This window comes from Variovorax trehalosi (genome assembly GCF_051216415.1).
GTDB lineage: Bacteria > Pseudomonadota > Gammaproteobacteria > Burkholderiales > Burkholderiaceae_C > Variovorax.
Window position 1 is genome coordinate 219,417 of sequence record NZ_JBPJZG010000005.1, and the last position, 56,300, is coordinate 275,716.

Sequence of the window (56,300 nt, forward strand, 5' to 3'; positions counted from 1 at the left end):
CGATCGCGCAGCGCACGAAGAAGCAGTCTTCGCCGGTCACGCGGTCGGCGCTCAGCACCTCGGGCATGGCGTCGAACAGCTTCAGGTACTTGGCGATGCCCGCATGCGTGGTGTCGATGCGGATGATGGCCTGCAGGCCCACGCCCAGCGCCCGCAGGTTGACGCGGGCGCCGTAGCCCTCGATCACCCCTGCATCCTCCAGCTTGCGCACGCGCTCGCTCATCGCGGGCTGCGAGAGGCCGATGCGCTTGCCCAGCGCGGCCAAGCTCTGCCGCGCATCGGCCTGCAGGGCTTCGAGGATCAGGCGGTCCTTCTTGTCGATGTTCATGGTGTGTTTCATGACCGATGGTTGATCGGTTTGCGGCCCCGATTTTCGATGGGTTGCCATTCGCCGCGGGCGCAGCGACCGATATCGTGGCGCACGCCTTCAGGAGAAACAATGCAACTCGTCGGCATGCTCGACTCGCCCTATGTGCGCCGCGTCGCCATCTCGCTGCGGCTGCTCGGCCTTGCGTTCGAGCACCGGCCGGTCTCGGTCTTCAGCACCTTCGAAGAGTTCCGCGCGATCAACCCGGTGGTCAAGGCGCCCACGCTGCTGTGCGACGACGGCACGGTGTTGATGGATTCCACGCTGATCATCGACTACGCAGAAGTCACGGCCGGGCGCAGCCTGATGCCCGCCCACCTGGCGCAGCGGCAGCGCGCCCTGCGCATCACCGGGCTGGCACTGGCCGCTTGCGAGAAGACTGTGCAGATCGTCTACGAACACAACCTGCGCCCGGCCGAAAAGCTGCACCAGCCGTGGCTCGACCGGGTGCAGGGGCAGCTTGTTGCGGCGTACTCGGCGCTGGAGCTGGAGACGGCCGCCATGCCGCTGCCCGATGACGAAGCGACGCTGACGCAGGCCGGCGTGTCGATGGCCGTGGCCTGGTCCTTCTTGCAGTTGATGTTGCCTGGGGTCATCGCGCCGGGCAGTTTCCCGCTGCTGGCAGCGTACGCCGCGCGCGCAGAAAGCCTGCCGGCGTTCCTGGCTTCACCCCAGGTGTGATTCAGCCCGCGATATCCGCGCCGCGCTCGGCCAGCAGGCCGCGCAGCAGCGAGCGGTGGCAGCGCGATTCGTCCTCGCAGTAGCAGCCGACCGCAAGCGCGGTGCTGTGCGAGAGCGCGGCAAGCAGGTCGAGGCTGCGGCTCGCGTCGGCCTCGGCCATCTCGGCCTTGTACTTGCGCGCGAAGGCGTTCCACTGCGCGGGCTCCTGTGTCGCCTGCGCCTCCTGGCCCAGCTTCATCGTCTCGGCGGACGGCGCGAGGTTGGGGTACCACACGTCGTACCAGTCCTGCGAGGCGAACTCGGTCTTCGGAACGCCACGCGGCGGACGGCGAACAGTGCCGACGCGCAGGCCCTCACCGGGTGCGCGCGGCGTGCCCAAGCGAACGATGCGGATGCTCATGGATGGGTGTCCTTCTTCTTGTCAGGTGCCGACGATACCGCCGTCGCGACGACGGATCGCAAGGGTCGCCGAGCGCGGCCGCGCGGAGCCCGGCGTGGTGCCATCGGGCCATGCGCTGTTGTGCGTGGCGCTGCCGTCGTCGCGCGCCTCGCCCGGATGCTGGATGTTCACGAACAGTGTGCGGCGGTCCGGCGTGACCACGCAGCCGGTGATCTCGCTGCCGTTCGGTCCGGTCAGGAAGCGCTTGATCCGGCCGGTGGCCGGGTCGGCGCACAGCATCTGGTTGTTGCCCAGCGACGCATAGGCGGGCTTGCCGATCACCTGGCCGCTCATGTCGGTCTGGATCCAGAGCAGGCCGCCGCTGTCGAAATGCAGGCCGTCGGGGCTGCCGAACATGTCGGCGTCGGCCGAGGGGTAGCGCGCGCCGCTGCCTTCCTGCGCGGGGTCGCCGGCGAGCGCGAAGTGGTCCCAGGCGAAGCCGGTACTCGCCGCATCGTTGCCATCCTCACGCCAGCGCAGGATGCCGCCGAAAAGGTTGTTGGAGCGCGGGTTGGCCGCATCGGGCGCGGGCTTGCCCGCGTCGCCGCGCTGGCTGTTGTTGGTGAGAGTGACGTAGACCTCGCCGCTGTGCGGATGCACGGCGATCCATTCGGGGCGGTCCATCTTCGTGCCGCCGACGATGTCGCCCGCGAGGCGCGCGTGGATCAGCACCTCGGCCTGGTCGGCAAAGCCGCTGGCTGCGCTCAGGCCGTTGCGGCCGTGCGAGAGTTCGAGCCATTGGCCGCGTCCGCCGGCGTCGTAGCGCGCCACGTAGAGCGTGCCGTCGTCGAGCAGGTGGCGATTGGCGGCGCGCGCGGGGGCGTCGGTGCCGGGGCGCACCTTCTCGCGGCTCGCGAACTTGTAGATGTATTCGAAGCGCGCGTCGTCGCCCATGTAGACGACCAGGCCGCCGTCTTTCGCGAGCGTGCAGGTGGCGCTCTCCTGGCGCTTGCGGCCCAGCGCCGTGCGTTTGACGGGCGTGGCGGCAGGGTCCAAGGGGTCGATCTCGACCACCCAGCCGAAGCGGTGCGGCTCGTTCGGGTGGCGGCTCAGGTCGAAACGCTCGTCGAAACGCCAGTACTCGACCCACTGCGAACCCGGGACCGTGCCGTAGCGGCGCTGCGCATCCGTCATGTCTTTCGCCGCATCCTTCGGTCCGCCGAAGTAGCCATGGAAGTTCTCTTCGCAGGTGAGGTACGTGCCCCAGGGCGTGACGCCCATCGCGCAGTTGGCGAAGGTGCCTAAGACCTGGTCGCCGGCCGGATTGGCGGCAGTGCGCATCAAGGGTGTGCCCGCCGCAGGGCCGGCGATGCACATGGGGGTGTTGCCATGGATGCGGCGCGCGAAGGGCGAGGGCTGCACTTGCTGCCAACCGGTGGGTGTGCGGCGGATCTCGATCACCGAGACGCCCATCGCGTGGAGCGACTTGCGCACCTTGTCCGCGGTCCACACCTTGACGCCGTCGGTGTGCAGCAGTTGCTCGTCGGTGTATTCGTGGTTCATCACGAGCAGGCCGCGCTCGCCGCGCGCATCGAGCGCGAAGAAGTGCATGCCGTCGTGGTGCATGCCGGCTTGCACCGCCTGGTCGGCCGCGCTGTTGGAGCCGTCCGGTGCGAAGGCCGGCATCTGGCCCGCCACACCGGTGGGCGTGCCCCAGGGATAGAGCAACTGCCATTCGTACTCGGGCGGCACGACGACGGCATCGCGCAGGGACACCGGCACGCTGGTGAACCCGGGCACGTTGCCGCTGCGTGCCGTGGAAGGCAGCGCGCAGCCCTGGCCGAGCAGCGCCACCACAGCGGCGGCAGAACCCGATTGAAGGAGAAAGTGACGGCGATCCAGCGGCATGGCGGGGTGTTGGGTAGGCGACAGCCGCCATCATCGCCCAGGCGCCGTGCCGGGCGATACTGGCCAAAACCCACAACGAAACCCGCAAGGAGACACGCATGAGCGATCGCATCGAATGGACCCGCCACCCCGACGGCGTGGTGGAACTGCAGCTGGCACGCGCCGACAAGATGAACGCGCTCGACCCCGCGATGTTCGATGCGCTGATCGAAGCCGGCGAGGCCCTGCGCGGCGACGCGTCGGTGCGCGCCGTGGTGATTTCCGGGCGCGGCAAGGCGTTTTGCGCGGGCCTCGACATGGCCTCGTTCGAGCGCATGCAGCAGGGCGCCGGCGAGGGTGTGCTGGGGGAGGGCGCGGCAGGGGCCGATCTGGTGAAACGCACCCACGGCATATCCAACGCCGCGCAACACGTCGCGATGGTCTGGCGCGACGTGCCGGTGCCGGTCATCGCCGCGGTGCACGGCGTGGCCTTCGGCGGTGGTCTCCAGGTCGCGCTGGGCGCGGACATCCGCATCGTCGCGCCCGACACGAAGCTGTCGGTGATGGAAATCAAATGGGGCCTGGTGCCCGACATGGCCGGCATGGTGCTCATGCGCGAGCTGGCGCGCAACGACGTGGTGCGCGAGCTCACCTTCACCGGGCGCATCTTCTCGGGCGAAGAGGCATTGCAGATCGGCTTTGCCACACGCCTATCGGCCGACCCGCTGGCCGAGGCGCTGCAGGTGGCGCACGAGATCGCGGGCAAGAGTCCCGATGCGATTCGTGCCGGCAAGCGCCTGCTCAATGCGGCCATGTCGCAGAGCGCCGCGGAGCTGCTGATGGCCGAATCGGTCGAGCAGAAGGCGCTGATCGGCAGCGCGAACCAGGCCGAAGCCGTGAAGGCCAACATCGAGCGCCGCGCACCGCGTTTCGATCCACCCGCCTGACCGGCAAGCCACCGCTGCGTTGCGTCGTCCGCGCTCCGAAAGAGAAGCGCGGCGCCTGCCTTTCCGAACGATTCACGCATTCCGGTTGCCGAATAAATTGGCACTTAACACACATCGGGTATCTATGTGTAAGAATTAAGTAGTTGTTTTATCGGGGGAATGGAAGGAAATGGAATCACTTTGTGTGCAGAAGGTCACGTCTTGTCGGGGAGTAGGCCCTTGGAAGGATGGCTCCTGAACGCGCACTCCTTAACAATCGACGGCTTTGCCTAGCGACGGCGGCCCCGCATGTCGACGACCACGTTTTTCTGTAACCTCAGCGTGCCCATCCTGGTGGGCGAGGATCGCTACAAGTACATCCCCATCGTCGGGGTTTTCCGCAGCATTCCGTTCGATCAAGTCGATGAGTGGGTGATGCATCCCGACGGCGGACCGCGCAGCGATCGCGAACTCGCGGCCGAAGTGCTTGTCGAGATCCGCAAGCCGCTCGGCGCGAGCGGACGCACCGCGCCGCATGCCTTCGATGTGGCCGACATCCTGCAACTGGATCGCGCTGCCGCGATCGTTGTCTCCACTTTCCTGGCCGCGCTGCCTCGCGTCTGAGGCCTGCGCCTTCCATCTCCTTCGTTGCGCCGTCAGGCCGCAATCGCCCCCACCGCCCAGTAGAACGTCGGCCTCGCTCCGTTGAGCAGGTGGTCGCCGACCACGCGCCCCTTGTAGATCGTCGGGTTGTGCGATGCCAGCGTGCGTGCGTTGCGCCAGTGGCGGTCGAGCCGGCGGTCTTCCTGCAGCGCCGAGGCACCGCCGATGTCGAAGAGCCGCGTGCCCGCCTGCAGCACCGCATCGACGATGCCGGCCTGCGCTTTTGCAGTGTTGAGCTCCGCCTCGAAGAGCAGGCTCTCTGGAACGATTTCGCCGCGCTGGCGAAAGCGGTCGACCTCGCCAAGCCCGCGTGCCACGGCCTGCACGGTGGACGCCGCGATGAACGCGGTGCTCGCGAGCTGCCCGATGACCTGCTGCACCAGCGGATCTTCGCGCGGGGTGTCGCCGCTGCCGTGGCTGTAGACGCGCTTGCGCGGCTGCACGAAGGCCACCGCGTCGCGCACGATGGCGCGTGCGATGCCCGCCAGCGTGGCGAGATGCGTGAGCTGGAAATGCGCGGTGAGCGGGGTCGGTTGGTCGCGCACGTAGAGCAGCACGTTCTCGGGCTTCACCCGCACGTTGCGAAAGCGCGTGGTGCCCGATGCGCTCAGCCGCTGGCCGAAGCCGCGCCAGTCGTCCACGCGCTCCACGCCATCGGCTTCCGAGGGCACGAGCGCGATCACGCGGTCGCTGCTGCCGTCGGCGTTCAGGCGCTGGGCGGAGACCGAAATCCAGTCGGCGTAGAGCGTGCCGGTGCTGTAGTACTTGTCGCCGTCGAGCCGCCACGCATCGCCGTCGCGCGACAGCGTGGTTTGTAGCGCGCCGAGCGCGCCTTCGCCCAGTTCGGTGGTGGCATTGCCGAAGATCACGCCTTCGGCCGCAAGCCGCATCCACGGGCCATGCAGCGACGGGTCGATTTCCGCGAACAGCCGCTCGATGAAGCCGAAGTGCGCGCGCAGGATCTGCGGCAGGTTGGAGTCGGCCTCGCCGAGCTCGATGAGCAGGTCGTACAGCTGCTCGACCGAAGCGCCGATGCCGCCGTATTCGACGGGCACGCGCAGGGCGCCGAAGCGCTCGGCGTTGAGCCAGGCGACCGGTTCGTAGGCCAGTTCACGGTCGTTCTCGCGCTGCGCCGCATGCACGGCGATGCGATCGAAGATCGGGCGAAAGCGCGCGAGGAGTTGCTGCGACGAAGGTGAGGAAGGCGCTGCCGGCGCAGCGTCGGCGCGCGTCGGGCGCGGCGTGTCTTGGAGGATGGCCATCGGACCGGACTGTGCCCCGGCCGCACCCGTCTTGGGAAATACGCTTTCCGAGTTTCCTTATGCCGTGTGCGTCGCCCGCAACGGACTATCGCTTCCCGCGCGCGTCCACCGGCCAGATCGCCACCAGCGCGCCGCCTTCGACCACGTGATAGACGTCGTGCAGGTTCACCGTCGGATCGCAGTGTGGCGTCACGAACTCGATGCGCGTGCCGAGCGCGGGGCGCGGCCCCGCCGGCATCAGCTTGCCGTGCTCGTCGCCGAAGAAGGCATAGCGGCTCGCGGCCTCGGTGCCGCGTGCGACCAGCGGCACGCCGCCGTCGGTGGCGAAGCACTTGGTGCCGCCGTCCACCGTGACCCACTCCGCCGCATTGGTGCTGACCACGGCCGTTTGCACGAACAGCGCCACCTCGAAGGGCGAGGGCTCGGTGCCTGCGGCCAGCACCTGCGTGTATTCCGCGTCCATGAAGACATAGGAGCCGGCCTGCAGTTCGGTGAAGGCGTTCTGCTCCGAATCGAGGTCGTGGGTGCCGGTGCCGGCTCCGGTGACGATCTCGAAATTGAACCCCTTGCGCCGTGCCGCCGCGACGATGCCCGCCACGGTTTCGCGCAGGCCCGCGGCCGCGGCGCTGCGTTCTTCGCGCGCCACGATGTGCTGCAGGTTGCCCGCATAGGCCTGCAGGCCGCGCAGCCGCAGGCCCGGCTCGCCGGCGATGGCGGCGGCCAGTGCGAGCACCTGTGCCTCGTTCGCGGCACCGGTGCGGTTGTAGCCGGCGCCGTAGTCCACCAGCACGGGCAGCGGATGCAGCAGCCCGCTCGCGGCCCGGGCCAGGTCGGCCACGTTGGCCAGGTTGTCGGCCACCACCATCACGCCGCCGGGCGCTGCGCGCTCCGCCAGCTTGACGAGGCGTGCGATCTTGCTCGGCGTGACGGCGGGCGAGGTGATCAGCACGCTGCGGATGCCGCCGTCGACCATGATTTCCGCCTCGCCCAGGGTGACGCAGCTCACGCCGATGGCGCCTGCGGCCACCTGGCGCCGGGCGATCTCGACCGACTTGTGGGTCTTGACATGCGGCCTGAGGCCGATGCCGCGTGCCTTGGCAAAGGCGGCCATGCGTTCGATGTTGCGGGTCATGGCCGGCAGGTCGATCAGCAGGGCGGGCGTGTCGAGCAGGTGGCGGCCGCCGGGAACGCCGATCAGTGGCGAATTGGCGTGCAGGGGTCTGGGCATTCTCTTGTCTTCCTTTGTTCTTGGATTTGGATGTGCGATGCGTGGGTGCATGCATGCGAAATGATCGCATCCAAATATCGCACGATCCGTTGGTATGTGAATGGCCGCCGCTGCGCAATGAGACAGCGCGCGGCGCCGAAGCCTCGAAGGGGCTACCGCGTCCGCTTCGCTGCGCTGGTCGGCACGCCGGTGTCGCCTTCGAACCTTGAGTCGCGCGGCCGCAGCGCCAACCACCACAGCAGCGCCGCATTGACCGCCCAACTGCCTGCGAGCAACAGCAGCGCGGTGTTCGCCACACCAGGCGAAAGGTCGAGCGTCAGCAAGCCCAGCGACCACGGCAGCCCGCCCGCGATGGCGACCAGCATGCCCACATCGCTTTCTGGCACGACCGCGCTCCCCAGCACGCAGACCACGCCGGCGACCGTATAGATCGACGCCGCAATGCGCCAGCCGGAGCGAAAAGACAGTGGTGAACGCGCCGTGGACATGACCCGAGCATCGCCGATTGCCATGTCAGCCGTGAAGGCTGGATACGCGCAGGAACGTAGTGTTTTGGCGACGGTTCATCGACCGGTCTGCCAACCAAGTCACGATCGCGGCCCCGCGCTGCGGCAGCAGAACCTTCACGGCCGTTTCGCGCGACTGTCACCTGACCGCGCCACCATGCGCCCATGGCTGGCCAACTCATCTCCATTGCCCTCACCGTCGACCAACACGACGCCGGGGATTATTTCTGGGTGCTCCTCGAATCCTTCGACAACTCGATGGAGTTCGAGCCGCTGATGGAGGCCGCGACAGGTTTCGCAACGTACGGCGATGCATTGCAGGCGGGCTATGTCGTGCTGAAGGGGCTGTCGGAGGACCTGGGCGTCGGGCCTCGGGAGGAGGGCGACGATTCGAGCCTGATGGCAATGGACGACATCGGGGACGCCGACTGACGCGTCGCATCGCGGCAAGGGTTGTTCGCAAGATTCGCAATACCGGGTCATCGCCTTCGCAATAGTTCGCCCTTTCAGTCCTTATGCGAATCGCGGTTTCTGCGTAGATTGCGAAGCATGACGACACTCATTGGAACCACCGAAATCCGCGAACTGGTGCTGCCGGTGCATGCCAATCACCGCGGCACGCTCTTCGCCGGCCAGGGCCTGCAACTGATGAGCAAGGCCGCATTCCTGGCTGCACGCGGCCTCGCGCAGCGCGAGGTGGTGATGGCCGGCGTGACCAGCGTCGCCTTTCTCTCCCCGGTGCCGGTGGGCTACCAGCTCCTCCTGCGCGGCTGGGTCAGCCGCATCGGCCGCTGCTCGATGACCGTGTGCGTGACCGGCATCGCCGACGTGCCGGGCGTTCCGGCGGAAGAAGTCCTCAAGGGTGTGTTCGAGATGGTGGCGGTCAACGCCGCCGGCCGCCCCACCGGCATCGATCGCTCTTATCTGAACAAGGAAACCGCATGACCACCACCACGACCCAAATCGCTGCACCAGCCGCATCCACGGGCTTCAAGCCCAAGAAGTCCGTCGCCCTCTCGGGCGTGACTGCGGGCAATACGGCGCTGTGTACCGTCGGCCGCACCGGCAACGACCTGCATTACCGCGGCTACGACATTCTGGACATCGCCGAGGTCTGCGAATTCGAGGAAATCGCCCACCTGCTGGTGCACGGCAAGCTGCCCACGCGCGCCGAACTCAAGGCCTACAAGACGCGGCTGAAGGCCATGCGCGGCCTGCCGGCCAACGTGAAGGCCGCGCTGGAGAGCCTGCCCGCCGGCGCCCATCCGATGGACGTGATGCGCACCGGCGTCTCGGCGCTGGGCTGCGTGCTGCCCGAGAAGGACGACCACAACCTGCCCGGCGCGCGCGACATCGCCGACCGCCTGATGGCCTCGCTCGGCTCGATGCTGCTGTACTGGTATCACTGGAGCAGCCAGGGCAAGCGCATCGAGGTGGAGACCGACGACGATTCGATCGGCGGCCACTTCCTGCACCTGCTGCACGGCCAGAAGCCCTCCGAGGCCTGGGTGCGCGCCATGCACACCTCGCTGAACCTGTACGCCGAGCACGAATTCAACGCCTCGACCTTCACCGCGCGCGTGATCGCCGGCACCGGCAGCGACATGCACTCGGCCATTGCCGGCGCCATCGGCGCGCTGCGCGGCCCCAAGCATGGCGGCGCGAACGAAGTGGCCTTCGAGATCCAGAAGCGCTATGACGCGCCCGATGAAGCCGAGGCCGACATCCGCCGCCGCGTGGAGGCCAAGGAGGTCGTCATCGGCTTCGGCCACCCGGTCTACACGGTGAGCGATCCGCGCAACGTGGTGATCAAGGGCGTGGCGAAGTCGCTGTCCGAGGAGGCCGGCTCCACCAAGATGTTCGACATCGCGGAGCGCCTGGAGACCGTGATGTGGGAGGTCAAGAAAATGTTCCCCAACCTCGACTGGTTCAGCGCGGTGAGCTACCACATGATGGGCGTGCCCACGGCGATGTTCACCCCGCTGTTCGTGATCGCGCGCACCAGCGGCTGGGCCGCGCACGTGATCGAGCAACGCGTGGACAACAAGATCATTCGCCCGAGCGCCAACTACACCGGTCCGGAAGACCTGGCGTTCGTGCCGATCGCAGCGCGCGTCTGAGAGGCTTCCCGATTCCCCCCGATGAACCCACGACACAGAAAACAACTCTCCGGCACCACGCTGGACTACATCGACGCCCGCGCTGCGGTCGACGCGCTGCGACCCGGTGCCTGGAACACGCTGCCCTACACCGCGCGCGTGCACGCCGAGAACCTTGTGCGGCGCTGCGACCTGGCCATCCTCGACGAATGCCTGCTGCAGCTCATCGAGCGCCGGCGCGATCGCGACTTTCCATGGTTTCCCGTGCGTGTGGTATGCCACGACATCCTGGGCCAGACCGCGCTGGTGGACCTGGCAGGTTTGCGCGATGCGATCGCGGCCGAGGGGGGCGATCCGTCGCAGGTGAACCCCGTGGTGCCGGTGCAGTTGATCGTGGATCACTCGCTGGCCGTGGAGTGCGGAGGGTTCGATCCGCAAGCCTTCGAGAAGAACCGACAGATCGAAGACCGCCGCAACGAAGACCGCTTCCATTTCATCGACTGGACCCAGCGCGCCTTCGCCAACATGGAGGTGATCCCGGCGGGGAACGGGATCATGCATCAGATCAATCTGGAGAAGATGTCGCCGGTGGTTTACGTGCAGGACGGCCTGGCTTTCCCCGACACCTGCGTGGGCACCGACAGCCACACGCCGCACGTCGATGCCCTGGGCGTGATCGCGGTGGGCGTCGGCGGCCTGGAGGCCGAGAACGTGATGCTGGGCCGCGCCTCGTGGATGCGCCTGCCCGACATCGTCGGCGTGGAGCTGACCGGCCGGCGGCAGCCGGGCATCACCGCCACCGATATCGTGCTGGCGCTCACCGAGTTCCTGCGCAAGGAAAAGGTGGTCGGTGCGTACCTGGAGTTCTTCGGCGAGGGCACGCGGGGCCTCACGATCGGTGACCGCGCCACCATCTCGAACATGTGCCCCGAATACGGCGCCACTGCCGCGCTGTTCTACATCGACGACCAGACGCTCACGTACCTGCGGCTTACCGGCCGCGAGGACGCGCAGGTCGCGCTGGTCGAGACCTATGCGAAGACCGCCGGCTTCTGGGGCGATGCGCTCGCGACCGCGAGCTACGAACGCGTGCTGAAGTTCGACCTCCCGAGCGTGGTGCGCAACATGGCGGGGCCCTCCAATCCGCACCGCCGCCTGCCGACCTCGCAACTGGCCGAGCGCGACATCGCCGTCGGCCTGGCCGAGGCCCGGCGGCAGGAGGCGGCGGGGCTGATGCCCGATGGCGCCGTGATCATCGCGGCCATCACCTCGTGCACCAACACCTCGAACCCGCGCAACGTGATTGCCGCGGGCCTGCTGGCGCGCAACGCCAACAGGCTGGGCCTGAAGCGCAAGCCATGGGTCAAGTCGTCGCTGGCGCCGGGCTCGAAAACGGTGGAGCTCTACCTGCGCGACGCCGGCCTGCTTACCGACCTGGAGCAGCTCGGCTTCGGCATCGTCGCCTTCGCCTGCACCACCTGCAACGGCATGTCGGGTGCGCTGGACCCGAAGATCCAGCAGGAGATCATCGAGCGCGACCTCTACGCCACTGCGGTGCTTTCGGGCAACCGCAACTTCGACGGGCGCATCCACCCGTATGCGAAGCAGGCCTTCCTGGCCTCGCCGCCGCTGGTGGTGGCCTACGCGATCGCGGGCACGATGCGCTTCGACATCGAGCGCGACGTGCTGGACGTGGTCGACGGCAAGGAGATCCGCCTGGCCGACCTGTGGCCGAGCGACGAGGAGATCGACGCGATCGTCGCGGCCTCGGTGCGGCCCGAGATGTTCCGCCAGGTGTACGAGCCGATGTTCGCGATCCATGCGGACAGCGGCGAGAAGGTGAGCCCGCAGTACGACTGGCGACCGCAATCCACCTACATCCGCCGCCCGCCGTACTGGGACAGCGAAGGCGTGGGTGCGTTGGCGGCCGTGCCGCGCACGCTGCGCGGCATGCGGCCGCTGGCCATCCTGCCGGACAACATCACGACCGATCACCTGTCGCCTTCCAACGCGATCCTGCTGGACAGCGCCGCCGGCGAGTACCTGGCGAAGATGGGCCTGCCGGAAGAAGACTTCAACTCGTATGCCACGCACCGCGGCGATCACCTCACGGCGATGCGCGCCACCTTCGCGAACCCGCAGCTCGTCAACGAGATGGCGGTAGTCGACGGTGTGCAGAAGAAGGGATCGCTTGCGCGCATCGAGCCCGAAGGCAAGGTCGTGCGCATGTGGGAGGCCATCGAGACCTACCTGAACCGCCGGCAGCCGCTGATCATCGTGGCCGGCGCCGACTACGGGCAGGGGTCGTCCCGTGACTGGGCCGCCAAGGGCGTGCGCCTGGCCGGCGTGGAGGCCGTAGTGGCCGAGGGCTTCGAGCGCATCCACCGCACCAACCTGCTGGGCATGGGCGTGATGCCGCTGGAGTTCAAGCCCGGCACCACGCGGCTCACGCTGGGCCTGGACGGCACCGAAACCTATGACGTGGTCGGCGAGCCCAGGCCCCGCGCCGACCTCACGCTGGTCGTGCACCGGAAGAACGGCGAGGTCCTGCAGGTGCCGGTCACCTGCCGGCTCGACACGGCCGAGGAAGTGTCCATTTACGAGGCGGGCGGCGTGCTGCAGCGTTTTGCGCAAGACTTCCTGGCCGAGAACAGACTCGCAAGCTGAGACAACACTCATCCAAAAAGCCATGGCATCCGTTCCCCAGATCAAGATTCCCGCCGTCTACATGCGCGGCGGCACCAGCAAGGGCGTGTTCTTTCGCCTGCAGGACCTGCCCAGGCAGGCGCAGCAACCCGGCGCGGCGCGCGACGCGCTCCTCTTGCGCGTGATCGGCAGTCCGGACCCCTACGCCAAGCAGATCGACGGCATGGGCGCGGCCACCTCGTCGACCTCGAAGACCGTGATCCTGTCGCGCTCCACGCGGCCGGACCACGACGTCGACTACCTCTTCGGCCAGGTCTCCATCGACAGCGCCTTCATCGACTGGTCGGGCAACTGCGGCAACCTGTCGGCGGCGGTCGGGCCGTTCGCGATTGCGCAGGGGCTGATCGACCGGGCGCGCGTGCCGCAGAACGGCATCTGCACCGTGCGCATCTGGCAGGCCAACATCGGCAAGGCCATCGTGGCCCATGTGCCGATCGCCGAGGGCGAGGTGCAGGAGACCGGCGATTTCGAACTCGATGGCGTGACCTTCCCTGCGGCCGAGGTGCCGCTGGAATTCATCGACCCGGCCGACGAGGGCGATGGCGAAGGCGGCGGCGCGATGTTCCCAACCGGCAAGGTCGTCGAAGACCTCGAGGTGCCCGGCGTGGGCACGCTCAAGGCCACGCTGATCAATGCGGGCATTCCCACCATCTTCATCAACGCCGCCGAGATCGGCTACGCCGGCACCGAGTTGCAGGACGCGATCAACAGCGATGCGAAGGCGCTGGCGATGTTCGAGACCATCCGTGCATACGGCGCCGTGAAAATGGGCCTGATCAAGGACATCGCCGAAGCGGCGAAGCGTCAGCACACGCCCAAGGTCGCCTTCGTCGCGCCGCCCAGAGACTACACGGCCTCCAGCGGCAAGTCAGTGAGGGCAGGGGATGTCGACCTGCTGGTGCGTGCGCTGTCGATGGGCAAGCTGCACCACGCCATGATGGGTACGGCCGCGGTCGCCATCGGCACCGCGGCGGCGATTCCGGAAACATTGGTGAACCTGGCGGCCGGCGGCAGCGAGCGGCAGGCCGTGCGCTTCGGCCATCCGTCGGGCACGCTGCGTGTCGGCGCCGAGGCGCGCAAGGTCGATGGTGCATGGGTGGTGACGAAGGCCCTGATGAGCCGCAGTGCCCGTGTGTTGATGGAAGGCTGGGTCCGCGTTCCCGGCGACAGTTTCTGATTGATTGGAATTTTTCGAATGTCCACCCGCAAGCAACTCAAATCCCTCGCCGAGGCCCGCCGCGGCCTGATCGTTCCCGGCGCGTTCAATGCGCTCTCGGCCAAGGTTGTCGAAGACCTGGGTTTCAAGGCGATCTACATCACCGGCGCCGGTGTCACCAACATGTGGTTCGGCATGCCCGACCAGGGCTTCATGGGGCTCTCCGAAATTGCCGACCACACGGCGCGCATCCGCGACGCGGTGTCGGTGCCGCTGATCGTCGATGCCGATACGGGTTTCGGCAATGCACTGAACGTACGTCACACGGTGCGCACGCTCGAGCGTGCAGGCGCCGACTGCATCCAGTTCGAGGACCAGGTGGCGCCCAAGCGCTGCGGTCATTTCTCGGGCAAGGAAGTGATTTCCACGGAGGAGGCGGTCAGCAAGATCAAGGCGGCCGTCGATGCGCGGCAGGACCAGGACCTCCTGATCATGGCCCGCACCGATGCGGCCGCCGTGCATGGCTTCGAGGCGGCGGTCGAGCGGGCGCAGAAGTTCGCGGAGGCTGGCGCCGACATCCTGTTCGTCGAAGCGGTCACCACCGCGGAGGAGATTCGTGCGCTGCCCCAGCGCCTTGCCAAACCGCAACTCATGAACATGGTGATCGGCGGCAAGACACCGATCTTCAATGCGACGGATCTGGGTGACTTGGGCTACGGCATCGTGCTGTACGCCAATGCGGCGCTGCAAGGGGCCGTTGCCGGCATGCAGAAAGCGCTGACGGTGTTGCGCGATGAAAAGCAGGTGCTGGAATCCAGCGGGCTGGTCACGACTTTTGCCGAACGCCAGCGGTTGGTCGGCAAACCGGAGTGGGATGCGCTGGAGAAGCGCTATACGTGATGGGGTAGGGGCCCAGTAGCCGGGACTGGCTGCAGTAGAAATGTTCCTCGGGCTGTTTCCCCACTTTGATTGGGCTTGTCCCGGGTGCGGGGGTGTCGAGGAGGCTCATACGCCGACCGCCCGATCCCCCAAAGCTCGCGGTGGCGACCAGGCGGCCGCGGCGTGGTCTAGAAGTCCGAGACCTTGCCCCAGGCCGAAGAGAGGAATCGGTCCGGGTGATACGGGCGAGGGTCGACAAGGGGTTCTGCACCGCTGACGATGTCGGCGATCAAGTGCCCGGCCCCCGGCCCGATACCGAAGCCATGGCCGCTGAACCCAGCCGCCAGCACGAGCCCACGCAGGTTCGTGATCTCGCCGATGCCCGGGACGCCGTCGGGCGTGCTGTCCACATAGCCGGCCCAGGATGCGGTGACCGAGCTTCCCGCCAGCGTCGGCATCAATTCGACCGCGCGCTTGTACGTGAGGCGGACAGCCGATGCGTCTGCCTTCGGGTCGAGGACGCGCATCCGCTCCATCGGCGTCGGCTTGTCGAGCCGCCAGCGGGACCAGGCTTCATGGCCCGAACGGACGCCTTCGAGTCCGCCGGGCGCGAGATTGCGCCATCGCCGCTGGAACATGGGCAGGAACTGCGGTGCAAAGCGCAAGAGCTGCAGCGTCGGGTCCACGCGTCCACGGCCGCTGATGGCCAGCGCGTATCCGCCGTTCAAGCGCCGCGTCATCGAGACGCCTGTCGTGTGGAGCGCAGGCGGAATCTCCTTGCTGCCCGTGGCAACCGACAGCATCGTCTGCCGGATCGATGCCTGCGGAAACCGGATGCCGTATTGGTGGCAGAACGAGGATGCCCAGGCGCCACCGGCGAGCACCGCGACCTTGGTTCGAATGGTTCCGCGCTCGGTGACCACGGCCGAGAGTCGCCCGCCTTCGGTCTCGAGGCCTCGCGCCGCGCAGCTCTGGTGAATCGTTCCGCCGAGCTTCATCAGGGCCCGCGCCACGGCAGGGGCCGCTCGCGATGGGTCTGCGGTGCCGTCGGTCGGCGAGAAGACGCCTCCCTTCCAGGGCTTGCCGCTGGCCCGACCGTGTCGAGCCGCCTCGTCGGCCGTCAGCATGTGGGTTTTCACGTCGACGGTGCGCGCAAACTCTCCCCAGCGCGCCCAGCCGTCCAGCTCCTTCTCGCTGTTGCTGAGGTACAGCAACCCGCATCTCTGGAACCCCGTGACTTCACCGGTTTCTGCGGTGAACTGCTCCCACAGGTCCAGGCTCTTCGTGGCCATCGGCAACTCGCGGGCGTCCCGGTTCTGCTGACGGCACCAACCCCAGTTGCGGCTCGATTGCTCGGCGCCGACATGCCCTTTTTCGACGAGCGCGACCTTCATCCCACGCTTGGCCATGTAATACGCGGCAAAGACGCCGATGATGCCGCCGCCGATCACGACAACGTCGGCATGCGTCGGCAGTTCTGGACTGGACTCGACGGAAACTAGAGGTGCGGGCATTCTTGTGATACCGGTGAAGGTTCGGTGAAAACTTGAGGGCAGGTTTGATTTCGCGTGACGCCGCTTCCTGGAAGCAAGGTCAATAGCCGAGGATTGCCTTGGTTTCGAGATATTCCTCGAGCCCATGGACGCCATATTCGCGGCCATTGCCGGACCGCTTGTATCCACCGAACGGCGCATGGCTGTTCCACGCCGGATAGTTGATGTGCACCTGGCCGGCGCGAAGTTGCTTCGCTACGCGCTGCGCTCGCTCCCGGTCGCCAGACTGCACGCTGGCGCCGAGGCCATAGACCGTGTCGTTCGCAATCGCGATGGCCTCTTTCTCGTCCCGATAAGGAATGATGACCAGCACGGGGCCGAAGATTTCTTCTTGCGCCACCCTCATGTCGGGCGTCACATCGGAAAACACGGTCGGCTGTGCAAAGTAGCCATGCGTCAAACCGGCGGGCCTGCCCAGACCGCCGCAGACCAGCCTGGCGCCGTCTTCGATTCCGCTGGCCATCAGCGCCTGCACCCTTGCATATTGCGCAGCGTTTGCAATGGGACCCATCGACGTCTTTTCATCGCGCGGATCGCCCACCGCGATGCCCGCCACCGCCGCTCGTGCCAATGCTTCCACCTCGCTCAGGCGTGATGCGGGCACCAGCATCCGTGTCGGCGCGCTGCACGACTGGCCCGCGTTGCGCATTCCCGCCAGCACGCCCTTGGCCACGCCTTGTTCGAAATCGGCGTCGTCCAGGAACAGGTTCGGCGACTTGCCGCCCAGCTCCTGCACGACGCGTTTCACCGTCACCGCGGCCGCCTGGGCCACGAGCACACCGGCGCGCGTCGATCCGGTGATGGAGATCATGTCGATATCGGGGTGCGCCGCCAACGCCGCACCGACCACATCTCCCGTGCCCCCGACCAGGTTGAAGACGCCGGCCGGCGTGCCGGCGTCGTGCATCACTTGCGCGAAAAGCTGCGCACTGTAGGGCGACAACTCACTGGGCTTCAGGACGACCGTGCAGCCCGCGGCGATCGCTGGCGCAACCTTGGCGGTGATCTGATACAGCGGCCAGTTCCATGGCGTGATCAGTGCACACACGCCGATCGGCTCTTTCGAAATGGCGAGGTCGCCATCCAAGGAGAGAAACCTGTAGCGTTGAAGCACTTCCATTTGGGCGCGAACATGCGCGATCCCGAAGGGCACGTGGGCCGCCCTGGCGAATCCGATGGGGGCTCCCATCTCCGCCACGATCGCTTGCGCGAACAACTCCGCGCGTTCCTCCAGCAGCGCCAGGATTCGCCCCAGGAGCGCAAGCCGCTCCTCGACGGAGCTTCGCGAAAACGTCTCGAAAGCGCGCCGGGCCGCGGCGACAGCCAGGTCCACATCCGTCGACGAGCCGGCTGCGACGTGTCCGATGATCTGTTCAGTGAACGGATCGACGACCGCAATGCTTGCGGTATCGGTGCGGTCTTGCCAACCCCCGTCGATGTAGAAGCGGGCGTCGTCCATGAGAGTTTCAGTTGTCATCACGGCGCTTTCCGGTCAAGCCATGACCCACACCTTGCGGACGGTTTCGATGGTGCGCCACGTCCCGACATAGCCCGGCTTCATGATGAAGCAATCGCCGGCCTTGTAGGTCAACGGGACCTGGCCTTGTTCCGTGATCTCCACCACGCCCGAAAGGATCAGGCAGAACTCCCACGTCTCTCCCTTGATGGAGTGATTGACGCCGACTGTCGACTCAAACACCCCCGCACGAACCTTGCCGTCTTTCGCACTGTCCACGTCCCAGTTGCGGCATACGACATCGCCCTCGATGACGCGTTCCGTCGGCGGGCGGTATTCACGCGGTTCGCCGAGTTGGTCGAGGTTGAAAGGGACAAGAAGCTTGGACATGTGAAACCCTGTTCGCGTTGGTCGGATGGTGGACCAATGCTAGAAAAATTCCTGCCGCGTTGATGCTGAACCATCGGCCGATAACAGCGGGAAATATGTCTTTGCGAGCGCGCACTGATGGATCGTGCGGTGGCCGTTGGTTCGTCGAGAAGGAGGTGCAGTCCACCGACTGATTCGGTAGCCTGCGGTTCGGTTTTTCTCGATGCAGCCGGGGCGAACGATGCGCCGCTACAGCTGCCCCTGGCACACGTACTTGATGTGCATGTAGTCGTCCAGGCCATGCACGGAACCCTCGCGGCCGTAGCCCGATTCCTTCACGCCGCCGAAGGGCGCCGCCTCAGCGGCCAGCGCGCCTTCGTTGATGCCCACGATGCCCGATTCGAGCGCCTCGGTCACGCGCCAGATGCGGCGCACGTCGGTCGAGTAGAAGTAGGCGGCGAGGCCGAAGGGCGTGTCGTTGGCGGCGGCGATCACCTCGGCCTCGGTCTCGAAGCGCGTGACCGGCACCACCGGCCCGAAGGTCTCCTCGCAGCTGCATTCCATGCTGGCGTCGGCGTTCACCAGCACGGTCGGTGCGTAGTAGTTGGGGCCGTCGCAGCGCGCGGAGCGCAGCCTCTCGCCGCCGACCGCGATGCGCGCGCCCCGGGACACGGCATCGCGCACGTGGCGCTCGATCTTGTCGACCGCGCGCGCGTTGATCATCGGGCCGATCTGCGAATCAGGCTCGGTGGCCGGGCCGACCTGGAGCGCGCCCACGCGCCCCGCCAGCTTGTCGACGAAGGCGTCGTGCACCTTGGCCTGCACGAACACGCGGTTCGGGCACACGCAGGTCTGGCCGCCGTTGCGGAACTTGGCGGCCATCAGTCCTTCGACCGCGGCATCGATGTCGGCGTCCTCGAACACGATGAAGGGCGCGTTGCCGCCGAGCTCGAGCGACAGCTTCTTCAGCGTATCGGCCGAGGCGCGCGCGAGGTGCTTGCCGACGGGCGTGGAGCCGGTGAAGCTGATCTTGCGCACGCGCGCATCGGCCAGCCACACATCGACCACCTCGGGCGTGCGCTCGCGTGACGCGGTGACGATGTTGAGCACGCCCGCCGGCACGCCCGCTTCCTGGGCCAGCTTCACGAGCGCAAGCGAAGTCAGCGGCGTGTCTTCGGCCGGCTTGCACACCACGGTGCAGCCCGCGGCCAGCGCGGGCGCGATCTTGCGCGCGATCATCGCGGCCGGAAAATTCCACGGCGTGATCGCCGCGACCACGCCCACCGGCTCCTTCAGCGCGAGCATGCGGCGGCCGGTCACGGGTGCGGGAATCACCTCGCCGTTGGCGCGCGTGGCCTCTTCGGCAAACCATTCGACATAGCTGGCCGCATAGGCCACTTCGCCGCGGCCCTCGGCCAGCGGCTTGCCCTGTTCGCGCGAGATCAGGCGGCCCAGGTCTTCCTGGTGCGCGAGCATCAGGTCGTTCCAGCGCTTGAGGATCTGCGCGCGCTGCTTGGCCGGCACGGCGCGCCAGGCGGGGAAGGCAGCATGGGCCGCATCGACCGCGGCGCGCGCATCGGCGGCCGTGCCGTCGGGCACGCTCGCGAAGACGCTGTCGGTGGCCGGGTCGGTCACGTCGAGGCGGCGGGCATCGCTGGCGTCGCGCCATTCGGCGCCGATGAGATGACGGCCCGGCAGCAGATCCTGGCGTTGGAGAGTGAGTGGCATGGTCGAAAGATTGATGAGGGATGGTTGCAGGTTGCGCGTCAGGCCGCGGCCACGCGTTCGGCAATGGCGATGCCCAGTTCCGTCGTGGAAGCCGTGCCGCCCAGGTCGCGCGTGCGCGGCCCTTCGCGCAGCACCGCCTCGATCGCGCTCAGGATTGCGTCGTGCGCCGCACGGCCCGCGCCCTGGCCCTGCGTGAGGAAGTCCAGCATCAGCGCGCCCGACCAGATCATGGCAATCGGGTTGGCGATGTTCTGGCCGTAGATGTCGGGCGCCGAGCCGTGCACCGGCTCGAACAGCGACGGAAACCGGCGATCGGGGTTGAGGTTGGCCGAGGGCGCAAGGCCGATGGTGCCGGTGGTGGCCGGGCCGAGGTCCGAGAGGATGTCGCCGAACAGGTTGCTCGCCACCACCACGTCGAAGCGCGTGGGCTGCAGCACGAAGCGCGCCGACAGGATGTCGATGTGCTGCTTGTCCACCGTCACCTCGGGGTAGTCGCGGCCGATGGTGTCGGCGCGGCCGTCCCACCACGGCATGCTGATCGCGATGCCGTTGCTCTTGGTGGCCACCGTGAGGTGCTTGCGCTTGCGGCTGTTGGCCAGCTCGTACGCGTAGCGCAGCACGCGGTCGGTGCCATGGCGCGAGAACACCGACTCCTGGATCACGATCTCGCGGTCTGTGCCTTCGTACATCACACCGCCCAGCGAGGTGTATTCGCCCTCGGTGTTCTCGCGCACCACGAGGTAGTCGATGTCGCCGGGCTTGCGGCCGGCCAGCGGACAGGGCACGCCCTCGAACAGGCGCACCGGACGCAGGTTGATGTACTGATCGAACTCGCGGCGGAACTTCAGCAGCGATCCCCAGAGCGACACATGGTCGGGCACGGTCGCGGGCCAGCCGACGGCGCCGAAGTACAGCGCATCGACACCCTTGAGCTGCTCCTTCCAGTCGTCCGGCATCATCTGGCCGTGCTGCGCGTGGTAGTCGCAACTGGCCCAGTCGATGGTGCGGCAATCGAGCTCGAAGCCGAAGCGCTCCGCGGCGGCCAGCACCACGCGCAGGCCTTCGGGCATCACTTCCTTGCCGATGCCGTCGCCGGCGATCAGCGCAATGCGAAAGGTCGGTGTCATCTCGGTCCTTGTCATGGTGTGGCGGCGCGGTCCATCTCGTCGAGCCAGCCGCAGCGCAGTTCGGGAACGGAGCGCGCGAGCAGCTCGTAGTAGGGGTGGTGCGGGCCGCGGTCGTAGTCGGCGCGCGCCACCTGCGCGAGCTTCTTGCCGTGCTGCATCACGACGATCTCGTCGCACACCGCGCGCACCGTGTGCAGGTCGTGGCTGATGAAGAGGTAGGACACGCCCAGCTCGCGCCGCAGTTCCGCCATGAGGTCCAGCACCGCTGCGCCGACCACCGTGTCCAGCGCCGAGGTCACCTCGTCGCAGAGGATGAGGTCCGGATCGGCCGCCAGCGCGCGCGCCAGGTTCACGCGCTGCTTCTGCCCGCCCGACAGGCCGCCCGGCAGGCGCGCGGCGACGGTCTGCGGCAGCTTGACCAGGTCCAGCAACTCTCGGATGCGCTTGCGCAGCGGCTCGCCGCGCAGGCCTTTGTAGAACTGCAGCGGCCGCGCCAGGATCCGCTCGATGGTCTGCGACGGATTGAGCGCTGTATCGGCCATCTGGAACACGATCTGGATGCGGCGCAGCTCGTCGCGCTCGCGCTGCTGCAGCGTCGGTTTCAGTTCGCGGCCATGGAACAGCACGCTGCCGTGGCTGGGCTTGAGAAGACCCGCCACGGCGCGCGCGAGCGTGGTCTTGCCCGAGCCCGATTCGCCGATCACACCGATGGCCTGGCCGCGGTAGAGCTTGAGGTCGATGCTTTCCAGGATCGGCTTGGCCGGCCGCCCCTGTGCATCCACCGGCCCGTAGCCGGCCGAGAGCTGGCGCACCTCGAGCAGCAACTCGGGATCGTCGTTCGCGGTCTTCGCCGACGCGCGCACCACCGGCCGGGCTGCTGCCAGCAGGCTCTTGGTGTAGTCATCGGCCGGCGCGGCAAGGATCTGCGCGGTCGCGTTCAGCTCGCGCATGCCGCCGTTGCGCAGCACCAGGATGTGGTCGGCCATCTGCGCCACCACCGCCAGGTCGTGGCTCACGTACACCGCGGTGGCGCGGCGCTCGCGCACCACCCGGCGGAAGGCGCGCAGCACCTCGATCTGCGTGGTCACGTCCAGCGCGGTGGTCGGCTCGTCGAGGATCACGAGGTCGGGGTCGCCGATGAGCGCCATCGCCGCCATCAGCCGCTGCAGCTGGCCGCCCGACACCTGGTGCGGATAGCGCGCGCCGATGCCTTCCGGATCGGGCAGCGCGAGTTCGCGGAAGAGCTGCACAGCCTTGGCCTCGGCCTCCGCGCGCTTGCACAGGCCGTGGATCACGGTGGGCTCGACCACCTGGTCCATGATCGTGCGCGACGGGTTGAACGAGGCGGCCGCGCTCTGCGCGATGTAGGCGACGGTGCGGCCGCGCAACGCGCGCTGCGCACGGGCATCGAGCGCCAGCACGTCGGTGTCGCCGATCCGCACGCTGCCGCCCGCGATGCGGCAACCGTCGCGCGCATGGCCCATCAGCGCGAGCGCGGTGGTGGTCTTTCCCGAGCCCGATTCGCCGATGAGCGCGAGCACTTCGCCCGGCTGCACCGAGAAGCTCAGGTTGTCGACCAGCGTGCTGTCGCCGGCGCAGATGCACAGGCCCTGGACAGTGAGTGATGCACCCATCAGCGTTTCCCCCGTTCGCGCGCGGCACGGCCGGGCAGGTTGTCGATGACCAGATTGACCGCGATGGTCAGGCTCGCGATGGCCAGCGCTGGCACGATCACCGAGGCGCCGCCCATGGCCAGCGCGCCGATGTTCTCGCGCACCAGCGAGCCCCAGTCGGCCGCCGGCGGCTGTATGCCCAGGCCCAGGAAGCTCAGGCTCGCCAGCAGCAGCACGACATAGACGAAGCGCAGGCCCAGGTCGGCCAGCATCGGTCCGAGGATGTTGGGCAATATCTCGCGCAGCATGATGTAGAGCGTGCCTTCGCCGCGCGTGCGCGCCACGGTCACGTAGTCGAGCGCGTTGATGTTCACGGCCAGCGAGCGCGCCATGCGGTAGGCGCCGGGCACGTAGATGATGGCCGCGGTGACCACCAGCATCGCCACCGACGAACCGAAGCCCGCCACCATGATGAGCGCGAACATCTTGCTCGGGATCGCGGTCAGCGTGTCCAGGCCGCGGCTGAGCACCGCATCGGTCCAGCGGCCACTGGCGGCGGCCAGCAGCGCGAGCGTGGTGCCGGTTCCGCTGGCCAGCAGCGTGGCCAGCAGCGCGACGCCGATCGTGTAGCGCGCGCCCTCGATGATGAGTGCCAGCATGTCGCGGCCAAGGTAGTCGGTGCCGAGCCAGTGCGCCGCGCTGATCGGCTCGAAGACGTTGGAGGTGCCCATCGCCGCCGTGCTGTGCGAGAGCATCCACGGGCCGAGCAGCGCCGCGAGCAGCCAGAACACGAGCACCGCGAGGCCCAGCAGGCCCGAGACGCCGAAGCCGCCAAGCCACGGCAGCATGCGGCCCCTGCGCTCCTGCGGCGCCGGCACCACGGGCGCCGCGGTGTTTGCCGCACTTGCGGCGGCTGAAGAGGTGGAGGTTTCCATGAGGTTCCCTTCAGCGGTGCCACAGCCGCGGGTTGGCGAGGATGCCGAAGATGTCGGCCGTCGTCACCAGGATCAGGTAGGCGCAGCAGAAGATCATGGCGCAGGTCTGCACCAGCGGCATGTCGCGCTGCGAGACACCGTCGACCATCAGCTTGGCGATGCCCGGGTAGTTGAAGATGGTCTCCACGATGATCACGCCGCCCAGCAGGTACGACAGGCTCAGTGCCACCGCGTTGGCGATCGGCCCCACCGCATTGGGCAGCGCATGCGCGAGCACCATGCGCATCGGCGAGGCGCCCTTCAGGCGCACCATCTCGATGTAGGGCGCCTCGAGCTGGTCGATGACGGCGGCGCGCGTCATGCGCATCATCTGCGCCACGATCACGCAGCACAGCACCAGCACCGGCATGGCGAAGGCGCGCAGCATCTGGCCCAGCGACTCGATGTCGTTGACGAACGAAAGCGCAGGCAGCCAGCGCAGCTTGACCGCGAACACCAGCACCGCGAGCGTCGCGACCAGGAACTCCGGCACCGACACCACCGCCACCGCGCTCGTCGAGGCGACGCGGTCGAACCAGGAGCCTCGCCACACCGCCGAGGCGATGCCCAGCGTCAGCGCGATCGGTACCGAGAACAGCGCGGTGACGGCCGCCAGCAGCAGCGAGTTGGGCAGGCGGCTGGCCACCAGGTCGGCCACCGGCATCTGCGTGGTGGCCGAGAGGCCGGGGTCGCCCTTGAGCATGCCGAAGAGCCACTTCGCATAGCGCTCGGGCGCCGGCACGTCCAGGCCCATCTGGGCGCGGAGCGCCGCCACCGCTTCGGGCGTGGCGTCCTGGCCGAGCTGCTCCTGCGCCGCATCGCCGGGCAGCACCGCGGTGATCGCGAACACGACCACCGACACCGCCAGGAGCGACAGCAGCGCAAGTGCGACGCGCTGGCCGAGGAGCTTGAGGATCACGCGGTTCATGGCGAACGTCCGGTGGAGCGATGGCCCGCGCGCGTCATGCCTCGAGCCACACGTTCTCGGCGAAGTTGTAGCCCATGAGCCCGCCCAGCGGAATCGGCGACAGGCCCTTGAGCTTGGCGCTGTGGCCGTCGATGCTCGCGAGGAACAGCGGGATGCCGATGCCCGCGTCCTGGTGGATCATGGTCTGCATGTCGGCGTGCATCTGCTTGCGCTTGGCCAGGTCGGTCTCGGCGCGCGAGGCGAGCAGCAGCTGGTCGAACTTCTCGCTCTTCCAGCGCGACTCGTTCCATGCCGCACCCGACTGGAAGAACTGCGTGAGCAGCACGTCGGCGCTCGGGCGCGGATTCACGTTGCCGAAGCCGACGTGGCTGTTGAGCCAGTGGTTCGACCAGTAGCCGTCGGCTGGCATGCGCTTGATGTCCAGCTCCAAGCCGGCGCGCTGCGCGGTCTGCTGCAGCAACAGGGACATCTCGACCGAGTACAGCGCCGCGGGCGATGCCACCATCGGCACCTTGCCGGTGATGCCCGACTTCTGCAGATGGAACTTCGCCTTGTCCAGGTCGAAGGGGCGCTGCGGCAGGCCGGCGAAGTGGAAGCGGTTGGTCGGATCGATGGGCTGGTCGTTGCCGATCACCGCGTAGTCGAGTGCGATGGTCTTCTTCATCTGCTCGCGGTCGAACAGGTGCTTCATGGCGAGCACGAAGTCGGGGTTGGCGCCCGGGCCCACGTCCTTGCGCATCACCAGGTCGGAGTACTGGCCCGACTGGGTGACGAAGATGCCGAAGCCCGGCGTTCCCTTCACACGGCCCACCGAGCGCGGGTTGACCGAGCCCACCAGGTCCATGCCGCCCGACAGCAATGCGTTGACGCGCGCGCTCTCGTCGCCGATGCCCACGAACTCGATCTCGTCGAGGTACGGCTTGCCCGGCTTCCAGTAGGCGTCGTTGCGCACCACCAGCGAGCGGATGCCGGGCTTGAACTCCTTCAGCTTGTAGGGGCCGGTGCCGATGCCGGCGTTGAAATCGGTGGTGCCGTCCTTGACGATGTGGAAGTGGAAGGTGCCCAGGATCACCGGCAGATCGGCATTGGGCGTGGTGAGCACCACCGTCACTTCGTTCGGCCCCGTGGCCTTGACGCTCTCGATCTGGTCGGCGAGCGCCTTGGCCTTGGAGGCCGTGGCCGGGTCCTTGTGGCGCATGACCGAGAACACCACGTCCGCGGGCGAGAGCGACTTGCCGTCGTGGAAGGTCACGCCCTTGCGCAGCGTGAAGACCCAGGTCTTCGCGTCCTTGGTGCTGAACGATTCGGCCAGCGCGGGTTGCGGCGTGAGGCTGCCGTCGAGCGAGGTCAGGCCGTTGTAGACCATGTTGCAGCGTGAGTAGTCGGTCTGGTTCGACTGCTTGGCCGGATCGAGCGTGTCCGTTGCCGCGGCGGTGGCGCCCGCCACCCGGATGCGCCCGCCGCGCCGCGGCGTCTGCGCATGGGCCGACACCGCCATGCCCGCGAGGCTGCCCGCCAGCGTGGCCTGCATGCCGCCGGCCATCAGCATCGCGAGGATGTCGCGCCGCGATGCGCCGCGTTTCAGCGAATCCATCACGCGAAGACTTTCGCCGGGGCCGACGAGATGTTCGAGGCTCTTTTTGTTGCTGTCGCTCATGGTGGGTACTCCTGGGAGGCCGTGGGGTGGAAGAAATCGAGGGGAGGGAAACGCAGATCGGCAGCGGGCGCTCAGGCCAGTCTGTCCTTGAGCCGGTAGTACATGCCCACCGCCGGCAGGAACCAGGGCGCACCGAAGTGGCCGGGGATGGCGGGCCATGCACGGTCCCGCCAGGGGTTGGCGTTGGCGTCGCCATTCATCACGGCGGCCATGCGCTCGCCCATGTGGACCGACATCTGCGTGCCGTGGCCGCTGTAGCCCATGGCGTAGTAGAGGCCGTCGCGCTCGCCGGCATGGGGCAAGCGGTCCTGCGTGATGTCGACGAGGCCGCCCCAGCAGTAGTCCAGGCGCACGGCGCCCAGCTGCGGAAAGGTCTCGGCCAGCCCCGCACGCAGGATCTCGCCGCTCGCGGCATCCGACTGCGGGCTGGAGATCGCGAAGCGCGCGCGCCCGCCGAACACCAGCCGGTGATCGGCCGTGAGGCGGAAGTAGTGATGGATGTTCGCGACCGTCGTGTAGGTGCGCCGCGCCGCCAGCAACGCCTGCGCACGCTCGGCGCCCAGCGGCTCGGTCACGACGATGAAGCTGCCGATCGGAACGATGCGCCGGCGCAGCCAGCCGAAGCTGCCGTAGCCGCCATGGCGCGTGGCGCCGGTGGCCAGCAGCACCTGCTGCGCGGTGACGGTGCCACGCGCCGTGTGCAGCCGGTGCGTGTGGCCCTGGCCCAGGCGCTCGATGCGCTCCACGGCCGTGCCGGTGTGAATCTGCGCGCCGTGGCGCTGCGCGGCCGTGGCCAGGCCGTGGGCGAAGCGGCCCATGTGCATCTGGCCGCTGCGCTTGTAGAGCAGCCCGCCGTGGAAGCGATCGCTCTGCACCTCGCCGCGCACCCGCGCCGCATCGAGGATCTCGACCTCGGTGTCCACGCCGTCGTCGACCAGGCGCTGCGCACTGCGTTCGAGCGCGCCCATCTGGTTCGCACGCGTGGCGAGCTTGAGCTTGCCGTGCCGCATGAAGTCGCAGTCGATCTCCTCGTCGCGCACGAGCCGCGCCACGCTGTCCACCGCGGCGTCGTAGGCGTGGTACCAGGCGCGGGCTTTTTCAACGCCGACCTTGGCCGCCACATCGGCATAGTCCACGGCCAGTCCGTTGTTGACGTGCCCGCCGTTACGGCCCGACGCTTCCGCCGCCACGCGCGTGCCGGCCTCCAGCACCGCGACGCGGGCACCGCGCCGTGCGAATGCCAGCGCCGCCGACAGGCCGGTGAAGCCGCCGCCGACGATCGCGATGTCGACCTGCCCTGGCAGCGCACACGCTGCGGGAGAGAAGGCCGGCGCCGAATCGGTCCAGTAGGAGTCGAGCTTCATGGCGTGATGAGAAATGCGGGCCGCAGAGCGATCAGAGACCGACGACGCCGGGAAGGCCGCCGATGTCCTGGATTTCCGTGTAGCGATAGGCCGGGTTGCCCGGGCCGTGGCCGCGGTTCACGAACACCTTGTTGACGATGCCCAGGTCGTCCGCCGACATCAGGTCGTAGCGCAGGCTGGACGACACGTGCAGCACGTCTTCCGGGTTGCAGCCCAGCGAATCGAGCATGTACTCGAAGGCCTGCAGCCGCGGCTTGTAGGCTTGCGCCTGCTGCGCGGTGTAGACGCGGTGGAAGGGCGCGCCGAGCATCGCGACGTTCTTCTGGATCTGGTCGTCGGAAGCGTTCGACAGGATCACCAGGGGAATCTCCTTGGCGACCTTTGCGAGGCCGGCCGCCACGTCGTCGTGCGGGCTCCAGGTGGGCACCGCGTCGTAGATCTTCTGCGCGTCCAGGTCGAAGTACTGGATCTTCCATTTCCTGCACAGGCGCCGCACCGCGTTCTTCAGCACCACCTCGTAGGGCTTCCAGTCGCCCAGCACCTCGTCGAAGCGATAGGCGGTGAAGTCGGCATGGAACTCTTCCATGCGCTCGGCCGGAATGCGGTCGGCGAAAAGGTCGGCGGCCATCTCCTTCATGCGGAACCGGGTGAGGGTGCCGTAGCAGTCGAAGGTCACGTATTTGGGACGGAAGGTCATGGTCTCGAATCCTTGATCAAAAAAGTTGGCACATGGATGGGAATTGCGACAAGCTCATTACGAAGTGATTGCAGCACGCAGTCGCGTGACGGATGTGTGGAAAAACGATGTCCGTCGCAACGAAGCTGCGGTTTGCGGGGCCGGCGACGGCATGCCGTGCGGTCTGCCCTCGATGCGTGCCGCCATGCACCTTGATGTGCCGCGGCACAGCCGGTCGGCACGCTTTTGAAGCGTCCGGGATGTGCGTGGATCGAGGCATGCATGGGCATTGGCGTGGCATTGGTCTCAGGGGCGGCGACACGTAAGGGAATGGCGACCGATGCTAGGCAGGTTGGCGCAGCATTTGTGTGCGTATGCCGGGTGCGCCACCGCAGGCAATTGCAAAACCGGGGCACGTGGCAGGCGAAGCTTGCGAGTTGCAATGGAGGCCCGGTTCGCACTGGTGCAGCGCCTCGATGTCGTCCAAGATGGGCGCGCAATTCAACCGCTACAGAGAGAGTTTTCCGATGCCCGAACCCACTCCGAATGCACCCGCCTTGGACGGCGTGGTGTTCAGACCGATGACGCCCGCCGACCTGCCGCATGTGCATGCGCTGTCCGCCGAATTGCGCTGGCCGCATCGCCCGGCGGACTGGGCGCAGACGTTCGCGCATGCCGAGGGAATTGCAGCCGAGCGCGACGGCCAGATCGTCGCGACCGGCCAGCGTTGGCTCTGGGGCCAGGCCCACGCCACCATCGGATTGGTGATCGTCTCCCCCGCCTGCCAGGGCCGCCGCATCGGGCACCGGCTGATGACTGCGCTGCTCGACGGCCTGGAAGACCGCACCGTGCTGCTGCATGCGACGGCCGAAGGGCGCGGTCTCTATGAGCGGCTGGGCTTCGTGCGCACCGGCGAGATGCGCCAGCACCAGGGCCTTGCGTTGTCGCCGCCGCTGGTCGCGCTGCAGCCGGGCTGGCGCCTGCGGCCCGCGGGCCTGAATGAACTGCCGGCGTTGCAGGCACTCGACGCGGCATCGCGCGGCATGCCGCGCGATGCGCTGATCGCCGACCTGCTGCAGAGCGCCGATGCCTGCGTGGTGCTCGATCGCGACAACGAGCCCGTCGGCTTCGCGATGCTGCGGCGCTTCGGGCGCGGGCACGTCATCGGTCCGGTGGTGGCCCCCGATGCGGAGGGCGCGAAGGCCTTGATCGCGCACCTTGCGGGCGTGAATGCCGGCCAGTTCACGCGCATCGACATCGACTTCGAAAGCGGGCTGGCCGAATGGCTCGAGAGCATCGGCCTGTTGCGCGTCGACGCGCCCACGACGATGGTGCGCGGCGCGCCGCTCGCTGTGCCGCCCGCGGGGCCGACGCTGTTCGCGCTCGTCACGCAGGCCGTGGGCTGAAGGGGAAACCGATGGGCTCCACGACCTTCCTCTACAAGTCCGACCCCGTGCGCGGTCGCCAGTGGGCCGAGGTGTTCGGCCGCCGCCGGCCCGATATCGACTTTCGCATCTGGCCCGACATCGGCGATCCGGCGCAGGTGCGCTTTCTTGCGGCCTGGGAGCCGCCGCCCGACATGGCGGTGCGCTTCCCGAACCTGCAGGTGCTGTTTTCCTCGGGCGCGGGCGTCGACCAGTTCGACTTCGCGGCGCTGCCGGCCGCGTTGCCGGTGGTGCGCATGGTCGAGCCCGGCATCGTGCGCGGCATGGTCGAGTACGTGACGCATGCGGTGCTCGGCCTGCATCGCAACATGCCTCAGTACCAGCGCCAGCAGGACGAGGGCGTGTGGAAGCCGCTGCCCGTGCTGCCCGCCGGCGAGCGGCGCATCGGCGTGCTCGGGCTGGGCTCGCTCGGGCAGGCCGCGCTGGCGCAGCTCGTCGCACTGGGCTTCGACTGCGCGGGATGGAGCCGCTCGCGGCACGCGGTCGACGGCGTGCAATGCCATGCCGGTGCCGACGAGCTGCCGGCCTTTCTGGCCCGCACCGACATCCTCGTGTGCCTGCTGCCGCTGACCGACTCGACACGCGGCTTCCTCGATGCGCGGCTGTTCTCGCAGCTGCCTGCGGGCGCGAGCCTGGTGCACGTGGGGCGCGGGCCGCAACTGGTGGACGCGCACCTGCTCGCAGCCCTTGCCAGCGGGCAGATCGGCGATGCGGTGCTCGATGTGACCGATCCCGAGCCGTTGCCGTCGGCGCATGCCTTCTGGCGCCATCCGCGCATCCGGCTCACGCCGCACATTGCCAGCATGACGCAGCCGCTGAGCGCCGCAGAGGCGCTGCTCGACAACCTCGAGCGCTTCGAGGCCGGTGAGCCGATGGTCGGCCTGGTCGATCGCGCACGCGGGTATTGATGCGCCCGATCCAGGCGCCGAAAAGACCGACCGCACGATCTGCTGCCTGCGCCATACACAACCGCAGCCTGCTTCGCAGAGCACCCCCAAAGCAGCACCACCTCGCCCGATGCGCCGCCTAAGCTGAGGGCATCGGAAGCCTCCTTCGCTCTCGCCTTCACACACACCGCCATGACGCACCCCACCGCATTGCCTCACCACGCCGCGCTCGACGCGATCGACCGCGCCCACCTCATCCACCCCGTCTCGCCCTGGCGCGTGCACGAGCAGCGCGGCCCCACCGTGCTGGCCTCGGGCCGCGGCGCCTGGTTGACCGACGGCAACGGCCACGAACTGCTCGACGCCTTCGCGGGCCTCTGGTGCGTGAACGTGGGCTACGGGCAAGAGAGCGTGGTGCAAGCCGCCGCCGAGCAGATGCGCCGGCTGCCGTATGCCACCGGCTACTTTCACTTCAGCAGCGAGCCGGCCATCCGTCTCGCCGAGAAGCTGGTGCAGATCACGCCCGCGTCGCTGACCCGCGTGTACCTGACGCTGGGCGGCTCCGAAGCGGTGGATGCGGCCGTGCGCTTCATCGTGCAGTACTACAACGCGACCGGCCGGCCCGCCAAGAAGCAGTTCATCTCGCTCGAACGCGGCTACCACGGCTCGTCGTCCACCGGCGCGGGCCTCACCGCGCTGCCGGCCTTCCATCGCGGCTTCGACCTGCCGCTGCCCACGCAGCACTACATTGCGTCACCCTACGCCTACCGCCGTGCCGATGGCGCCGACCCCGAGGCGCTGATCGCCGCGTCGGTCGCGGCCTTGCGCGCCAAGGTGGCCGAGCTGGGCGCCGACAACGTGGCGGCGTTCTTCTGCGAACCCATTCAAGGCTCGGGCGGCGTCATCGTGCCGCCCGTGGGCTGGCTGAAGGCCATGCGCGAGGCCGCGCGCGACCTGGACATCCTCTTCGTCGTGGACGAAGTCATCACCGGCTTCGGCCGCACCGGTCCCATGTTCGCCTGCGAGGCCGAGGGCGTGGAGCCCGACCTCATGACCATGGCCAAGGGACTGACCGCCGGCTACGTGCCGATGGGTGCGACCATGATGTCCGAGAAGGTCTACGCCGGCATCGCCGACGGCGCGCCCGCTGGCGCGTCCATCGGCCACGGCGCCACCTATTCGGCACACCCCGTGGGCGCCGCGGTTGCGCTGGAGGTGCTGCGGCTCTACGAGGAAGGCGGCGTGCTCGCCAACGGCCAGCGCGGCGCCGCGCATTTCGCGGCCGGGCTCGATGCGCTGCGCACGCACCCGCTGGTGGGCGACGCGCGTCACCGCGGCCTGCTGGGCGCACTGGAGCTGGTGAGCGACAAGGCCAGCAAGCGCGGCTTCGATGCGGCACTGGGGCTGTCCGACCGCATCTTTGCGGCCGGCTACCGCAACGGCCTGGTGTTCCGCTCCTTCGGCGACCACATCCTCGGCTTTGCGCCCGCGCTCACCTTCACCGAGGACGAGTTCGCGCAACTCTTCGCCCGGCTGAAGAAGACGCTCGACGAAGTGCTCGAGGCACCCGACGTTCGCGCCGCGCTGGCGGCCTGAACAGGAAGACGCGCAAAGCCCCCCGATCACCGGCCGACGACGCAGAATCGGGCTTTTCTTGTTATCAGGCGCCGCCATGTCAGAAGCTTTCAAGATCGACCGACTCGACCTGCGCATCCTGGCCCAGTTGCAGAAGAACGGGCGCATGACCAACGTCGACCTGGCGGACGCGGTCGGACTGTCGCCCAGCCCCTGCCTCATCCGCGTCAAGCGGCTGGAGCAGGCCGGCTATATCGCCGGCTACGGCGCGCACCTGCGGCTCGAGAAGCTCGGCGACACGCTGACGGTTTTCACCGAGGTCACGCTGCAGGACCATCACCGCGAAGACTTCGTGCGCTTCGAGGCCGCGATCCGCGAGGTCGACGAGGTGCTCGAATGCCACCTGGTCAGCGGCGGCTACGACTACCTGCTGCGCTTTCTCACCCGCGGCGTGAACCACTACCAGGAAGTGATCGAGGGACTGCTCGAACGCAACATCGGCATCTCGAAGTACTTCAGCTACATCGTCATCAAGTCGCCGTTCATCAAGACGCACTGCCCGATCGAGCGGCTTTTCCCTCACGAGCACTGATCGGGGCCTTTCGCAGTTCCTGCACGGGCAGGACCGGCGGTTGAGGACGGCGCGGCCTCCACACCGGAGAGAGGCAGAGAGCACCCGCCGCGCCGAATGTCGCGTCAACCAGCCTTGCGTGCCGTCAGCCATTGCGCCGGTGCGAGCGCCGCGGCCACCACGCGCACTTCGCCGATGTTGCCGAAGAAACCGTCGGCGCGCGCACCGTCCCACGAGCCGCCGCCCACCACCCAGGGTGATGCGGCCGACAACGTGGCGAGCCCCGGGATGGCCGCCGCGTTGCGCAGCACCGGCGCGCCTTCGACGTACATCGTGGTGTCGTGCGACATCGGGTCGTTCACGATCGCGACATGCACCCACCGGTCGGCGATGACTTCGCCCGACCAGTTGGCCTTGGGCTCGCGCGTGCCAGCCGGGCTCGGTACGACTTCCCATTGCACCTCGCGCAGGCTCGAAATGGCGAACAGCATCGGCGGGGATTCCGGGTCGCCGCCGGAATAGCCTGCGAGATCGCCGCGACGACCGTCCCTGGTCATGATGTTCATCCACGCCTGGTTGCCGCTGGTCCAGCTCTTGTCGATCTTGATGAAGGCCTCGACGGTGTAGCCGTTCTCCAACGTCTGCGCGTTGATCGGCGCGGCCGCGTCGGTGAGGAAGTAGCTCAGGCGCGGCGTGTTCTTGTTGGTGTTCAGGAAGCGAACCGAGCCCGGCGCGGCGGAGAGGTAGTGGCGGTCATCGGTCCACACGATGTCGCCGTCGGTCGCGCCGACGATGCCCCCCTGGTTCAATGCATCGCGGTGCAGCGGGTTGGTGCCCGTGACGTCGGCAATGACGGTGCCCGGCAGCACGGGCTGGTTGATCGTGCCACCGAAGAAGCGCCAGTGGGCCAGCGTGTTCGCCACCTTGGGGTAGTCGTCCGGGTTCGCCGCGGGGCGCTGCTCGATCGTGGCCGGATCCTTGTAGTTGGCGAGGATCATCGCGCGGGCCTGATCCACCAGCGAACTGTCGATGGTGGCGCTGCCGGTGCCGAAGCTCTTGTTGAAGCCCGCGAAGCGCTGCGCGAAATCCATGTCGATGACGAAGGCCTCGTTGGGCGTGGTGAGCACGGCCTGGTCGAAGCTGTTGAGCGTGGCGGTCGGCTTTTGCGGCACCCACGGCGAGAACGACAGCACCTTGATCTTCTTGTTGGTCAGGTCGAATTCGTAAAGACGCATCAGGCCGTTGCCACCCTGGTAGGCCATCTGGTAGTCGACAACCATTTCCTCGACCTTGCGGCCGAAATCGTTGGTCTTCGTGAGGTGCGCGGCACCGTGGTGGTGGCCGTTGAGCGTCATGAAGATCTGGTCGTTGTCGCGAATCAGCTTCTCCCAGAGCATCTTGCCGTAGTCGGTCTCGAGCGGGCCGGTTCCGTCGGGCGCGATGTTGAGCAGTTGGTGATTGACCAGGATCACGGGCAACGTGGGGTTCTTCGCGATCGCCTGGCGGGCCCAGGCGATGCCGGCATCGGAGATGCGCCACGACAGCGAGAGCACCATGAACTTCTGGCCCTGCGCCTCGAACACGTGGTACTCGTGGAAGCCACTGGGGTCGCGTGCACCGAAGGTGGCCTGCTTCTTCGCGCGCTCGGTGCCGAACCACTGGATGTAAGGCTCGTTGGCGGGCGTACGGTTGGCATCCGTGCCGCCGACGGGGTCGATGCCGTAGTCGATGTCTCTGAGCACGTCATGGTTGCCGGCGAGCACGCTGTAAGGCAGCTTCGCGTCTTCGAGCACCTTCATGGCGGCATCGGCCACTTTCCACTGGTCGGGCTTGCCGACCTGGTCGACCACGTCGCCCAGGTGGATGGTGAAGGGGATGTTCAGGGCTTTCGCGTTGGTGGCGATCCATTTCGTCTGCGCCGCGAAGGGCGCGCTGCCGAAGCGCTTGTCGTACTGGTCGCTCTCGGCGGCCGTGGCGTAGCGCGCATAGAACTGCGTGTCTGGCATCACGGCCAGCGCGAAGCTGGAGATCTTTGCTGCGGCCGGTGGGGCAGGGGTGGGCGCTGGAGGTGTGGGCGCAGGTACCGGCAAGGCCCCGAGCACCGGCAGGCCTGCGTTGCCACCGCCACCGCCGCAAGCAGCCAGCAAGGCGCTGCTGCTGCCGACGGTCAGGAGCGACGCGCCGAGCTTGAGCACATGACGGCGCGGGGACGCATGCAACGTCGTGTCGGGTTCGGTGTTCGATACAGCGGGTGCGGCATTGCGCGGTGCGCGAGGGCCGCGCGAATTGTTGGAAGCGGACATGGAAAGTAAGGTCAGACGTTGCGAAGCGCGCAAGCGTAGGAAGCGTCGATGACGTTTCCGTGTAGGACCGATGACACTTGGGTCGCCGCCCACCGCGTCGAAGGTTTTTCCGATCGATCCGGAGCAACGGTGCCGCTTTGAAGATGTCGGCTTCCCGACGTCGGCCTTGGTGTTCTGTTGGACTCTCGGCACCCTCTGGTGCAAGCTCGCCACGGCCCCGACAAGGAATCCTCACCGGTGCGCAACGATGTGACCGAAGGGCGGGCATATTTCCATCGATTGCATGGATAAGTGAGAGGCTTAATCTCATTCTTCGGTGCAATGAGGAAAACGCATGCGAATGGTCCGATCTCCAGCTGGCGCGGGGTGGCGAGAGAAGATGATGGATTAGGTCAACGATCTGTCGAAAACATATAAAAGCACGACAGCTCCTCCTGGCGCTGGAACAGGAGAGATCGTGCGAATTAATGTTTCCCAGCTTCCTTTCGAGACCGTATTGAGCGGCTCGTTTCTCGGCATCAGCCATGCGAATGCCGCCCAGATCGATGACGAGATCGATCCCCTGCGCATCCTGCTCATCGACCACCAGTCGACCCAGTGCAAATCGTTCAGCGAGGGGTTGGAGAGCAACGGATTTGCCATCGACATCGCGACCGGCGACAACGCCACGGCGAACGCGGCGCTCGCGCAAGACTACGCGCTCATCCTCCTGAATTCGATGCGGACCGGACATGCAGGATTCAGTGCCGTCCAGGCGATCCGGCGCAAGACCGATGCGCCTCTTCTGGTCTTGACCGAACGCGACAGCGTGGCCGCTCGCATCGCGGGCCTGGAGTTGGGCGCGAGCGACTATCTGGTCAAGCCCTTCTCGCTCTCCGACCTGCTTGCGCGGGTCACGGCGTTGGCCCGTCGCCCGCGCGTGGTCCGCCAGCCGGTGCTGCGCCTGGGCGATCTGGAGCTCGACGAGCGCACCACGCGGTGCACCCGCGAGGGCGTGGAACTCGACCTGACCCGGATGGAGTTTGCGTTGCTGCTGGTGCTGCTTCGCAGCCAGGGCGAAGTGCTCTCCCGGGAACAGCTCTCGCAGCGCGTATGGAACAGGGAATTCGACGGCAAGAACAACGCCGTCGACGTGGCCGTGCTGCGCCTGCGCAGCAAGCTCGACGCACCGTTCGAGACGAAGCTGTTGCATTCCGTGCGGGGCGAGGGGTACGTCCTTGAAGAGCGTCCTGGCGCTTGATCGCGCATGTCACGCGTCGCTCGAAGTCTTCGTGGGTACCAGCTTCCCGCCAGCCTTGAATACAGCGAATGAGTGAGCGGCAGAACCTGTTCATCGCGTTGTATGACGGCGATGGTGTGCGCAGTGCCGCGCTCGAGAGCCGGCTGAGTTCGATGGGCCACCATGCCGTCGTATTCACCCATGAGGACAACCTTCTGCAAATTCTGGAAGAGCACCAACGCTTCGATCTGCTTCTGGCGCCTTTGCAGAACGGCCTTCCCAGAAGGGTTCTTTCCGGCGGCAGGGATGCGCTGGGCATGCCGGCGCTCCTTCTCGTCGAGGGAATGCAGTGGGGGGAGCTGCTGCTTCGCAATGAAGACGCCGAAGCGGTCGATGCCATCGAGTTCGACGCCTTGCGAACGACCAACGACGAATTGGAGTGGCGCATTCGCTCGCTGCTCGCGCGAACGAAAGAAAATTCGGCGCGATCGGCCCGGGTTCCGGAACTGGCCTGGGGCGACTACCGGTTCATCGTGCACCACCGCATCGTGCTGCATCGGGGGCGCGAGATCTTTCTCCAGCCGCGCCAGTTCGACTTTGCGCTGGAACTGTTCCGCAACATGGATCGCGTGGTGACGCGCGACTGGCTCTGGAATGCGCTGTGGAGGTCCACGTCCCGCCGCAGCTCGCGGGGGTTCGATGTCTGCGCCACCAACGTGCGGAGAAAGCTCGCGCTGCACGAGAAAAACGGCTTCGTGCTGAAGGCTGTGTATGGGGAGGGCTATCTGCTGTCGAAGTGCGTTGCCATGCAGGACGAGGTTCGCCAGCCCGGCTCTTGTTGAGCGGTCGGCGCGCAAAAGTGCGCCGGGGCTGCGTCTTTGTTCGCGCCCAAGTCATTTCCCTTTTTCATGCACGAGGCCGGTTGTTGACCTAATTCATCGGTTCGTGCCAGGGGGAATGCTGCTTCTCTGCCTCAGTGCAGGCGGCGTTTGTTCATGCCGTATTCATCTCCCGCTCAGCACCGGTTAATGCTCGCTTCATTCCGGGTGCATCTCGCACTGGTGCAATCGAGTTCTCGGTTCAGGTATCTCCTGTGTCGATGGGCGGTATCGAGGAGAACGGCTTTGCGTATACAGGCCGTGCTCCCATGCTTCGCCACTTTGTTGCATTAGTCCGATTACTCCAACCACTCTCAACGGAATTGAAAATGAAGAAGTTCACGCAGATCGCCATCGCCAGCCTCCTGATCGGGGGCGCGATCCTGCCGGCTGCAGCCAGGCAGAAGCACATTGACCACAGCATCACCGAGACCGAGGTCCTGATGGCCCAGAAGGCCTGGTGCAAGGCATTGGTCGACATCAGCGCCGCCAACGCGAGCGGCGGCCAGGAAGCGGCCAAGGCGCTGGCCGAGAAGGTCATCGACAGCGCGTATGCCTACCAGTCGGGCGCGGTGCTGTTCAAGCCCACGCTGGCAGCGTCGCCGCAGACCTTCCGCACCGCCCGCGATGGCGCACTGGCGTACTTCGTCGGCGGCAACCCGGCCTTTCCGAACGACACGGGCTTTGCGCTGAAGGGCTGGACCAAGTGCGAGATCGAGAACAGCGCGGTGCTCATCCACCGCGACACGGCCAGCACGATGGGCAACGTGCTGTTCACCGGCCCGGACGGCAAGGTCACCACGGTCGACAAGACCTGGAGCTTCGTGAAGGACGATGCGGGCAAGCTGCGTATCGTCGTGCACCATTCGTCGCTGCCGTATGCCAGCCGATGAGCGGCGCGTTCAACCCGCCAGGTTCTGGTCCGCTTCGGCATCCATGCGCACAGCGGCTTCATGCATCAACCCGCGCAGCCACAGCAGCCCGGGGTCCCGGCTGCGGTGCCGGTGCCACTGCTGCACCTGCTCCAGGCGCAGCGGCGGCGTGGGCAGCGGGAACAGCGTGACCGGCAGCGCTTTGCAGGCAATGCGGGCGAGCCTGCCGTGCATGATCGCAATCCGTTCGGTGCCCACGACAAGATAGGGCGCACTCACGAAGCTGAAGGTCGTGACCTCGATGCGCTCGGCCTTGACGTAGCGTTGCTTGAACCAGCTCTCCAGCATCGGCTTGTCCATGGCCGGAGGCTGCACCGCGACATGGCCGGCCGTTGTGTACTGCGCGAGCGTGAGTTCACCGGACTGCGCAAAGCTGCTGCTGTTGCACACCAGGCAGCAAAGCCCTTCCTCGTACAGCATCTCGGCAGGATGGTCCGGCAGGGCGTGGGTGCGAGAGATGACCATGAGGTCTGCATCGCCGCTCTCCAAGGCGTGTTGGGGCCGGCCCGGCACCGGTATCAGGTCGAAGCGCACGGTGCGAGATTGCTTCTCGGCCAGCGCGAGTACATGGGGTATGAGGGTTGCCGCCGTGTAGTCGGAGACGGCTAGCTGGAATCTGCGGTCCGACGCCGACGGATCGAACTGCGGGGCCGTGGCGATGGTGGTGTCCACGCGCATGAGGATGTCGCGCACGGCTTCCTTCAGCACCTCGGCCCGGCTGGTGAGTTCGAGCTTGCGGCCCACGGATACCAGCAGGTCGTCTTCGAAATAAGTCCGCAGCCGCGCGAGCGAACTGCTCATGGCCGACTGGCTCAGGTGCAGGTGCTCCGCTGCCCGGCTGATGCTGCGTTCCCTCAGCAACGCATCCAGGGCGACCAGCAGGTTCAGGTCCAGCTTCTGGAATCGCATGCTTCCTTTTCTCCTGGATTCTTGTGCAGGGCCACCCCTTGTCCCGGTATGGATGCCGTGCTGGACCTTGGTGGGTTCCCAGGTATCTCCAGCATCGATACGAGGTATCGAGCGAAACGTTTTTGTGTATGCATCCCGCGCTCCTATGCTTCGCCCCTTCGTTGCATTACCGTTTGTTTCAACATCTCTGCCTACCGTTTTTTCCCTAACCCGCCCTGTCCGTTCGTCCATCGACTACAAGTCTTCCTTGTCTTTGCCAGGCAGTCAGGTGCCAGGCGGCATCGAATCTCCAGATCCAGAGTGATCGCTTCTCCTATGCATCTCGAAGGCAACGCATGCCCAGGCTGAGGCTCGGCTTGTTCAGATTGCCGGCCGTCGAAGTCGTCGTCGTTCAAACGATCGTCCGGCTGTCCGCACAGAACGGCTCGTTCCCGTGGAAGTTGGTCAATGTCCCGCCGTTCGACGCGCTGCTCGTCGACGGAAACCTGATCGAAGACCGTTTGGCCGAGGTCGAGCAAATGGCGCCTGCGGTGCTGACCGTGGCCCGCATGCATTCCGAGGGCATGGCGAACACGCTGGAGCGCCCGATCCGTGCCGAGAAGCTCCAGCAATGGCTGTTGAACACAGGCCAGGAACTTCTTGAAGCACGGCGATCGCCGGGCCCGGCAGCCCTGGTGTCGGCGATGTCGCAGGAGCTTCTCGATTCGGCGCGTTTCTCGTTGCGCCGCTGGCCTCCGGCCGCCTTGATGGGGCGCAGCGAAGACGACGACCGAATGGCGAATCTGCTCTGGCGGCGCCAACTGAGCGCGAGCGAGCTGGCCGATCGCTGCGGGCAATCGGTTTCCCGCTGCATGCGTTTCCTGCAGGCCTTGCGCAACGCAGGCGTGCTGGAAGTGCATGCATCGCTGTCCGCAGGAAATTCCCGGCACCCACCTTTTTGATCCTTCTGATTCATATGCGCACTTTCCCCGACGCGGTTGCCTTGCGCACCCCCCAATCACTGGACGACCTGCTCCTCTACCGGATATGGCGCGCAGCATGCGTGAGCAATGGCATGGTGACCCGCATGGTCGAGGGCGGCTTCGGCATCACGCGCCGCGAGCTGGGAATGATCGGCGTGCTCGAGGAGCTGGGGGAGATCCCCGCCTCGAAGTTTGCCGAGCGCCTGCACATGGACCGTGCGAGCGCCTCATTGGCCCTGCGCAGCCTGACCGAGAAGAAGCTGGTGGAGCGGCGGCAGGACGCCGAGGACGGCCGCATCGTGCATGTGCGCCTGAGCCCTGCGGGCCAGCAGCTCTTCGACGATCTGTTTCCGCGTCTCTCGCGCCTGAACGTCGATCTTCTCGATGGCATCGATGCCAGGCAACTCGAGGTTTTTCTCGACTGCCTGGAGGACCTCGAACTGCGTGGAAGCGAACTGAGCGCACGGGGCGTTGCCCGGAACACGGGCCGGCCACCGCTCGAGCAGCACGCGTCATTCGCGGCCCGGGCGTAGCGCCCGGAGGCACCGGTGCTCCCGCTGCGCTGAAGCGCCGTCGTGCAGGAGACAGCCAGGCGGCCCCGGGCCGGGCACCATGGCGCACGTTCATTCCTCGACGACCCGCAACCCCGAACCCGGAAGACACCCGCATGGAATTCGCCTACACGCCCAAGGTCCAGGAACTGCGCACGCGCCTCCTCGCCTTCATGGACGCGCACATCTACCCGAACGAGAAGCGCCAGGCCGACGAAGCGCATCAGTCCTACCTGAATGCACAGAAGAACGGCGGCTTCTACACCGGCCTGCCGCTCCTGGAGGAGCTCAAGGAGAAGGCACGCGCGGCGGGCCTGTGGAACCTGTTCCTGCCCGAGACCGCACATGGCGCGGGTCTCACGAACCTCGAATACGCACCGCTGTGCGAGATCATGGGCCGGCGCTACTGGAGCGCCGAGGCCTTCAACTGCAGCGCGCCGGACACGGGCAACACCGAGGTGATCGAGCGCTACGGCTCGGCCGCGCAGAAGGCGCGCTGGCTGCAGCCGCTGCTCGATGGGCAGATCCGCTCCGCCTTCGCGATGACCGAACCCGCCGTCGCGTCTTCGGACGCCACCAACATCGCCTGCAGCATCCGGCGCGAGGGCGACGACTACGTCATCAACGGCCGCAAGTGGTACATCACCGGTGCCATGAACGAGCGCTGCAAGCTCTTCATCCTGATGGGCAAGACGGACCCCGACAACGCCGATCGCCACCGCCAGCAATCGATGATCATCGTGCCCGCCGACACCCCCGGCATCACGGTGCTGCGCGACATGGCGCTGGTCAATCACTACGACGCACCCTTCGGCCATCCGGAGGTGCTGTTCGAGAACGTGCGCGTGCCGGTGGACAACATCCTCCTGGGCGAGGGCCGCGGCTTCGAGATCGCGCAGGGGCGCCTGGGCCCGGGGCGCATCCATCACTGCATGCGCATGATCGGCATGGCCGAGTCGGCGCTGGAGATGATGTGCGGGCGCGTGGTGTCGCGCGTGGCCTTCGGCAAGCCGCTGGCCGAGCAGGGCGTGTGGCGCGAGCGCATTGCCAAGAGCCGGATGCTGATCGACCAGACCCGCTGGATGGTGCTGCACGCGGCCTGGCGCATGGACACGGTGGGCAACAAGGTGGCCGCCAAGGAGATCGCGATGATCAAGGTGATCGCGCCCAACAACTGCATCCAGGTGATCGACGACGCGATGCAGGCCTTCGGCGCGATGGGCCTGAGCCAGGACACGCTGCTGGTGAATTTCTGGGCCTATGCCCGCCACCTTCGCATGGCCGACGGCCCGGACGAAGTGCACCGCAACGCGATCGCCAAGCACGAGCTTGCGGGCTATCGCCCGAAGCAGAAGGCCTGAGGAGGCCATCCGGCCTCTTGCTGGCCAGGCCACATCAGGCCTGGGCCAGTGCAGCAATCTCCGCCGGACCCAATGCGCCGCTGTAGAGGCGCAGATCGTCCACGCGTCCCTGCAGATCGGGGTCGGCCGGAAACTGCGAACGGCCGAGCCAGTTCTGCGTCGTCTCGCCGAGGTCGGCGGGCGTGAGCGTCATCTGTGCGTTGGTGCCGGCTATGACGCCGTCCACGTACAGCGTTCCAAGCGTGCCCGACAGGGTGACCGCGACATGCACCCAGCGCCCGGTAGCAAGCGCCGCCGTGCCATCGATCATCTGTTCGTTGTAGCCGTGGACCGTGGAGATCCCGTAGCGGACCACGCCGGTGTTGCTGCGTGCCGTGAGCATCATGTAGCGGCGCGAGCCGGAGCCGAAGTCGAACACGCGAGCCCACGTCGCGGCGCTGTCCAGGAAGACCCGGACCGAGACCGTGAAGTCGGAGGCGTTCTTTGCCAGGCCCGTTGGAAGGCTGACAGGCGTGCGCGCGCCGCCGTCGGGCTTCCACTGCAGCAGCAATTCGGGCGGCACGGACACGCGCGCTTCGCTGGACGGTGCGCTCTCGCCCGAGGCGGTGGCCGCGACGATCACGTAGTGGTACACGCCGGTCGCGCTGAGCGCGGTGTCGTTGAATGTGAGCACATCGGTGATGCCCGATGCGATCACGCTGTAGGGGCCGCCCGCCTGCGCGGCGCGGCGCACCGAGTAGCTCTGCGCACCGGTGCAGCCCCACCATGACAGCACCACCTGCGTGCCGCGCAAGCGCGCGGTCAACCCGCTGGGCCGCCCGGCTGTCGGGAGCGGATCGCGCGTGAAGGTCAGCGTGCCGAATCCCAGTTCGTCGCCTTTGCCGCCGTCGCCCTCGGGGCGCATCTGGATGGCTTGCAGGGCGGTGTAGGGGGTGGCGATGCCCAGGCGATTGGCGTAGTGGTTGTGCACGCTTTCCCAGATTCCCCGCCGATGCCCCAGGGCGCCTGTCGACAGCACGGACTGCGTGCCCTGCCTGTTGATGTTGGTGACGTACGGCACCGTGTGGAAGCCGCCGTTGCCATCGGGAAGGTTGGACTTCGCCACGTACTCGGAGCCGGCCAGGAAGCGGTTGTTCTCGTAGCCGTAGATGTCGTCGCCCTGGTTCCAGGCCATCTCGCAGAAGGCGCCCGCAAGCCCTATGCCGAGCGTGCAGTGGCCCTGGTCGCGTCCGCTTTCCTGCCATTGGCCAAGGTAGCCGGGATGCACGTGATAGACCGCCTGCAGGCCCGCGCCGTTGCCCTGGCCCGTCTTGTAGTAGCTGATCGCCTCGTCGTAGATGTCCTGCCGGTCGCAGAGCACGCCGATCGCCAGCATCGAGGCCATGGTGCACTGGTCCCAGTTGGCCCAGTAGTTGGTGATGCCGGTGGCGTTGGTGCCGTTGTGGTCGGTGAGGAAGCTGTGGTTGAGCGGGTAGAAGATGTCCAGCATCATGGTCTGGAAGCGCGCGAAATCGGCCGGCGCCCAGCCTGGATACGTGCGCATGATCTCGGCCGCGTTCGCGAACTCGTAGCCGTAGATGCCCGCCGCGAGAAAGCGGTCCGCATTGCCCGTGAGCTCCTTGAGCGTGGAGGACCACTCGTTCAGGAAGGTCACGGCAAGGTCGGCATAGCGCGTGTCCTGCGAGACCTTCCAGCGCAGCGCGAGTTGATATGCGCGTGCGACATCGATGTAGAACTGCGCGAAGTTCTGGCCGTCGCCGCCCCGCACCACCCTGGCCAGCGGACGCGGCTTCGCACCGAGTTGCGCGCGGCCGTTGCCTGTCAATGCATTCCAGCCGGCGAGCCATGGTTGCGCCTGGTCATTGACCTTTTGGCGCATGCGCTCGAAGTCGCTCTCCGTGTGAAGAAGGCCGGGGTGGACGAACTTGCGTGCCTGGGGAGGAGACGGCGGGGGCGGGGCCACCGCGGGATCGCCAGGCTCGCTGGAAGGGTCGGCTGCCGTGGGAGTGTCCGGTGGCGCGGCCCCCACAACAGCCCCTCCGCCGACGAAGCTGCCGCCTCCCCCTCCGCAAGCCGTGGTGCCCAGCGTGGCAAGGCCGATTGCGCCCACGAAGAAAGTCCGGCGATCCAGGGATGTGTTGTTTTCGTTGTCGAGTGAATTCATTGAGAAGACGAATGTGTGATGTGTGGGGACCGCAACATGCGCGCCGTGCTTTTGTTGTCCATCGATTGCAGAGGCCTATAAGGAGAAACGGTGCATGAAGAACGCTCGGGCTGACAAGGCATGTCTTGCAGTTGACGTTTCGTGGCACATGGCACTTTCGGCGCGCCATGAAATGTCAGCCGGTGCCCGACCGGGGGAGTCATCGGGCTATCGCCCGCTCCCGCAGCAGTGCGGCATGCATCGAGAACCTGCACGCGTGCGTTGTTCTGCTCAGATCGAATGGCCGAGCACCATGGCGACGCCGGGCTGCTTGTTCGGCCGAACAAAGCTGTCGCGTGTCAGGCGTCCCATCTTGATGGTGAGCGTGCTGGTGTTGAACCACTTGTCATAGAGTTTGTGGATCTCGCCACTCGCATACAGCTGCGCGAGGCTGCGGTCGACAGCGGCCAGCAAGGCGGTGTCGCCCTTGCGCGCCATCACGGCGTACGGCTCGACCGACAGCGCAAGCCTGCTCAGGCTGAACGCATCGATCGTCTTGTCGTTCGACACGAGACCTTGCAGCAGCGAATCGTCCTGCGCGAACGCGCGCACCTTGCCTTCCTTCAGGGCCTTGAAGGCCTCGCTGTTGTTGTCGTAGGTGGTGAACTTCGAGTCGCGCAGTTCACCCTCGGCGAGTTGCCTGAAAAGCTTCTCCGAGGTCGTGCCCTTGGTCAGCGCCACCGGCTGCTTCTGCAGATCCTTCACCGTATCCACATGAAGGCTCTGGCTCGTCAGAACGCGCATCCCCGCGACGAAGAAGGTGTAGCTGAAGTCCACCTTTTCCTGGCGCGCCATCGTATTGGTCGTCGAACCGCACTCGAGGTCGATCTCGCCGGCGAGCAGCTTGGGAATGCGGTCCGGGCCGGACACGGGCTTGTACTGAACCTTGATGTCGGGAAGCTTGAGCTCGCGCTTGATCTCCTCGACAGCGTTCATGCACAGGTCCACCGAATAGCCCACGGGCTGTTTCTGCGCATTGACGAAGGAAAAGGGCGCTGCGGCCTCGCGAACACCGAGCACGATCGTGCGTGTTTCGCGGATCTTGCTCATCGTGTCGACGGCGGCCTGTGCCGGCAATGCCGCCAGCGCGAGGGAAAAGGGAATCAACGTGGCGCGCAGCAGATGCACGGAAAGAGGGGACATGAGGTACGGCTCGCAGGTGTCGCACAGGAACGTGAGCACCGATTGTTTGGAGAAGCGTGTACTTTTCACTAGCGATGAAAATGGAAATCAGACACTCAGTTTTCAGCGCAATGGGCGCGAATGCCGAGTGCCAGACGCCGAAGCCGCCATCCAGCTTCCGCGTCATTCGTCCCGGGGAAGCAGCGCCATTTCCCTGAAAAATGAGTGGCTGTATCTCATGCGGCCGCCTAGTCGAAAGCGCTCTCAACTCAAACAATCCTCACCCTCGGTGGCGGAGGTGGGTTGCTTGTGGCTGCGGCGGTCAGCCGGTCGCAGGCGAGAGGTCCTGCGCCACATCTTTCAATCCAGAAAAACTATTTCCATGAACATGTGTATCCGACGAGGCGTTGCCGTGCTGATGTTTTCAGCGTTCCTGTCCAGCTGCGGGGGCGGTGGCGGTGGCAATCAAGGCAGCGGCTTCGCGGGCCTGCCAGGTCTGGGCGGCAGCAATGCCGGCGCCCAGGGCGGCGATGGCCAAAGCGGTGGCGAAACGGGCGGTGGCGGCACGGGCAATGCAGCCGGCGACGCTTCGGCCGTTGCGGCGACCTCCGCCTTGGTGACCAGGCTGGGCAAGCCCGCCCGGGTGCTGGTCGGACTCGGCTCGAGCAGCATCGACGAGATGAAGCGCCAGGACATTCATCCGGACATCGTGGACACCTACCTCGTGGGCGTCGGTGCAGGTGCCTGGCCCACATGGAACAGCCCCGAGGGCGCATACCTCACGTTCACCGCGCAGGCCATCCAGGCCTACGATGCGGTTCCCATGTACACGCTCTACCAGATGACGGCGAACGGCGAGGGCAACCTGGGTGGCATCAACGACGCGACGTTCATGAACAAGTACTGGGCGCAGGTCCGGCTCATGTACCAGCTCATTGCAAACCTCGGCGGACCGGTTCTGATCAACCTGGAGCCGGACTTCTGGGGCTTCGTCGCATCGCAGGCGCCCGGTCGCGATGCGACGCGGCTGCCGGCCTCCGTGAGCAACCAGCCCGAATGCGCCGGGCTGCCGAACACCGCCGCGGGCCTCGGCCAATGCCTCGTGCAGATGGGCAGACAGATCGCGCCCAAGGCGCTGGTGGGGTTCCCGCCCTCCTTCTGGAGCGGCACCGCAGCCGAGATCGGCGCGCAGATGCGCGCGGTCGGGGCGGGCAAGGCGGATTTCATCGTGGCCCAGACCAGCGACCGCGATGCGGGCTGTAGAGAAGTCGCATCTCCGCCCGCAGAGTGCCAGAACGGAAGCGCTCCGTTTTATTGGGACGCAGGCAACAAGACCAGCCCGAACTTCCACGACTCCCAGAAGCAGATCTCGGACTACCGCGCAGTGCTGGGCAACGACCTTCCGATCCTGTGGTGGCAGACGCCGATGGGCGTGCCGTCCGACACGCCCGGCACGGATCGGCACTACCGCGACAACCACGTCGACTACATGCTGCGCAATGCCCAGGAATACGGCGACATCCACACCTTCGCCTTCGTCTTCAGCCCGGGCGGCAGCCATCAGACCTCGATCGCCACCGATGGTGGCCAGTTCGCCCGCCTCTCGGGCCAGTACCTCGCGCGAGGCGGTGCCGCCTTGAAGTAGCGATCAGCTAGTTGCGGGACAGCACACTAGGTCAGGCAGATGTCGATCTGCCTGGACCAGTGATGGCGCGTGCCACCCGCGCGACGATCGGCTTTCTCCGGGACGGCACGCTGTGCATTCAATGCGTTGCCGCGCGACTCGAGCAGATACAGGCACCGGAGAAAGATGCCGTGGTGCTCGGCATCGAGGCCTCCGAGAAGGTCGATGTTGAGATCGGCGATGCGTGGGAACAGCTCGTCGAAGAGTTGTCGGCCGGTATCGCTCAATTGCACGTGGACTTCGCGGCCGTCATCGGCGTTCTGGCGCCGTTCGATCAGGCGCTTCTCGAAAAGGCTGCGCAGGCCCCGCGATGTGCGCACGCGGTCCAGCTGCAGCTGCTCGGCAAGCGCCGAGGGCCGGATTTCTCCGACCTGCGCGAGCATGCCGATCATTCCCCACTCGCGATGCGTGATGCCGAAGCCTCCCTCCACGATGCGCGTCGCCATCGCCCTGCTGGTGCGCGTGGCGCGCCACAGGCGGTAGAGCAGGAGGTCGTCCAGTGTGCGCGGCGCGCGCAGTGCTGTCGTATCGGGAAGGGCTTGCATGTGGGTAAGGGCTCGTAATGAAGCTGCCGGTAATTGATTAGGTCAATTGATCGTTATGTTTCTATAACGACCAACAGACGACATGCTGCGGCAATTTGCTGCGAACGGCGAGCTTTTTCTCAAAGTACATCGCCCTCTCGGGGATGTCAGCTGCCGTTCAGCGTGTTGCGTGAGGGGCGTACCTCAAATGAGCCGCCTGGCTTCTCTTTGGTGCGCCGTGAATGCCCCTGATTGGTGCTTTCCAAAGCCCTCAGGAAAGTTGGAGACGTATCGAAAAAAAGCCGGCTCGAACCTGGCAACAACAACAGGAAGAATCCCATGCTCGATCTGAATGAAGTGGCGATGTTTGTACAGGTGGCGCGCAGCGGCAGCTTCGCCGAGGCGGCACGACGGTTGAGCGTGCCTTCCGCCACGGTAAGCCGGCGCATCCAACAACTCGAGGCGCGGCTTGGCACGCGGTTGATGCAGCGCTCGACCCGCAAGCTCACGCTGACCAGCGCCGGCGAATCCTTTCACGAGCGATGCGGCCCGGCGGTCGAGGAGCTCATCGAAGCCGGTCAACTGCATGTGGCGGACAACGCGGAGCCGACCGGCACGGTCCGCGTGACCGCGCCGACCAGCTTCTTCGATTTCTTCCAGATGGAATGGGTGGAGACGTTTCTGGCCGAGCATCCCCTGGTGCGCCTCGACTTCGTGCTCAGCGATCTCCTGGTCGACCTGATTGCCGATCGCATCGACATCGCATTTCGCGGCGGCCCGCTGCAGGACTCCTGCTATGTGGCGCGACGGATCTTTGCGAGCTATGGCGAACTGACCGCCAGCCCGGCCTATCTGGCGGCGCATGGCGTGCCCATGTCCCTGGAGGACCTGAGCGAACACGAGTGCGTGGTGCAGCCCGATGTCAGCGGCAACGCCGTCTGGCGCCTGCAGGACGCAGAGGGCGTGGAGAAGGACGTGCGCGTCAGAGGGCGCTTCAACAGCAACACGCAGACGGTGTTGCGCCAAGCCGCGTGCGCGGGTCTGGGCATTGCCGCGCTGCCCTCCATCCTGACGGCCTCCGACATCGCTTGCGGCAGGCTGGTGCGGGTGCTGCCCGCGTACACGCGCGCCGGCCGCGGCCTGAGCGTTGTCTACCCCAGTCGCCAGCAGCGTCCGCTGGCCGTTTCGATGTTCGCCGACATGGCGGTGGAAAGACTGAGCCAGCAGGGTTGGGCGCCCGCATCTGGTGCATAGCTGGCGTGAGGCCACGGCATTGCCTTGAAAACTGAGTGGCTGCATTTCATTCGTCGATCTAGTCGAAAGCACTCGTTACCGCAAACAATTGTCACATCAGTTTCTTTGTGACACCGACGCGAAGTCGGTTTTTTGTGGTTGGAAAACAGCAATGCAAATACAAATCTTGAGGGCAGCGAGACGGCAGCGTGCGGCCGTCGTCGCGGGTCGGAGCATTGCCGGCTTCACGTTGATCGAGGTGATGATCACCGCGGCCATCGTGGCCATCCTTGCGGCGATCGCGCTGCCCAGCTATCGCGATTACGTGCTGCGCGGCCAGCTCGTCGATGGCACCAACGGCCTGGCGGCCATGCGTGCGGACATGGAGCGCTACTACCAGGACAACCGGACCTATCTCAAGACGGGTTCATTCGTGCCGCCTTGCACCGCCACCGCCAGCAGGGCCAACGTCTCGGGCACCTTCCAGTTGTCGTGCGCGTCGGCGCCTGCTGCCACATCGACCACCTACACATTGCAGGCTGTGGGCAGCGGGCCCACCAAGGGGTTCACTTTCACGGTCGACCAACTCGGTCTTCAAAGCACCACGATCGAGGGCGTCTCCGGGTGGACGGGTTGCGACAAGGCCTGGGTGTCCAAGCGAGGCCAGGCGTGCCCGACATGAACAACCACCGACGCCATGCGTCCGGTTTCACGCTGATCGAGATGATGGTGACCGTCACGCTGCTGGGCATCCTGACGATGCTGGCCATGCCGTCGTTCACGACCTGGATCGCCAACAACAAGGTTCGCACCGTGAGCGATTCGCTGCAGAACGGCTTGCGCCTTGCACAGACCGAGGCCCTGCGCCGCAGCCGGCCCATGGTCTTCTCGCTCACCAACAGCGCCGCGCCGCAGAACGAACTGACCGCCGTGGCCGACGGAAGCAATTGGTCGCTCAACGTTGCCAAGTCGAGCCTGGACGCAAGCAACGTGTTCGTGCAGGCCGGCGTGCTGTCGGATGTGGCGGCCGGCGTGAAGGTCAAAGGTGCAGCGGCCGTCTGCTTCAACGCCATGGGCCGCCTCGTGGCGAACAGCGATACCGGCGTGGACGGCGCGAGCTGCAACACCGGCTCGTCGATCTTTGCCTACGACATCGCTGCGAATGGCTCGGACCGGCCGCTGCGCGTGCTGCTCGGCCTGGGAGGGCAGGTGCGCATGTGCGATCCGGCCCGAAAACTTGCAGATTCTCCCGACGGTTGCCCATGAAGAAACGTCTTTCGAAGAAGCCCTCCGGCGCGAGGCAGTCCGGCATCGCCCTGCTGGAAGTGCTGGTCTCCGTCCTGCTGTTCTCGCTGGGCATCCTCGGGCTGATCGGCTTGCAGGCGCGCGCCATCAGCCTTTCGACGGATGCGCAGGACCGCAACCGCGCCGCCCTGTTGGCCAACGACATCGCCAGCGCGATGTGGCTGGGCAAGTCGGTTGCGGTGAACACGGGCGCCGGTTCGACCTGGCAGAAACGCGTGAGCGACACCGCCAGCGCAGGCCTGCCGAACGGCGCGGTGAGCGTCATTGCGGTGTCGGGCACCACCAACAGCGCCGACATCGCGATCACCTGGAAGGCGCCCGACCGCTCAGGTGCGAAAGCCGAACCACAGAGCAGCACGCTCACCACGCGAGTGACGCTCCCATGAAGCAGCGCGGTCTCACACTGATCGAACTGCTCGTCGCGATGCTCATCGGCCTGATCGTGACGCTGGCCGTGGCCAGCATCGTCGTGGTGGGCGAGACGCACAGGCGCGTCACCACCTCCACCAACGACATGGAGCAGGCCGGCGCCTACGCGGCCTATGTGCTCGATCGCGCGCTGCGCAGCGCCGGCTCGAGCCTGGTCCAGTCGGTGCAGCCGACCGACCGGGGTGTGTTCGGCTGCAAGCTCAATGCGGCGGCCCTGCTGCCCGCTGGCGCCTTTCCCGCGCCGTTCAAGAAGTCCTTTTTGCCCGGCACGACGTCCGACCTGCGCGTGGCGCCCGTGCTCATCGGCAAGAGCCAGTCCGATACCGGCTCCGACGTGCTGGTCGTCATGGGCGGCGACGCCGTGGCCGGCGGCGTGCCGCGCGGCCTGACGGACCCGGGCAGCGCGACGACGCTCGCGATGGACAACACGGTCGGCGTGTCCGCAGGCGACCTCGTGCTGGTCAGCCAGCAGGGCACGACGGACTGCCTGCTCGAACAGGTCTCGGGCACCACGGCGAAAGTGCTGACGTTGGGCGGCGCCTACTACACGGCCGGCAAGTCCACCTCGCTGGAGACATTGGCGGCCAGCACCTCCACCTATGTCACGCCGCTGGGCAATCCCGCGAACGGCAACGTGCAGTTCCAGCTCTTCGGCGTGGGCGACAACCGCACGCTGGTCGGCTACGACCTGCTGCTGGGTGCGGGCGGCGCGACGCAAGCCCTGGCCGATGGCGTGGCCGAGTTGCATGCCATCTACGGCGTGGACACCAACGGCGACGGCATTCTCGACGGCTGGACGGACCCGGGAGCTGCGGGCTTCGACATCGCCACCGTCATGCAGACGCCCGAGACGATGCGCAAGATCGTCGCCGTTCGCGTGGCGCTGGTCATGCGCAGCGCGAACAGGGAAAAGGAGGCGGTGTCGCCCGCCAGGCTGAAGCTCTTCGGCGACGACTTCCAGGACGCTGCGAAGAATCCGATTTCACAGACCGTGACGCTGGGCGACGACGACCAGCACTACCGCCACCGGGTCATCGAATTCACCATCCCGCTGCGCAACATGCTGCTGCTGCCATGAAGATTCCAAGCTCCTTTCCGCGGGCCGGGCGCCAGCGCGGCGTCGTCCTGCTGCTGTGCCTCATCGTGCTCGTGATTCTCCTGGCTGGCGGGGTCGCGGTGGTGCGGTCCATGAACACCTCGCTGACCTCCGCCGGCAACCTGGCCTTCCGGCGCGACCTCGTGAACCAGGGCGAAAGGGCCGTGTCCTTCGTGCTGGCCAACAAGCTGGCCAGCGGCGGCGCGCTTGCGAACGCGACCGACGATCTGCCGGGCGAGAACTTCAAGGCGACCAAGCTCGACACCAACACGCAGGGCGTGCCGCTGGCGTTGCTGGACGACAAGACCTTCGGCACCGTCGGCAAGGCATCCAACGACCTCACCGATGCGGTGGCGCAGGTCAGCATCCGCTACGTGATCGATCGCCTTTGCAGCAGCACCGGGCCGGCCACCAGCACCGGCTGCGTGCAATCGTCCGCCGCCCCGGCCGGCGGCACCGCCAGTCCCACGCCGCCGCCGGCGCCACCCACCGCCACGATCTACCGCCTGAGCCTGCGCGTCAGCGGTCCGCGCGACACGCAGGTGTTCATGCAGTCGACGTTCACCAAGCCAGACCAGGAAGGCACCGCATCCCCATGACAAGCGCTTTTTGTCGTTCATCGACCGTGGCTTCCGGCATCGGGGCGATCGCGGCCGTCTGTCTGGGCCTGTTGTCGTGCCCGGCCGCGCTGGCGGCCACCGCCAAGCTGTCGGACCAACCTGTGTTCGCGTCCTCCGATGTGCCGGGGAATCTCGCGCTGGCGCTGTCGGTGGAGTACCCCACCGCGATCAGCGTGGCCAACCTCAACGACTACGCGGATGCCACGGAGTACCTGGGCTATTTCGATCCGCGCAAGTGCTACACGTACACCTACGTCGAGCCGGCGGTGAAGAACGGCGCTGCATCCGACAGCTACTTCCAGCCGGCCGGCGCGTCCACCGGCACCAACAAGCACAGCTGTTCGGGACAGTGGAGCGGCAACTTCATGAACTGGGCCACGATGCAGACCATCGACCCATTCCGCTGGGCGCTCTCGGGCGGTTACCGCAGCGTGGACACCACGAGCGAGACCATCCTCGAGAAGGCGTGGGGCTCCAGCCAGGGCAACACCACCAATTTCCCGCTGCGCGGCACCGATCAGGGAAACGGGCACAAGCTGCCCAAGGCATTGGTTTCCGCCGTCACGCCGTTCAGCAACTGGAACAACTTCAACACCAGCATCTGGTCGCGCGGCAACACCATGGTGTTCACCGGAACGGGCGATCCCACGGGGGCCGGGGACGACCTAGTCAAGCTCGACGCCGCAAACAGGTCGAAGAGGGCGGACGCCGTCTACCAGGTCTACGTCCGCGTCAAGGTCTGCGACACCTCGGCCGGTGCCGGCGGCGTGGAGGCCAACTGCGTCAAGTACGGCACCAACTACAAGCCGGAAGGGCTGTTGCAGCAGAACGCCAACAAGATCCGCTATGGCACCTTCTCGTTCCTGAACGCCGGCGGCATGGCGCAGCAGGGCGGCGTGATGCGCGCGCCGATGGGGTTCATCGGCCCGACCTATCCGCAGCCGCTGTCCACCGCGGTGGTCACCAACACCCGCGGCGAGTGGGATGCCACGACCGGCATCATGAACACCAACCCCGACGCCGTTTCGGCCACGGCGAGCGGCGTCGTGCAGAGCGGGGTGATGAACTACCTCAACAAGTTCGGCCAGTCCGCCAAGAACTACATGATGTACGACAACGTCAGCGAGCTCTACTACGCTGCCGTGCGGTACTTCGAGAACCTGGGCAACGTCCCCGAATGGACCAACTCGGTGGCGGCCAACATGGAGGGCAGGGAGGCCAAGCTCGACGGTTTTCCTGCAGTGACCGACTGGAGCGGTAAGGACCCCATTTCCTACTCGTGCCAGAAGAATTTCATTCTGGGCATCGGCGACGACCACACCCACTACGACTACAACGTGGGCGGAAGCGCGGTGACGAGCTGGCGGGGCAATCCCGCGACGGTCGCCGCGGACTCGCTGAACAAGGCGGATGCATGGACGAAGAACCTGCAGACGCTGGAAGGCTTCAAGGCGCCGACGCCCTGGTGGAAGGCCGGCGGCTCCGATGCGACCTACTACATCGCAGGCCTTGCCTATGGCGCGCACGTCAACGATCTGCGCCCCGACCTGGCCGGCATGCAGAACATCTCGACCTACTGGATGGATGTCATGGAGTACCAGCGGGCCGAGGACCTGAATCCCTATTACCTGGCCGCCAAGTACGGCGGCTTCAGCGTGCCCGCGGGCTACGACCCGGCCAACACCACCGTGCCGCTCGCGCAGGAATGGTGGAACACCGCGGGCGACAGCATCGACATGAACGGCAACAAGCGCCTGCGGCCCGACAACTACTTCCTGGCCGGCAATGCAGGGCAGATGGTGAGCGGCCTCAGGGCGGCATTCACCGACATCGCCAACGCCATCAAGGCCTACACCACGTCTTTCTCTCTTTCCACGGCGCAAGCCGCTTCCACCGGCAGCGCCTCCTACGCATCGCAGTACGACTCCAAGGGATGGACGGGCGTGGTCACCGCCAGCAAGCTCACCTTCGCCAGCGACGGCACGCCGTCCGCCGCACCCGTCTGGACAACCAGCACCACGCTCGAAGCCCAACTGGCCAATGGCGGCTGGGACACGGCGCGCCGCGTCGCGACATGGGACGGCAGCAAGGGCGTGGCATTCCGTGCCGGCAGCGTGACCTCGGCGCAACTGGCCGCCCTCGCGCCCGCCTACGCCAGCACCACGAGCAGCACCGATTACCTCAACTACCTGCGTGGCGACCGCAAGAACGAAGGCACCTCGACGGTGGCCGCAAGCACACGGGCACTGCGCAGCCGGTCCCTGTTGCTGGGCGACATCGTCAATTCGAAAGTCATGCCCGTCGGGCCGCCCGCGACCGGCTTCTCGGAGAAGAGCAACCCGGGCTACACGGCCTTCAAGACGAAGTGGGCCGCGCGCCCCACCATGGTCTACGTCGGCGCCAACGACGGCATGCTGCATGCATTCAATGGCGCCCTCGACGGCACCAACCCCGGGACCGAGCAGTTCGCCTACGTGCCGAGCGCCTTGTTCCAGGGGCCGAACGGCACGCCGCAGGTGGACGGACTGGTGCAGCTTGGAAATCCCAAGTACGCCCACCGCTACTACGTGGACGCAACGCCGCAGGCCTTCGATGTGGACCTGAACAGCGCCGGCGGCGCAATCACCACCGCGAGCAACGGCAACGGCGCCGATTGGCACAGCCTGCTGATCGGCGGGCTGGGCAAGGGCGGCAAGAGCTACTACGCCATCGACGTGACCGAGCCGGCAGGCATGACCAGCGAAGCCGCGGTGGCCGGCAAGGTGAAATGGGAATTCACCGACGCCACGATGGGCTACAGCTACGGCGCGCCCACGGTCGTGAAGACGAAGAAGTACGGCTGGGTCGTGATCCTCACCTCGGGCTACAACAACAACGACGGCAAGGGCTACCTGTACATCGTCAATCCGAAGTCCGGTGCACTGCTCGAGAAGATGGGAACGCCCACCGCCTCCAGCGGCCTGACGCAGGCGTCCGCCTATGTCGCCGACCATGCCGACAACACCGCGGATGCCGTCTACGCGGCGGATCTCGACGGGCAGCTCTGGCGCTTCGATCTCACCGCAGCCAAGGGCAGCAGCTCGGTCTACCCGGCGCCCACCTTGCTGGCCACGCTGACTGACGGATCGGGCAATCCGCAACCCGTCACCACCGCGCCGCTGATCGAGATCAACCCCGTCACGCGCAAGCGCTTCGTGCTGCTCGGCACCGGCAAGCTGCTGGACGCCTCGGACGTGAATTCAAAGGCACCGCAGTCGTTCTACGCCATCGTCGACGGAACGGCAGGCGGCTTCAATGCAGTGACCGCTCCCATCACGCGCAGCCAGCTCACGAAGGTGGACGATGTGCTCAAGGGCATCAGCCTCTCGAACACTTCGGCGGGCTGGTATCTGGATCTGGGTGTCGACACCGGTGTCAGCTGGCGTCTTGTCTCCAGCCCGGCGGCCTTCAACGGCATCGTGGCTTTCTCCAGCCTGCTGACCACCGGCGACGCCTGCAGTCCTTCGGGGCAAAGCCGGGTCTATGCCATCAACTACGGAACGGGGACCTCGGTGCTGCTGCCTGCCGGAACCGCCTACCAGAGCTTCCCGAGCGCCGTCACCGACCTGCGATTCGTGAGCGTGGACGGGTCCACCCGCATCGTCGTCGGCACCGACGGGAAGCCGGTGCCCGTGAAAGCCGATCTGTCGAAGGGCATCTCGCTGCGCCTCTTGAACTGGCGTGAAGTACCGGCGGTGAACTGATGCGCAACTGTGTGTGCAAGGAAGGCGAGACATGACCGTTCTGAGACTCGGCGTCTACAGGTTGCCCGCACCCGAGGCGGCCGTGATCCGGACCATCGTCCAGCTGTATGCGAGCGACGTTGCCTTTCCGTGGACCATGGTCAATGTGCCGCCCTACGACGCACTGCTTGTCGACGAGAGCGCGACAGCCACCGAGCGCGCCGAGTTCGCCCGCATTGCTGGCGCCGTGCTCGCGCTCACGCGCAGGAATTCCGGCAGCTCGCCCCACACGCTGGAGCGTCCGATACGCGCCGACAAGCTGCAGCAATGGCTCAAGAGCACCGAGCGCGCATTGCTGGCCACGCGGCCCGTGCGTTCGGCGATGGAAGAGCAGGCCGCACTGGAGATCGAGGTGTCCGATTCGGTCCGCTTCACGTTGCGACGCTGGCCTTCGGCCCTGTTGCTGCGCAACGACCCCGACAATGTGCGGATGGCCAGCCTGCTGGCGCGACGCACGCTCAGTGCGATCGAGCTGGCCGAACTGGGCGAGATTGCTCTGCCCCGGTGCGTCATGTTCCTGCAGAC

50 protein-coding genes (2 of these 50 cut by a window edge) are annotated in these 56,300 nt (G+C 66.5%); 28 read left to right on the top strand and 22 right to left on the bottom strand.

The features are described from left to right. Positions 1-328 carry the 5' portion of an Lrp/AsnC family transcriptional regulator gene (locus ACSFA7_RS19955; protein WP_206179569.1) on the bottom strand. The gene continues 131 nt to the left of window position 1, outside the view, so 328 of the gene's 459 nt are visible here — the first part of the coding sequence; its start codon is at positions 326-328; its stop codon lies beyond the left edge, outside the window. 111 nt (positions 329-439) lie between these two features. Here ACSFA7_RS19955 and ACSFA7_RS19960 point away from each other — a divergent pair, with 111 nt between their 5' ends. Continuing rightward, positions 440-1,048 carry a glutathione S-transferase gene (locus tag ACSFA7_RS19960; RefSeq protein WP_435500983.1) on the top strand — a complete coding sequence of 203 codons (609 nt, stop codon included), beginning with the start codon at positions 440-442 and terminating at the stop codon, positions 1,046-1,048. Between the two features lies 1 nt (position 1,049). On the opposite strand, the gene ACSFA7_RS19965 is transcribed toward ACSFA7_RS19960, so the two are convergent. Together ACSFA7_RS19965 and ACSFA7_RS19970 are read right to left on the bottom strand one after the other, a co-directional pair. Beyond that, complete coding sequence (locus ACSFA7_RS19965) at positions 1,050-1,448, bottom strand: DUF488 domain-containing protein (RefSeq protein WP_435500984.1); 399 nt, start codon at positions 1,446-1,448, stop codon at positions 1,050-1,052. 21 nt (positions 1,449-1,469) lie between these two features. Beyond that, a complete protein-coding gene (locus ACSFA7_RS19970) occupies positions 1,470-3,335 on the bottom strand; it encodes a PhoX family protein (RefSeq protein ID WP_435500985.1) in 1,866 nt (621 codons plus the stop codon). A 98-nt stretch (positions 3,336-3,433) separates the two neighbouring features. On the opposite strand from ACSFA7_RS19970, the gene ACSFA7_RS19975 reads away from it, so the two are divergent. Then, positions 3,434-4,261: a crotonase/enoyl-CoA hydratase family protein gene (locus ACSFA7_RS19975; RefSeq protein ID WP_435500986.1), complete on the top strand. Its 828-nt coding sequence runs from the start codon at positions 3,434-3,436 to the stop codon at positions 4,259-4,261. A 288-nt stretch (positions 4,262-4,549) separates the two neighbouring features. Next, entirely contained in the window at positions 4,550-4,864 is a 315-nt protein-coding gene (locus ACSFA7_RS19980) for a hypothetical protein (protein WP_013542063.1), read from the top strand. 32 nt (positions 4,865-4,896) lie between these two features. Here ACSFA7_RS19980 and ACSFA7_RS19985 read toward each other — a convergent pair whose 3' ends face one another. The 3 genes from ACSFA7_RS19985 to ACSFA7_RS19995 all read right to left on the bottom strand — a co-directional run bounded on the left by ACSFA7_RS19985 (position 4,897) and on the right by ACSFA7_RS19995 (position 7,905). Then, the gene (locus ACSFA7_RS19985) at positions 4,897-6,165 is read right to left on the bottom strand and encodes an acyl-CoA dehydrogenase family protein (protein ID WP_435500987.1); all 1,269 of its coding nucleotides are present in this window, start codon (positions 6,163-6,165) and stop codon (positions 4,897-4,899) included. An 85-nt stretch (positions 6,166-6,250) separates the two neighbouring features. Beyond that, complete coding sequence (locus ACSFA7_RS19990) at positions 6,251-7,393, bottom strand: DSD1 family PLP-dependent enzyme (protein ID WP_435500988.1); 1,143 nt, start codon at positions 7,391-7,393, stop codon at positions 6,251-6,253. 152 nt (positions 7,394-7,545) lie between these two features. Beyond that, a complete protein-coding gene (locus ACSFA7_RS19995; RefSeq protein ID WP_435500989.1) occupies positions 7,546-7,905 on the bottom strand; it encodes a hypothetical protein in 360 nt (119 codons plus the stop codon). A gap of 159 nt (positions 7,906-8,064) precedes the next feature. Between ACSFA7_RS19995 and ACSFA7_RS20000 the strand changes: the two genes are divergently transcribed. From ACSFA7_RS20000 to ACSFA7_RS20025, 6 genes are all read left to right on the top strand, one after another. Then, positions 8,065-8,331, top strand: a complete 267-nt coding sequence (locus tag ACSFA7_RS20000) for a hypothetical protein (protein ID WP_435500990.1) — start codon at positions 8,065-8,067, stop codon at positions 8,329-8,331. A gap of 117 nt (positions 8,332-8,448) precedes the next feature. Further along, on the top strand, positions 8,449-8,844 hold the full coding sequence (locus ACSFA7_RS20005) for an acyl-CoA thioesterase (RefSeq protein WP_435500991.1): 396 nt from the start codon (positions 8,449-8,451) through the stop codon (positions 8,842-8,844). Then, on the top strand, positions 8,841-10,019 hold the full coding sequence (gene prpC, locus ACSFA7_RS20010; protein ID WP_435500992.1) for a bifunctional 2-methylcitrate synthase/citrate synthase: 1,179 nt from the start codon (positions 8,841-8,843) through the stop codon (positions 10,017-10,019). Before ACSFA7_RS20005 ends, prpC begins: the two co-directional genes overlap by 4 nt. Before the next feature lie 21 nt (positions 10,020-10,040). Next, the gene (gene acnD / locus ACSFA7_RS20015; protein WP_435500993.1) at positions 10,041-12,665 is read left to right on the top strand and encodes a Fe/S-dependent 2-methylisocitrate dehydratase AcnD; all 2,625 of its coding nucleotides are present in this window, start codon (positions 10,041-10,043) and stop codon (positions 12,663-12,665) included. Positions 12,666-12,687: 22 nt separating this feature from the next. Next, positions 12,688-13,881 (top strand): 2-methylaconitate cis-trans isomerase PrpF, encoded by a 1,194-nt coding sequence (prpF, locus tag ACSFA7_RS20020; protein WP_435500994.1) that lies wholly within the window; start codon positions 12,688-12,690, stop codon positions 13,879-13,881. Between the two features lie 18 nt (positions 13,882-13,899). Then, the gene (locus ACSFA7_RS20025; RefSeq protein WP_435500995.1) at positions 13,900-14,760 is read left to right on the top strand and encodes an isocitrate lyase/PEP mutase family protein; all 861 of its coding nucleotides are present in this window, start codon (positions 13,900-13,902) and stop codon (positions 14,758-14,760) included. 167 nt (positions 14,761-14,927) lie between these two features. Here the strand turns inward: ACSFA7_RS20025 and ACSFA7_RS20030 are convergent, their stop codons facing one another. The 11 genes from ACSFA7_RS20030 to ACSFA7_RS20080 form a co-directional block, all read right to left on the bottom strand. Beyond that, positions 14,928-16,253 (bottom strand): NAD(P)/FAD-dependent oxidoreductase, encoded by a 1,326-nt coding sequence (locus ACSFA7_RS20030; protein WP_435500996.1) that lies wholly within the window; start codon positions 16,251-16,253, stop codon positions 14,928-14,930. 79 nt (positions 16,254-16,332) lie between these two features. After that, a complete protein-coding gene (locus ACSFA7_RS20035) occupies positions 16,333-17,751 on the bottom strand; it encodes an aldehyde dehydrogenase family protein (protein ID WP_435500997.1) in 1,419 nt (472 codons plus the stop codon). A 33-nt stretch (positions 17,752-17,784) separates the two neighbouring features. Then, positions 17,785-18,138, bottom strand: a complete 354-nt coding sequence (locus tag ACSFA7_RS20040) for a cupin domain-containing protein (protein WP_435500998.1) — start codon at positions 18,136-18,138, stop codon at positions 17,785-17,787. Positions 18,139-18,366: 228 nt separating this feature from the next. Then, positions 18,367-19,845, bottom strand: coding sequence for an NAD-dependent succinate-semialdehyde dehydrogenase (locus tag ACSFA7_RS20045; protein WP_435500999.1), 1,479 nt, complete (start codon positions 19,843-19,845; stop codon positions 18,367-18,369). Positions 19,846-19,883: 38 nt separating this feature from the next. Beyond that, positions 19,884-20,972 carry a tartrate dehydrogenase gene (locus ACSFA7_RS20050; RefSeq protein WP_435501000.1) on the bottom strand — a complete coding sequence of 363 codons (1,089 nt, stop codon included), beginning with the start codon at positions 20,970-20,972 and terminating at the stop codon, positions 19,884-19,886. An 11-nt stretch (positions 20,973-20,983) separates the two neighbouring features. After that, positions 20,984-22,606: an ABC transporter ATP-binding protein gene (locus ACSFA7_RS20055; protein WP_435501001.1), complete on the bottom strand. Its 1,623-nt coding sequence runs from the start codon at positions 22,604-22,606 to the stop codon at positions 20,984-20,986. Continuing rightward, positions 22,606-23,520, bottom strand: coding sequence for an ABC transporter permease (locus ACSFA7_RS20060; protein ID WP_435501002.1), 915 nt, complete (start codon positions 23,518-23,520; stop codon positions 22,606-22,608). Before ACSFA7_RS20060 ends, ACSFA7_RS20055 begins: the two co-directional genes overlap by 1 nt. A gap of 10 nt (positions 23,521-23,530) precedes the next feature. Next, positions 23,531-24,487, bottom strand: a complete 957-nt coding sequence (locus ACSFA7_RS20065; protein WP_435501003.1) for an ABC transporter permease — start codon at positions 24,485-24,487, stop codon at positions 23,531-23,533. Positions 24,488-24,521: 34 nt separating this feature from the next. After that, complete coding sequence (locus tag ACSFA7_RS20070) at positions 24,522-26,144, bottom strand: ABC transporter substrate-binding protein (RefSeq protein WP_435501004.1); 1,623 nt, start codon at positions 26,142-26,144, stop codon at positions 24,522-24,524. Positions 26,145-26,215: 71 nt separating this feature from the next. Then, a complete protein-coding gene (locus ACSFA7_RS20075) occupies positions 26,216-27,508 on the bottom strand; it encodes an NAD(P)/FAD-dependent oxidoreductase (RefSeq protein WP_435501005.1) in 1,293 nt (430 codons plus the stop codon). A 31-nt stretch (positions 27,509-27,539) separates the two neighbouring features. Further along, on the bottom strand, positions 27,540-28,205 hold the full coding sequence (locus ACSFA7_RS20080; protein ID WP_435501006.1) for a haloacid dehalogenase type II: 666 nt from the start codon (positions 28,203-28,205) through the stop codon (positions 27,540-27,542). A 506-nt stretch (positions 28,206-28,711) separates the two neighbouring features. Between ACSFA7_RS20080 and ACSFA7_RS20085 the strand changes: the two genes are divergently transcribed. The 4 genes from ACSFA7_RS20085 to ACSFA7_RS20100 all read left to right on the top strand — a co-directional run bounded on the left by ACSFA7_RS20085 (position 28,712) and on the right by ACSFA7_RS20100 (position 32,683). Further along, positions 28,712-29,590: a GNAT family N-acetyltransferase gene (locus ACSFA7_RS20085; RefSeq protein ID WP_435501007.1), complete on the top strand. Its 879-nt coding sequence runs from the start codon at positions 28,712-28,714 to the stop codon at positions 29,588-29,590. Positions 29,591-29,601: 11 nt separating this feature from the next. Continuing rightward, positions 29,602-30,537, top strand: coding sequence for a 2-hydroxyacid dehydrogenase (locus ACSFA7_RS20090; protein WP_435501008.1), 936 nt, complete (start codon positions 29,602-29,604; stop codon positions 30,535-30,537). A gap of 171 nt (positions 30,538-30,708) precedes the next feature. After that, positions 30,709-32,112 (top strand): aspartate aminotransferase family protein, encoded by a 1,404-nt coding sequence (locus ACSFA7_RS20095; protein WP_435501009.1) that lies wholly within the window; start codon positions 30,709-30,711, stop codon positions 32,110-32,112. A gap of 76 nt (positions 32,113-32,188) precedes the next feature. Further along, positions 32,189-32,683, top strand: coding sequence for an Lrp/AsnC family transcriptional regulator (locus ACSFA7_RS20100; protein ID WP_013539071.1), 495 nt, complete (start codon positions 32,189-32,191; stop codon positions 32,681-32,683). Between the two features lie 104 nt (positions 32,684-32,787). Here the strand turns inward: ACSFA7_RS20100 and ACSFA7_RS20105 are convergent, their stop codons facing one another. Beyond that, complete coding sequence (locus tag ACSFA7_RS20105) at positions 32,788-34,965, bottom strand: LamG-like jellyroll fold domain-containing protein (protein WP_435501010.1); 2,178 nt, start codon at positions 34,963-34,965, stop codon at positions 32,788-32,790. Positions 34,966-35,461: 496 nt separating this feature from the next. On the opposite strand from ACSFA7_RS20105, the gene ACSFA7_RS20110 reads away from it, so the two are divergent. From ACSFA7_RS20110 to ACSFA7_RS20120, 3 genes are all read left to right on the top strand, one after another. Continuing rightward, entirely contained in the window at positions 35,462-36,205 is a 744-nt protein-coding gene (locus tag ACSFA7_RS20110; protein ID WP_435501011.1) for a winged helix-turn-helix domain-containing protein, read from the top strand. A 68-nt stretch (positions 36,206-36,273) separates the two neighbouring features. After that, positions 36,274-37,026, top strand: coding sequence for a winged helix-turn-helix domain-containing protein (locus ACSFA7_RS20115; protein WP_435501012.1), 753 nt, complete (start codon positions 36,274-36,276; stop codon positions 37,024-37,026). Between the two features lie 365 nt (positions 37,027-37,391). Then, on the top strand, positions 37,392-37,955 hold the full coding sequence (locus ACSFA7_RS20120) for a hypothetical protein (RefSeq protein WP_435501013.1): 564 nt from the start codon (positions 37,392-37,394) through the stop codon (positions 37,953-37,955). Positions 37,956-37,964: 9 nt separating this feature from the next. Here the strand turns inward: ACSFA7_RS20120 and ACSFA7_RS20125 are convergent, their stop codons facing one another. Beyond that, positions 37,965-38,903 carry a LysR family transcriptional regulator gene (locus ACSFA7_RS20125; RefSeq protein WP_435501014.1) on the bottom strand — a complete coding sequence of 313 codons (939 nt, stop codon included), beginning with the start codon at positions 38,901-38,903 and terminating at the stop codon, positions 37,965-37,967. Between the two features lie 335 nt (positions 38,904-39,238). On the opposite strand from ACSFA7_RS20125, the gene ACSFA7_RS20130 reads away from it, so the two are divergent. The 3 genes from ACSFA7_RS20130 (at position 39,239) to ACSFA7_RS20140 (ending at position 41,777) form a co-directional block, all read left to right on the top strand. Then, entirely contained in the window at positions 39,239-39,844 is a 606-nt protein-coding gene (locus ACSFA7_RS20130; protein WP_435501015.1) for a winged helix-turn-helix transcriptional regulator, read from the top strand. Positions 39,845-39,858: 14 nt separating this feature from the next. Beyond that, positions 39,859-40,398, top strand: a complete 540-nt coding sequence (locus ACSFA7_RS20135) for a MarR family winged helix-turn-helix transcriptional regulator (protein ID WP_435501016.1) — start codon at positions 39,859-39,861, stop codon at positions 40,396-40,398. A gap of 134 nt (positions 40,399-40,532) precedes the next feature. Continuing rightward, on the top strand, positions 40,533-41,777 hold the full coding sequence (locus tag ACSFA7_RS20140) for an acyl-CoA dehydrogenase family protein (RefSeq protein WP_435501017.1): 1,245 nt from the start codon (positions 40,533-40,535) through the stop codon (positions 41,775-41,777). 34 nt (positions 41,778-41,811) lie between these two features. Here the strand turns inward: ACSFA7_RS20140 and ACSFA7_RS20145 are convergent, their stop codons facing one another. Both ACSFA7_RS20145 and ACSFA7_RS20150 read right to left on the bottom strand, forming a co-directional pair. Further along, positions 41,812-43,656 (bottom strand): LamG-like jellyroll fold domain-containing protein, encoded by a 1,845-nt coding sequence (locus ACSFA7_RS20145; RefSeq protein ID WP_435501018.1) that lies wholly within the window; start codon positions 43,654-43,656, stop codon positions 41,812-41,814. A 555-nt stretch (positions 43,657-44,211) separates the two neighbouring features. Beyond that, positions 44,212-45,123: an amino acid ABC transporter substrate-binding protein gene (locus tag ACSFA7_RS20150; RefSeq protein ID WP_435501019.1), complete on the bottom strand. Its 912-nt coding sequence runs from the start codon at positions 45,121-45,123 to the stop codon at positions 44,212-44,214. Between the two features lie 367 nt (positions 45,124-45,490). Here ACSFA7_RS20150 and ACSFA7_RS20155 point away from each other — a divergent pair, with 367 nt between their 5' ends. Further along, entirely contained in the window at positions 45,491-46,747 is a 1,257-nt protein-coding gene (locus ACSFA7_RS20155; protein ID WP_435501020.1) for a hypothetical protein, read from the top strand. Between the two features lie 26 nt (positions 46,748-46,773). Here the strand turns inward: ACSFA7_RS20155 and ACSFA7_RS20160 are convergent, their stop codons facing one another. Beyond that, a complete protein-coding gene (locus tag ACSFA7_RS20160) occupies positions 46,774-47,331 on the bottom strand; it encodes a MarR family winged helix-turn-helix transcriptional regulator (protein WP_435501021.1) in 558 nt (185 codons plus the stop codon). Positions 47,332-47,649: 318 nt separating this feature from the next. Here ACSFA7_RS20160 and ACSFA7_RS20165 point away from each other — a divergent pair, with 318 nt between their 5' ends. The 8 genes from ACSFA7_RS20165 to ACSFA7_RS20200 all read left to right on the top strand — a co-directional run. Then, positions 47,650-48,564: a LysR family transcriptional regulator gene (locus ACSFA7_RS20165; RefSeq protein ID WP_435501022.1), complete on the top strand. Its 915-nt coding sequence runs from the start codon at positions 47,650-47,652 to the stop codon at positions 48,562-48,564. Positions 48,565-48,730: 166 nt separating this feature from the next. Then, on the top strand, positions 48,731-49,225 hold the full coding sequence (locus ACSFA7_RS20170) for a type IV pilin protein (protein WP_435501023.1): 495 nt from the start codon (positions 48,731-48,733) through the stop codon (positions 49,223-49,225). After that, positions 49,222-49,809, top strand: coding sequence for a pilus assembly FimT family protein (locus ACSFA7_RS20175; protein WP_435501024.1), 588 nt, complete (start codon positions 49,222-49,224; stop codon positions 49,807-49,809). Before ACSFA7_RS20170 ends, ACSFA7_RS20175 begins: the two co-directional genes overlap by 4 nt. Beyond that, on the top strand, positions 49,806-50,234 hold the full coding sequence (pilV, locus tag ACSFA7_RS20180) for a type IV pilus modification protein PilV (protein WP_435501025.1): 429 nt from the start codon (positions 49,806-49,808) through the stop codon (positions 50,232-50,234). Before ACSFA7_RS20175 ends, pilV begins: the two co-directional genes overlap by 4 nt. Then, on the top strand, positions 50,231-51,355 hold the full coding sequence (locus ACSFA7_RS20185; RefSeq protein WP_435501026.1) for a PilW family protein: 1,125 nt from the start codon (positions 50,231-50,233) through the stop codon (positions 51,353-51,355). Before pilV ends, ACSFA7_RS20185 begins: the two co-directional genes overlap by 4 nt. Continuing rightward, a complete protein-coding gene (locus ACSFA7_RS20190) occupies positions 51,352-51,972 on the top strand; it encodes a pilus assembly PilX family protein (protein WP_435501027.1) in 621 nt (206 codons plus the stop codon). Before ACSFA7_RS20185 ends, ACSFA7_RS20190 begins: the two co-directional genes overlap by 4 nt. Then, positions 51,969-55,736 (top strand): pilus assembly protein, encoded by a 3,768-nt coding sequence (locus tag ACSFA7_RS20195; RefSeq protein WP_435501028.1) that lies wholly within the window; start codon positions 51,969-51,971, stop codon positions 55,734-55,736. The genes ACSFA7_RS20190 and ACSFA7_RS20195 overlap by 4 nt, the downstream gene beginning before the upstream one ends. A gap of 31 nt (positions 55,737-55,767) precedes the next feature. Continuing rightward, a protein-coding gene (locus tag ACSFA7_RS20200; RefSeq protein ID WP_435501029.1) for a hypothetical protein crosses the window boundary here: on the top strand, positions 55,768-56,300 show its 5' portion. It continues 169 nt past the right edge of the window; 533 of the gene's 702 nt are visible here — the first part of the coding sequence; it begins with the start codon at positions 55,768-55,770; the stop codon falls past the right edge of the window.

Bases quoted from the DNA above. Each gene is read 5' to 3' on its own strand.
- ACSFA7_RS19960 (WP_435500983.1), top strand. From the start codon at position 440: ATGCAACTCGTCGGCATGCTCGACTCGCCCTATGTGCGCCGCGTCGCC.
- ACSFA7_RS19965 (WP_435500984.1), bottom strand. From the start codon at position 1,448: ATGAGCATCCGCATCGTTCGCTTGGGCACGCCGCGCGCACCCGGTGAG.
- ACSFA7_RS19970 (WP_435500985.1), bottom strand. From the start codon at position 3,335: ATGCCGCTGGATCGCCGTCACTTTCTCCTTCAATCGGGTTCTGCCGCC.
- ACSFA7_RS19975 (WP_435500986.1), top strand. From the start codon at position 3,434: ATGAGCGATCGCATCGAATGGACCCGCCACCCCGACGGCGTGGTGGAA.
- ACSFA7_RS19980 (WP_013542063.1), top strand. From the start codon at position 4,550: ATGTCGACGACCACGTTTTTCTGTAACCTCAGCGTGCCCATCCTGGTG.
- ACSFA7_RS19985 (WP_435500987.1), bottom strand. From the start codon at position 6,165: ATGGCCATCCTCCAAGACACGCCGCGCCCGACGCGCGCCGACGCTGCG.
- ACSFA7_RS19990 (WP_435500988.1), bottom strand. From the start codon at position 7,393: ATGCCCAGACCCCTGCACGCCAATTCGCCACTGATCGGCGTTCCCGGC.
- ACSFA7_RS19995 (WP_435500989.1), bottom strand. From the start codon at position 7,905: ATGGCAATCGGCGATGCTCGGGTCATGTCCACGGCGCGTTCACCACTG.
- ACSFA7_RS20000 (WP_435500990.1), top strand. From the start codon at position 8,065: ATGGCTGGCCAACTCATCTCCATTGCCCTCACCGTCGACCAACACGAC.
- ACSFA7_RS20005 (WP_435500991.1), top strand. From the start codon at position 8,449: ATGACGACACTCATTGGAACCACCGAAATCCGCGAACTGGTGCTGCCG.
- prpC (WP_435500992.1), top strand. From the start codon at position 8,841: ATGACCACCACCACGACCCAAATCGCTGCACCAGCCGCATCCACGGGC.
- acnD (WP_435500993.1), top strand. From the start codon at position 10,041: ATGAACCCACGACACAGAAAACAACTCTCCGGCACCACGCTGGACTAC.
- prpF (WP_435500994.1), top strand. From the start codon at position 12,688: ATGGCATCCGTTCCCCAGATCAAGATTCCCGCCGTCTACATGCGCGGC.
- ACSFA7_RS20025 (WP_435500995.1), top strand. From the start codon at position 13,900: ATGTCCACCCGCAAGCAACTCAAATCCCTCGCCGAGGCCCGCCGCGGC.
- ACSFA7_RS20030 (WP_435500996.1), bottom strand. From the start codon at position 16,253: ATGCCCGCACCTCTAGTTTCCGTCGAGTCCAGTCCAGAACTGCCGACG.
- ACSFA7_RS20035 (WP_435500997.1), bottom strand. From the start codon at position 17,751: ATGGACGACGCCCGCTTCTACATCGACGGGGGTTGGCAAGACCGCACC.
- ACSFA7_RS20040 (WP_435500998.1), bottom strand. From the start codon at position 18,138: ATGTCCAAGCTTCTTGTCCCTTTCAACCTCGACCAACTCGGCGAACCG.
- ACSFA7_RS20045 (WP_435500999.1), bottom strand. From the start codon at position 19,845: ATGCCACTCACTCTCCAACGCCAGGATCTGCTGCCGGGCCGTCATCTC.
- ACSFA7_RS20050 (WP_435501000.1), bottom strand. From the start codon at position 20,972: ATGACACCGACCTTTCGCATTGCGCTGATCGCCGGCGACGGCATCGGC.
- ACSFA7_RS20055 (WP_435501001.1), bottom strand. From the start codon at position 22,606: ATGGGTGCATCACTCACTGTCCAGGGCCTGTGCATCTGCGCCGGCGAC.
- ACSFA7_RS20060 (WP_435501002.1), bottom strand. From the start codon at position 23,520: ATGGAAACCTCCACCTCTTCAGCCGCCGCAAGTGCGGCAAACACCGCG.
- ACSFA7_RS20065 (WP_435501003.1), bottom strand. From the start codon at position 24,487: ATGAACCGCGTGATCCTCAAGCTCCTCGGCCAGCGCGTCGCACTTGCG.
- ACSFA7_RS20070 (WP_435501004.1), bottom strand. From the start codon at position 26,144: ATGAGCGACAGCAACAAAAAGAGCCTCGAACATCTCGTCGGCCCCGGC.
- ACSFA7_RS20075 (WP_435501005.1), bottom strand. From the start codon at position 27,508: ATGAAGCTCGACTCCTACTGGACCGATTCGGCGCCGGCCTTCTCTCCC.
- ACSFA7_RS20080 (WP_435501006.1), bottom strand. From the start codon at position 28,205: ATGACCTTCCGTCCCAAATACGTGACCTTCGACTGCTACGGCACCCTC.
- ACSFA7_RS20085 (WP_435501007.1), top strand. From the start codon at position 28,712: ATGCCCGAACCCACTCCGAATGCACCCGCCTTGGACGGCGTGGTGTTC.
- ACSFA7_RS20090 (WP_435501008.1), top strand. From the start codon at position 29,602: ATGGGCTCCACGACCTTCCTCTACAAGTCCGACCCCGTGCGCGGTCGC.
- ACSFA7_RS20095 (WP_435501009.1), top strand. From the start codon at position 30,709: ATGACGCACCCCACCGCATTGCCTCACCACGCCGCGCTCGACGCGATC.
- ACSFA7_RS20100 (WP_013539071.1), top strand. From the start codon at position 32,189: ATGTCAGAAGCTTTCAAGATCGACCGACTCGACCTGCGCATCCTGGCC.
- ACSFA7_RS20105 (WP_435501010.1), bottom strand. From the start codon at position 34,965: ATGTCCGCTTCCAACAATTCGCGCGGCCCTCGCGCACCGCGCAATGCC.
- ACSFA7_RS20115 (WP_435501012.1), top strand. From the start codon at position 36,274: ATGAGTGAGCGGCAGAACCTGTTCATCGCGTTGTATGACGGCGATGGT.
- ACSFA7_RS20120 (WP_435501013.1), top strand. From the start codon at position 37,392: ATGAAGAAGTTCACGCAGATCGCCATCGCCAGCCTCCTGATCGGGGGC.
- ACSFA7_RS20125 (WP_435501014.1), bottom strand. From the start codon at position 38,903: ATGCGATTCCAGAAGCTGGACCTGAACCTGCTGGTCGCCCTGGATGCG.
- ACSFA7_RS20130 (WP_435501015.1), top strand. From the start codon at position 39,239: ATGCCCAGGCTGAGGCTCGGCTTGTTCAGATTGCCGGCCGTCGAAGTC.
- ACSFA7_RS20135 (WP_435501016.1), top strand. From the start codon at position 39,859: ATGCGCACTTTCCCCGACGCGGTTGCCTTGCGCACCCCCCAATCACTG.
- ACSFA7_RS20140 (WP_435501017.1), top strand. From the start codon at position 40,533: ATGGAATTCGCCTACACGCCCAAGGTCCAGGAACTGCGCACGCGCCTC.
- ACSFA7_RS20145 (WP_435501018.1), bottom strand. From the start codon at position 43,656: ATGCGCCAAAAGGTCAATGACCAGGCGCAACCATGGCTCGCCGGCTGG.
- ACSFA7_RS20150 (WP_435501019.1), bottom strand. From the start codon at position 45,123: ATGTCCCCTCTTTCCGTGCATCTGCTGCGCGCCACGTTGATTCCCTTT.
- ACSFA7_RS20155 (WP_435501020.1), top strand. From the start codon at position 45,491: ATGTGTATCCGACGAGGCGTTGCCGTGCTGATGTTTTCAGCGTTCCTG.
- ACSFA7_RS20160 (WP_435501021.1), bottom strand. From the start codon at position 47,331: ATGCAAGCCCTTCCCGATACGACAGCACTGCGCGCGCCGCGCACACTG.
- ACSFA7_RS20165 (WP_435501022.1), top strand. From the start codon at position 47,650: ATGCTCGATCTGAATGAAGTGGCGATGTTTGTACAGGTGGCGCGCAGC.
- ACSFA7_RS20175 (WP_435501024.1), top strand. From the start codon at position 49,222: ATGAACAACCACCGACGCCATGCGTCCGGTTTCACGCTGATCGAGATG.
- pilV (WP_435501025.1), top strand. From the start codon at position 49,806: ATGAAGAAACGTCTTTCGAAGAAGCCCTCCGGCGCGAGGCAGTCCGGC.
- ACSFA7_RS20185 (WP_435501026.1), top strand. From the start codon at position 50,231: ATGAAGCAGCGCGGTCTCACACTGATCGAACTGCTCGTCGCGATGCTC.
- ACSFA7_RS20190 (WP_435501027.1), top strand. From the start codon at position 51,352: ATGAAGATTCCAAGCTCCTTTCCGCGGGCCGGGCGCCAGCGCGGCGTC.
- ACSFA7_RS20195 (WP_435501028.1), top strand. From the start codon at position 51,969: ATGACAAGCGCTTTTTGTCGTTCATCGACCGTGGCTTCCGGCATCGGG.